The 55,866-nt window shown below is 69.8% G+C and carries 55 protein-coding genes (2 of these 55 running past the window's edge); 27 read left to right on the top strand and 28 right to left on the bottom strand.

From position 1 onward, the window contains the following. Positions 1–1,058 carry the 5' portion of a hydroxyacid-oxoacid transhydrogenase gene (locus tag ACFSVL_RS23510; RefSeq protein WP_378307831.1) on the bottom strand. The gene continues 208 nt to the left of window position 1, outside the view, so the window shows 1,058 of its 1,266 coding nt (coding positions 1–1,058); it begins with the start codon at positions 1,056–1,058; its stop codon lies beyond the left edge, outside the window. Between the two features lie 128 nt (positions 1,059–1,186). Between ACFSVL_RS23510 and ACFSVL_RS23505 the strand changes: the two genes are divergently transcribed. Continuing rightward, positions 1,187–4,051, top strand: a complete 2,865-nt coding sequence (locus ACFSVL_RS23505; protein ID WP_378307564.1) for an FAD-binding and (Fe-S)-binding domain-containing protein — start codon at positions 1,187–1,189, stop codon at positions 4,049–4,051. Here the strand turns inward: ACFSVL_RS23505 and ACFSVL_RS23500 are convergent. Next, the gene (locus ACFSVL_RS23500) at positions 4,038–4,829 is read right to left on the bottom strand and encodes an IclR family transcriptional regulator (RefSeq protein WP_378307562.1); all 792 of its coding nucleotides are present in this window, start codon (positions 4,827–4,829) and stop codon (positions 4,038–4,040) included. The two genes, ACFSVL_RS23505 and ACFSVL_RS23500, sit on opposite strands and share 14 nt — an antisense overlap. A gap of 304 nt (positions 4,830–5,133) precedes the next feature. Further along, entirely contained in the window at positions 5,134–6,066 is a 933-nt protein-coding gene (locus tag ACFSVL_RS23495) for a zinc-binding dehydrogenase (RefSeq protein WP_378307560.1), read from the bottom strand. Between the two features lie 93 nt (positions 6,067–6,159). Between ACFSVL_RS23495 and ACFSVL_RS23490 the strand changes: the two genes are divergently transcribed. Both ACFSVL_RS23490 and ACFSVL_RS23485 read left to right on the top strand, forming a co-directional pair. Beyond that, positions 6,160–6,747 (top strand): TetR family transcriptional regulator, encoded by a 588-nt coding sequence (locus tag ACFSVL_RS23490; protein ID WP_378307558.1) that lies wholly within the window; start codon positions 6,160–6,162, stop codon positions 6,745–6,747. Between the two features lie 49 nt (positions 6,748–6,796). Further along, complete coding sequence (locus ACFSVL_RS23485) at positions 6,797–7,315, top strand: MarR family winged helix-turn-helix transcriptional regulator (protein WP_378307556.1); 519 nt, start codon at positions 6,797–6,799, stop codon at positions 7,313–7,315. Here ACFSVL_RS23485 and ACFSVL_RS23480 read toward each other — a convergent pair. Together ACFSVL_RS23480 and ACFSVL_RS23475 are read right to left on the bottom strand one after the other, a co-directional pair. Next, positions 7,264–8,079: an SDR family oxidoreductase gene (locus ACFSVL_RS23480; protein ID WP_378307554.1), complete on the bottom strand. Its 816-nt coding sequence runs from the start codon at positions 8,077–8,079 to the stop codon at positions 7,264–7,266. The genes ACFSVL_RS23485 and ACFSVL_RS23480 overlap by 52 nt on opposite strands. 85 nt (positions 8,080–8,164) lie before the next feature. Further along, positions 8,165–9,601: a flavin monoamine oxidase family protein gene (locus ACFSVL_RS23475; protein ID WP_378307830.1), complete on the bottom strand. Its 1,437-nt coding sequence runs from the start codon at positions 9,599–9,601 to the stop codon at positions 8,165–8,167. A gap of 49 nt (positions 9,602–9,650) precedes the next feature. Here ACFSVL_RS23475 and ACFSVL_RS23470 point away from each other — a divergent pair, with 49 nt between their 5' ends. The 3 genes from ACFSVL_RS23470 (at position 9,651) to ACFSVL_RS23460 (ending at position 12,157) form a co-directional block, all read left to right on the top strand. Beyond that, positions 9,651–10,280 carry a TetR/AcrR family transcriptional regulator gene (locus ACFSVL_RS23470; RefSeq protein ID WP_378307552.1) on the top strand — a complete coding sequence of 210 codons (630 nt, stop codon included), beginning with the start codon at positions 9,651–9,653 and terminating at the stop codon, positions 10,278–10,280. Positions 10,281–10,370: 90 nt separating this feature from the next. After that, positions 10,371–11,681 carry a flavin monoamine oxidase family protein gene (locus tag ACFSVL_RS23465; protein WP_378307550.1) on the top strand — a complete coding sequence of 437 codons (1,311 nt, stop codon included), beginning with the start codon at positions 10,371–10,373 and terminating at the stop codon, positions 11,679–11,681. Beyond that, the gene (locus ACFSVL_RS23460; RefSeq protein ID WP_378307548.1) at positions 11,678–12,157 is read left to right on the top strand and encodes a hypothetical protein; all 480 of its coding nucleotides are present in this window, start codon (positions 11,678–11,680) and stop codon (positions 12,155–12,157) included. Before ACFSVL_RS23465 ends, ACFSVL_RS23460 begins: the two co-directional genes overlap by 4 nt. Here the strand turns inward: ACFSVL_RS23460 and ACFSVL_RS23455 are convergent. After that, positions 12,145–12,903, bottom strand: a complete 759-nt coding sequence (locus ACFSVL_RS23455; RefSeq protein WP_378307546.1) for an SDR family NAD(P)-dependent oxidoreductase — start codon at positions 12,901–12,903, stop codon at positions 12,145–12,147. The genes ACFSVL_RS23460 and ACFSVL_RS23455 overlap by 13 nt on opposite strands. A 117-nt stretch (positions 12,904–13,020) precedes the next feature. Between ACFSVL_RS23455 and ACFSVL_RS23450 the strand changes: the two genes are divergently transcribed. After that, positions 13,021–13,761, top strand: coding sequence for an SDR family NAD(P)-dependent oxidoreductase (locus tag ACFSVL_RS23450; protein WP_378307544.1), 741 nt, complete (start codon positions 13,021–13,023; stop codon positions 13,759–13,761). A gap of 2 nt (positions 13,762–13,763) precedes the next feature. Here ACFSVL_RS23450 and ACFSVL_RS23445 read toward each other — a convergent pair whose 3' ends face one another. From ACFSVL_RS23445 to ACFSVL_RS23430, 4 genes are all read right to left on the bottom strand, one after another. Continuing rightward, positions 13,764–14,573: an IclR family transcriptional regulator gene (locus tag ACFSVL_RS23445; protein WP_378307542.1), complete on the bottom strand. Its 810-nt coding sequence runs from the start codon at positions 14,571–14,573 to the stop codon at positions 13,764–13,766. A gap of 155 nt (positions 14,574–14,728) precedes the next feature. Beyond that, the gene (locus tag ACFSVL_RS23440; RefSeq protein WP_378307540.1) at positions 14,729–14,992 is read right to left on the bottom strand and encodes a ferredoxin; all 264 of its coding nucleotides are present in this window, start codon (positions 14,990–14,992) and stop codon (positions 14,729–14,731) included. Continuing rightward, positions 14,989–16,137: a Rieske 2Fe-2S domain-containing protein gene (locus ACFSVL_RS23435; protein ID WP_378307538.1), complete on the bottom strand. Its 1,149-nt coding sequence runs from the start codon at positions 16,135–16,137 to the stop codon at positions 14,989–14,991. The genes ACFSVL_RS23440 and ACFSVL_RS23435 overlap by 4 nt, the downstream gene beginning before the upstream one ends. An 87-nt stretch (positions 16,138–16,224) precedes the next feature. Continuing rightward, entirely contained in the window at positions 16,225–16,611 is a 387-nt protein-coding gene (locus ACFSVL_RS23430) for a nuclear transport factor 2 family protein (RefSeq protein WP_378307536.1), read from the bottom strand. Between the two features lie 234 nt (positions 16,612–16,845). Between ACFSVL_RS23430 and ACFSVL_RS23425 the strand changes: the two genes are divergently transcribed. The 8 genes from ACFSVL_RS23425 (at position 16,846) to ACFSVL_RS23390 (ending at position 27,427) form a co-directional block, all read left to right on the top strand. Next, positions 16,846–17,883, top strand: a complete 1,038-nt coding sequence (locus ACFSVL_RS23425) for a 2Fe-2S iron-sulfur cluster-binding protein (protein ID WP_378307534.1) — start codon at positions 16,846–16,848, stop codon at positions 17,881–17,883. A gap of 83 nt (positions 17,884–17,966) precedes the next feature. After that, positions 17,967–19,151: an acyl-CoA dehydrogenase family protein gene (locus tag ACFSVL_RS23420; protein WP_378307532.1), complete on the top strand. Its 1,185-nt coding sequence runs from the start codon at positions 17,967–17,969 to the stop codon at positions 19,149–19,151. Between the two features lie 15 nt (positions 19,152–19,166). Continuing rightward, positions 19,167–20,084: a VOC family protein gene (locus ACFSVL_RS23415; protein ID WP_378307530.1), complete on the top strand. Its 918-nt coding sequence runs from the start codon at positions 19,167–19,169 to the stop codon at positions 20,082–20,084. A gap of 13 nt (positions 20,085–20,097) precedes the next feature. Continuing rightward, entirely contained in the window at positions 20,098–22,590 is a 2,493-nt protein-coding gene (locus ACFSVL_RS23410; protein ID WP_378307528.1) for a flavin-containing monooxygenase, read from the top strand. Positions 22,591–22,859: 269 nt separating this feature from the next. Continuing rightward, positions 22,860–24,332 (top strand): FAD-dependent oxidoreductase, encoded by a 1,473-nt coding sequence (locus ACFSVL_RS23405; protein WP_378307526.1) that lies wholly within the window; start codon positions 22,860–22,862, stop codon positions 24,330–24,332. Beyond that, positions 24,329–24,814: a flavin reductase family protein gene (locus ACFSVL_RS23400; RefSeq protein WP_378307524.1), complete on the top strand. Its 486-nt coding sequence runs from the start codon at positions 24,329–24,331 to the stop codon at positions 24,812–24,814. Before ACFSVL_RS23405 ends, ACFSVL_RS23400 begins: the two co-directional genes overlap by 4 nt. 48 nt (positions 24,815–24,862) lie before the next feature. After that, positions 24,863–25,717, top strand: a complete 855-nt coding sequence (locus ACFSVL_RS23395) for an alpha/beta fold hydrolase (protein ID WP_378307522.1) — start codon at positions 24,863–24,865, stop codon at positions 25,715–25,717. A gap of 21 nt (positions 25,718–25,738) precedes the next feature. Further along, positions 25,739–27,427 carry a 3-ketosteroid-delta-1-dehydrogenase gene (locus tag ACFSVL_RS23390; RefSeq protein WP_378307520.1) on the top strand — a complete coding sequence of 563 codons (1,689 nt, stop codon included), beginning with the start codon at positions 25,739–25,741 and terminating at the stop codon, positions 27,425–27,427. Between the two features lie 254 nt (positions 27,428–27,681). On the opposite strand, the gene ACFSVL_RS23385 is transcribed toward ACFSVL_RS23390, so the two are convergent. Continuing rightward, complete coding sequence (locus ACFSVL_RS23385) at positions 27,682–28,296, bottom strand: TetR/AcrR family transcriptional regulator (RefSeq protein ID WP_378307518.1); 615 nt, start codon at positions 28,294–28,296, stop codon at positions 27,682–27,684. Between the two features lie 192 nt (positions 28,297–28,488). Here ACFSVL_RS23385 and ACFSVL_RS23380 point away from each other — a divergent pair, with 192 nt between their 5' ends. The 4 genes from ACFSVL_RS23380 to ACFSVL_RS23365 all read left to right on the top strand — a co-directional run bounded on the left by ACFSVL_RS23380 (position 28,489) and on the right by ACFSVL_RS23365 (position 32,620). After that, the gene (locus tag ACFSVL_RS23380) at positions 28,489–29,724 is read left to right on the top strand and encodes a hypothetical protein (RefSeq protein ID WP_378307516.1); all 1,236 of its coding nucleotides are present in this window, start codon (positions 28,489–28,491) and stop codon (positions 29,722–29,724) included. Positions 29,725–29,842: 118 nt separating this feature from the next. Continuing rightward, entirely contained in the window at positions 29,843–30,943 is a 1,101-nt protein-coding gene (locus ACFSVL_RS23375) for an AAA family ATPase (protein WP_378307514.1), read from the top strand. A 2-nt stretch (positions 30,944–30,945) separates the two neighbouring features. Continuing rightward, on the top strand, positions 30,946–32,148 hold the full coding sequence (locus ACFSVL_RS23370) for a vWA domain-containing protein (RefSeq protein WP_378307829.1): 1,203 nt from the start codon (positions 30,946–30,948) through the stop codon (positions 32,146–32,148). 1 nt (position 32,149) lies between these two features. Beyond that, entirely contained in the window at positions 32,150–32,620 is a 471-nt protein-coding gene (locus tag ACFSVL_RS23365; protein ID WP_378307512.1) for a GNAT family N-acetyltransferase, read from the top strand. Between the two features lie 6 nt (positions 32,621–32,626). Here ACFSVL_RS23365 and ACFSVL_RS23360 read toward each other — a convergent pair whose 3' ends face one another. Next, complete coding sequence (locus ACFSVL_RS23360; protein ID WP_378307510.1) at positions 32,627–33,085, bottom strand: Lrp/AsnC family transcriptional regulator; 459 nt, start codon at positions 33,083–33,085, stop codon at positions 32,627–32,629. A 63-nt stretch (positions 33,086–33,148) separates the two neighbouring features. Between ACFSVL_RS23360 and ACFSVL_RS23355 the strand changes: the two genes are divergently transcribed. The 3 genes from ACFSVL_RS23355 (at position 33,149) to ACFSVL_RS23345 (ending at position 35,708) form a co-directional block, all read left to right on the top strand. Next, positions 33,149–33,865 (top strand): AzlC family ABC transporter permease, encoded by a 717-nt coding sequence (locus ACFSVL_RS23355; RefSeq protein WP_378307508.1) that lies wholly within the window; start codon positions 33,149–33,151, stop codon positions 33,863–33,865. Then, complete coding sequence (locus ACFSVL_RS23350; RefSeq protein ID WP_378307506.1) at positions 33,858–34,187, top strand: branched-chain amino acid transporter permease; 330 nt, start codon at positions 33,858–33,860, stop codon at positions 34,185–34,187. The genes ACFSVL_RS23355 and ACFSVL_RS23350 overlap by 8 nt, the downstream gene beginning before the upstream one ends. A gap of 654 nt (positions 34,188–34,841) precedes the next feature. Then, entirely contained in the window at positions 34,842–35,708 is an 867-nt protein-coding gene (locus ACFSVL_RS23345) for an AfsR/SARP family transcriptional regulator (protein WP_378307504.1), read from the top strand. A gap of 242 nt (positions 35,709–35,950) precedes the next feature. On the opposite strand, the gene ACFSVL_RS23340 is transcribed toward ACFSVL_RS23345, so the two are convergent. The 8 genes from ACFSVL_RS23340 to ACFSVL_RS23305 all read right to left on the bottom strand — a co-directional run bounded on the left by ACFSVL_RS23340 (position 35,951) and on the right by ACFSVL_RS23305 (position 43,751). After that, positions 35,951–36,526: a carboxypeptidase-like regulatory domain-containing protein gene (locus ACFSVL_RS23340; protein ID WP_378307502.1), complete on the bottom strand. Its 576-nt coding sequence runs from the start codon at positions 36,524–36,526 to the stop codon at positions 35,951–35,953. Positions 36,527–36,631: 105 nt separating this feature from the next. Continuing rightward, on the bottom strand, positions 36,632–37,756 hold the full coding sequence (locus ACFSVL_RS23335) for a CoA transferase (RefSeq protein ID WP_378307500.1): 1,125 nt from the start codon (positions 37,754–37,756) through the stop codon (positions 36,632–36,634). 73 nt (positions 37,757–37,829) lie between these two features. Next, positions 37,830–39,044, bottom strand: coding sequence for an acetyl-CoA C-acetyltransferase (locus ACFSVL_RS23330; protein WP_378307498.1), 1,215 nt, complete (start codon positions 39,042–39,044; stop codon positions 37,830–37,832). Continuing rightward, positions 39,037–39,876, bottom strand: a complete 840-nt coding sequence (locus tag ACFSVL_RS23325) for an FAS1-like dehydratase domain-containing protein (protein ID WP_378307496.1) — start codon at positions 39,874–39,876, stop codon at positions 39,037–39,039. Before ACFSVL_RS23325 ends, ACFSVL_RS23330 begins: the two co-directional genes overlap by 8 nt. Positions 39,877–39,896: 20 nt before the next feature. Then, a complete protein-coding gene (gene fabG, locus ACFSVL_RS23320; RefSeq protein WP_378307494.1) occupies positions 39,897–40,622 on the bottom strand; it encodes a 3-oxoacyl-ACP reductase FabG in 726 nt (241 codons plus the stop codon). Between the two features lie 8 nt (positions 40,623–40,630). Then, a complete protein-coding gene (locus tag ACFSVL_RS23315) occupies positions 40,631–41,779 on the bottom strand; it encodes an acyl-CoA dehydrogenase family protein (protein ID WP_378307492.1) in 1,149 nt (382 codons plus the stop codon). Next, positions 41,776–42,594 (bottom strand): HpcH/HpaI aldolase/citrate lyase family protein, encoded by an 819-nt coding sequence (locus ACFSVL_RS23310; RefSeq protein ID WP_378307490.1) that lies wholly within the window; start codon positions 42,592–42,594, stop codon positions 41,776–41,778. Before ACFSVL_RS23310 ends, ACFSVL_RS23315 begins: the two co-directional genes overlap by 4 nt. Beyond that, a complete protein-coding gene (locus tag ACFSVL_RS23305; protein ID WP_378307488.1) occupies positions 42,591–43,751 on the bottom strand; it encodes an acyl-CoA dehydrogenase family protein in 1,161 nt (386 codons plus the stop codon). Before ACFSVL_RS23305 ends, ACFSVL_RS23310 begins: the two co-directional genes overlap by 4 nt. A gap of 191 nt (positions 43,752–43,942) precedes the next feature. Here ACFSVL_RS23305 and ACFSVL_RS23300 point away from each other — a divergent pair, with 191 nt between their 5' ends. Further along, positions 43,943–44,647: a GntR family transcriptional regulator gene (locus tag ACFSVL_RS23300; RefSeq protein WP_378307486.1), complete on the top strand. Its 705-nt coding sequence runs from the start codon at positions 43,943–43,945 to the stop codon at positions 44,645–44,647. 15 nt (positions 44,648–44,662) lie between these two features. On the opposite strand, the gene ACFSVL_RS23295 is transcribed toward ACFSVL_RS23300, so the two are convergent. The 5 genes from ACFSVL_RS23295 to ACFSVL_RS23275 are packed head-to-tail and all read right to left on the bottom strand — an operon-like array spanning position 44,663 to position 49,900. Beyond that, positions 44,663–45,868, bottom strand: coding sequence for a PucR family transcriptional regulator (locus ACFSVL_RS23295; protein WP_378307484.1), 1,206 nt, complete (start codon positions 45,866–45,868; stop codon positions 44,663–44,665). A gap of 33 nt (positions 45,869–45,901) precedes the next feature. Beyond that, entirely contained in the window at positions 45,902–46,264 is a 363-nt protein-coding gene (locus ACFSVL_RS23290) for a RidA family protein (RefSeq protein ID WP_378307482.1), read from the bottom strand. Next, positions 46,261–47,481 (bottom strand): NAD(P)/FAD-dependent oxidoreductase, encoded by a 1,221-nt coding sequence (locus tag ACFSVL_RS23285; RefSeq protein WP_378307481.1) that lies wholly within the window; start codon positions 47,479–47,481, stop codon positions 46,261–46,263. The genes ACFSVL_RS23290 and ACFSVL_RS23285 overlap by 4 nt, the downstream gene beginning before the upstream one ends. Beyond that, a complete protein-coding gene (locus ACFSVL_RS23280; RefSeq protein WP_378307479.1) occupies positions 47,472–48,461 on the bottom strand; it encodes a dipeptidase in 990 nt (329 codons plus the stop codon). The genes ACFSVL_RS23285 and ACFSVL_RS23280 overlap by 10 nt, the downstream gene beginning before the upstream one ends. Then, positions 48,461–49,900: an amidohydrolase family protein gene (locus tag ACFSVL_RS23275; protein ID WP_378307477.1), complete on the bottom strand. Its 1,440-nt coding sequence runs from the start codon at positions 49,898–49,900 to the stop codon at positions 48,461–48,463. The genes ACFSVL_RS23280 and ACFSVL_RS23275 overlap by 1 nt, the downstream gene beginning before the upstream one ends. Positions 49,901–50,077: 177 nt before the next feature. Between ACFSVL_RS23275 and ACFSVL_RS23270 the strand changes: the two genes are divergently transcribed. Continuing rightward, on the top strand, positions 50,078–51,457 hold the full coding sequence (locus ACFSVL_RS23270) for a serine hydrolase domain-containing protein (protein WP_378307475.1): 1,380 nt from the start codon (positions 50,078–50,080) through the stop codon (positions 51,455–51,457). On the opposite strand, the gene ACFSVL_RS23265 is transcribed toward ACFSVL_RS23270, so the two are convergent. After that, positions 51,454–51,912: a GNAT family N-acetyltransferase gene (locus tag ACFSVL_RS23265; protein ID WP_378307473.1), complete on the bottom strand. Its 459-nt coding sequence runs from the start codon at positions 51,910–51,912 to the stop codon at positions 51,454–51,456. The two genes, ACFSVL_RS23270 and ACFSVL_RS23265, sit on opposite strands and share 4 nt — an antisense overlap. A 77-nt stretch (positions 51,913–51,989) precedes the next feature. Here ACFSVL_RS23265 and ACFSVL_RS23260 point away from each other — a divergent pair, with 77 nt between their 5' ends. The 3 genes from ACFSVL_RS23260 (at position 51,990) to ACFSVL_RS23250 (ending at position 54,508) form a co-directional block, all read left to right on the top strand. After that, entirely contained in the window at positions 51,990–52,811 is an 822-nt protein-coding gene (locus tag ACFSVL_RS23260) for a helix-turn-helix domain-containing protein (protein WP_378307828.1), read from the top strand. A gap of 65 nt (positions 52,812–52,876) precedes the next feature. Beyond that, positions 52,877–53,458, top strand: coding sequence for a dihydrofolate reductase family protein (locus tag ACFSVL_RS23255; RefSeq protein WP_378307471.1), 582 nt, complete (start codon positions 52,877–52,879; stop codon positions 53,456–53,458). Between the two features lie 69 nt (positions 53,459–53,527). After that, a complete protein-coding gene (locus ACFSVL_RS23250; RefSeq protein WP_378307469.1) occupies positions 53,528–54,508 on the top strand; it encodes an RNA polymerase subunit sigma-70 in 981 nt (326 codons plus the stop codon). Positions 54,509–54,520: 12 nt separating this feature from the next. Here the strand turns inward: ACFSVL_RS23250 and ACFSVL_RS23245 are convergent, their stop codons facing one another. Together ACFSVL_RS23245 and ACFSVL_RS23240 are read right to left on the bottom strand one after the other, a co-directional pair. Continuing rightward, a complete protein-coding gene (locus ACFSVL_RS23245) occupies positions 54,521–55,087 on the bottom strand; it encodes a dihydrofolate reductase family protein (protein ID WP_378307467.1) in 567 nt (188 codons plus the stop codon). Between the two features lie 68 nt (positions 55,088–55,155). After that, positions 55,156–55,866, bottom strand: partial view of a hydrolase gene (locus ACFSVL_RS23240; RefSeq protein WP_378307465.1) — the 3' portion only. It continues 108 nt past the right edge of the window; the window shows 711 of its 819 coding nt (coding positions 109–819); the start codon falls outside the window, past its right edge — the gene reads right to left on this strand; its stop codon occupies positions 55,156–55,158.

Genomic DNA, 55,866 nt, shown 5'->3' with positions numbered 1-55,866 from the left:
GCGGTGAAGGTCTGCCCGCCCGACAGCAGGTGCGCGGCGTGCAGATGCCGTTCCGGCGACGCGGGATAGGTCCAGCGGAACACCTCGGCCGCGGTCGACGAAACGGCCTGGCCGTGCGGGACCATCGGCATCTCGGGGTAGCCCTCGGCGCGGTACTGCTTCACCGCTCCGGCGACGGGGTAGGCGTTGGCGTGCGGCAGGTGGGTGCCCGCGTTGCCGAACCCGGTTCCGGCGTAGGTCGACGCGAGTGCCATCTGGGTGCGCGCGGTCAGGTCGCGTCCATTGAGGACGGCGGCGCGCAAATGCTTGCCCACCAACGTCAACGCCATCTCGCACCACACGTCGCTGATCGGGTTGGAGCCGCAGAACGCCGGACGCTTCATCGGCTCTTCCGGCGCGGGCTTCGCGTCGAACGCCACGCTGGTGTAGCTCTCCAGCGCGTGCGAGAGCACGTCCATGCCGCTCGCAGCGGTCACGGCGGACGGGAGGCTGACCGTCGTGCGGGGGTCGACGACCGCCAGCGACGGGCGCAGCGACGGGTGGCTCACCCCGGCCTTGAGGTGCAGGCCGAGCAGGTCGACTACGCAGATGGTGGTCGATTCGGAGCCGGTGCCGGCCGTGGTCGGCACGGCGATCAGCGGCTTCAACGGCAGCCACGGCGCCTTGCCGGATCCAATGGGTGGAGTCACGAAGTCGAGCAGCTCGCCGGGGTGCGTGGTGAGCAGGTTGACCGCCTTGGCGGTGTCGATCGCCGAGCCGCCGCCGATCGCGACGAAGCAGTCCCATTCCTGCTGGCGGGCGTAGGCGACGGCCTCGTCGATGCTGGCGTCGGTCGGTTCGACACCCACGCCGTCGAAGATCTCGCTCTTCACTCCGGCCGCGCGGATCGAGTCGAGCGCGCGGTCCGGGATGCCGGTGGCGCGGACGCCGGGGTCGGTGAGGATCAGGCACGACTTGGCCTGCCGGGCGGCCACCTCCGCGCCCAGCTCGTCGAGCGCGCCGGCACCGAACTTCAGCGGGGGCGCGGCCCAGGTGAACACGCTTTCGTTGCGGGGCATGTCGGTCAAGAAGACCACTCCTCACGTCGAGTTGACAACATGTGGAAGCTATATCCACTATGTGGCGAGCCTTCACGGTAGCCCGAGGACCGAGGCGCTGTGAACCCCCGATTTCCCAGGAGACGCCCATGCCGGCCCGAGCCCGTTCGCATTCGGCACTGCAGGAAGCACTCGAGCGGGCGGTGTCCGGCGAAGTCGCCGGCGACCCGGCCACGCTCGCCACCCACTCCACCGACGCCTCGAACTACCGGCACATCCCGCTGCTCGTGGTGCGGCCGCGCAGTGCTGAAGACGTGGTCGCGGCGCTGAAAGTGTGCGCGGAGCACGGTGCGCCGGTCCTCCCGCGCGGCGCGGCGACGAGCATCGGCGGGCAGGCCGCGAACCGGGCGGTGATCTTGGACTTCACCCGGCATCTCAACCGCGTGCTCGATCTCGATGCCGCCGGGCGCACCGCGCGCGTCGAACCCGGGCTGGTGCTCGACCGGCTGCGCGAACGGGCCGCCGAGCACGGGCTCACCTTCGGCCCGGACCCGTCGACGCACAGCCGCTGCACGATCGGCGGCATGATCGGCAACAACGCCTGCGGTTCGCATTCGGTGGCGTGGGGGAAGACGGTCGACAATGTCCGCGCGCTGGACATCGCCCTCTCCGACGGGACCCGGCTCGAGGTCGGCCCGACCTCCCCGGCCGACCTGGAAGAGTTCTGCGCCCGGGACGATGCGGTGGGTGCGCTGTACCGCGGCCTGCGCGACCTGCGCGACGAGTACCTGGCCGACATCCGGCTCGGCTACCCGAAGCTGCCCCGGCGAGTGTCCGGGTACAACCTCGAATACCTGTTGCCGGAGAACGGTTTCGACGTCGCGAAGGCGTTGGTCGGCTCCGAAGGGACCTGTGTGACCATGCTGAGCGCGGTGGTCGACCTGGCCCCGATCCCGGCGACGCGCGCGCTCGCCGTGCTGGGTTTCGAGGACAGCATCGCCGCCGCGGACGCGGTTCCGGCGCTGCTCGACCTTCCGGTGCTGACCATGGAAGGCATCGAAGCCGGTCTCGTCGCCGCTCTCGACGCCCGGAAGCCCGGCGACCGCAGCACCCTGCCGGAAGGGACGGCCTGGCTGTACCTGGAAACCGGCGGAGACGATGCGGCGCAAGCGGTTGCGGCCGCGCATCGGGTGGCCGATCGCGCCGCGCAGGTCGGCGCTTCGTCGCTCGTGGTGGAAGATCCCGTCGCGCAACGGAAACTCTGGCGCATCCGGGAGGAAGGAGCCGGTCTCGCGACCCGGCTGGCCGACGGATCCGAGGCGTGGTCCGGCTGGGAAGACTCCGCGGTCCCGCCGGACCGGCTCGGCGCGTACCTGCGCGAATTCGACCTGCTGCTGGACAAGCACGGCCGCAAGGGCGTCGTCTACGGCCACTTTGGCGACGGCTGCCTGCACGTGCGGATCGACTTCCCGATGGCCGCGCCGGAAGCGAAGGAGGCGTATCGGTCGTTCATGGTCGAGGCGGCCGAACTCGTCGTGTCCCACGGCGGCTCGCTCTCCGGCGAACACGGCGACGGCCAGGCGCGCGCCGAGTTGCTGCCGCTGATGTTCTCGCCGCGGCTGATGCAGGCGTTCGCCGACTTCAAGGCCGCCTTCGACCCCGCGAACGCGATGAACCCGGGCCGGGTGGTCGATCCCGCGCCGCTGGACGCCGACCTGCGCACGGTCATCGCCCCGCCGGTGCTCCCCACGCGCGCCCGGCTCGCCCTGCACGCCGACGACGGTGACCTGGCGGCAGCGTCGCGTCGATGCGTCGGCGTGGGCAAATGCGTGTCCGCGTCCGGCGGGATGATGTGCCCGAGCTACCGCGCCACCGGCAAGGAGGAACACTCCACTCGCGGCCGGGCGCGGCTGCTGTTCGAGATGCTCGCCGGCGACGTCATCGAGGACGGCTGGCGTTCGCCCGAGGTCCGCGACGCGCTCGACCTCTGCCTAGGCTGCAAGGCCTGCAAATCCGACTGCCCGGTCGGCGTGGACATGGCCTCCTACCGGACCGAATTCCTCAGCCGCCACTACGAACGCCGCCTCCGCCCGATGTCCCACTACACGATGGGCGCGCTGCCCCGATGGCTCCGGCTGGGCGCCCCGTTCGCGCGCGCGATCAACGCGGTGGCGTCAGGCCCGCTTCGACCCGCCCTGAACCGGATTGGCGGAATCGCCGCCGAACGCGAACTGCCTCAGCTGGCTTCGCCCACATTCACTTCGTGGTTCCGCCGCCGGGAACGGACGGCCTCGGCGTCGAAAGTCGTGCTGTGGCCGGACACCTTCACGAACTTCTTCGACCCGCAGGTCGGCCGGGACGCGGTCGCCGTGCTGGAAGCGCTCGGCCACGAGGTGGTCATCCCGGACCGCACTGTCTGCTGTGGACTGACCTGGCACAGCACCGGCCAGCTGTCCGCGGCGCGCCGGGTCCTGCGCCGTTCGCTCGACGCGCTCGACCCGTGGCTCCAGCAGGGCATTCCGGTGCTCGGCTTGGAACCCAGCTGCACCGCGACGCTGCGAGAAGATGGCTCCGAGCTGCTTCCCGACGATCCGCGGACCGCGTTGCTGAAGCGCAGCGTCCGGACCTTCGCGGAACACCTCGGCGACGCCGAGCTTCCCGCGCTGAAGAAGTCCGACGCACCGGTGCTCACCCAGGTCCACTGCCACCAGCACGCCGACCTCGGCTACGACGCCGACTCGCAGCTGCTGAATCGGCTGTCCGAGCATTCGGATGTCCTGCGCGAAGGCTGCTGCGGGCTGGCGGGCAACTTCGGCTTCCAGCGGGGCCACTACGACGTCTCCGTCGCGGTCGCCGAACACCAGCTGCTGCCCGCTCTGCGCGCGGCCCCGGAAGGCACCGTGGTGCACGCCGACGGCTTCAGCTGCCGGACCCAGATCCGTCAGCTGTCCGACCACCGCCCGACCCACATCGCGTCGCTGACCGCGCAAGCGCTGGGAGTCAGTACCGAGTGAGCCGGTCCGGCGGGAGGAAGGGCGCGATCTCCTTCGCCGCGTCGATCGCGAGCGCGCCCAGCTCGGCGACCCGGTCCTCGGGCAGCCGCACGGTCGGCACCTGGATGACCACCGCCGCCCGGGCGAGGCCGCGCTCGTCCAGGACCCCCGCCCCGACGCACCGCACGCCGGCGACGTTCTCCTCGTTGTCGATGCTGTACCCGCGATCGCGGGTCTCGGCCAGCTCCAGGGCGAGGTCGTCCCGGGTGGCCAGGGTGTGCGAGGTCAACGCGGGCAGCTGCTCGGGCAGGCCCGCCAGGTAAGCCTCCGCGTCGAGGGAGTTGGCGAGCATCGCCTTGCCGGAAGCCGTGGCGTACAGCGGGAAACGTGCGCCGGGATGCTGCTCGAACCGCAACGGCAGCGTCGACTGGGCGCGCAGCAGCACCACGGATTCGGTGCCCTCGCGGATCGTGATGTTGACCGACTCGCCGGTGTCCGCGTTGATCCGCTGTATGACCGGCAGCGCGAGCTGAAGGCCGTGCACCCGCTGCGCCGCCTGGCCGAGCAGGATCGCGCCGGGGCCGAGGTGATAGCTGTCGGTGCGGGGGTTGTGCGTGACGAGACCGTCGACGCTGAGCGCGCGTACGACCCGGTGCGTCGTGCCCGGTGTGAGGTCCAGCTTGCGGGCGATCGCGGACAGCGGCAGCTCGCCGTCCTCGTCCATGAGGAGCCGCAGGATGCCGAGCGCTCGGCGAATGGCCTGGGTTCCCGCTGGTGGCTGTGCTCCGGTCTGGTTCAACTGGGCTTCCGGTGGTGGTTGGGAGGGGGTTTTAGCCAGGTTAACAGCGGGGTTGGTGGGGCGGGTTTGACTGGGCTGGGTTGACTGGGCTTGGTTGGTTGTGGCTGGGTTTGCGGGGGCTGCGCGGCAAAACTGTGTTTGATGGCGTCGGCTTCGCCGCCGCGCGCGGGATCGCCTTTAGTCGGCGTCTGACCGAGTGGCGTGCTGGGCCCCAGGGGGCCGGGCACGCCACTCGGTCAGACGCCGACGCGATCCCGCGGGCTGTGGTCGCGTTAGGGGGCTGGGTGAGGTGTGGCTGGGGTGCTTAGCCGATCTCTAGTACTGCTTTGCCGTGCAGGCGTCGGTCCATTAGCAGCTGGACTGCCTCGGCGTATCGGGTCCACGGTCCGCGCCAGCTGATGCCGGGGGCTAGACGTCCGGTGGTTACCTCAGCGGCCAGCCAGGTCAGGTCGGCGGAGAAGTCGGCGGACGGGTCAGCCAGCAGGAAGAACGTGCGGATTGACCGGTCGTGCCGTCCTTCGGTGCCTAGCAGGGCGTTCGGCGGGAGGACGGTGTCCGTCTCCGCTGACCGGCCCACGTTGATCAGCGTGCCGCCCGCTTCCAGCTTGGCGAACGCGGCCGCGAGGTGTGGTCCGCCGACGTTGTCCAGTACCCCGTACACCGGCCGGTCGGCTTCGGCGACGGAGGTGTGCACTTCGTGTGCGCCCAGCTCTCGAAGGCCCTGTTCCTGTGCGGGGTTTCCGCTGATGGCGACGACCTCCGCCCCGGCTCGCGCGGCGAGCTGCACCGCGTAGCGGCCGACTCCGCCCGAAGCGCCGGTGATCATGACTCGCCGCCCGAGCAGCTGGCCCATGCGGCGCAGTACGTGCAGGGCGCTTAGGGCGGCGACCGGGATCGTGCTGACCGCGCCCAGGTCAGCGCCGTCGGGAACGGTGCCGATCAAGGTGGTCGGCACCGCGCGCAACTCCGCCCAGCCCGCCGTGCCCAGGGTGACCACCGGTGTTCCGGCGGCGGGACCGGAACCGTCGGCTGCCGCTTGGACTACGACGCCTGCCGCGTCCCAGCCGGGGACGGTGCCGTCGGGGGTAGCCGGATCGGCGGCGTCTTTGACCTCGCCGAAGTTGAGCGAAGCGGCGGCGACTCGGATCAGTGCCTCGTTGGGCGCGGGGATCGGGTCGGCAACCTCGGCCGGTGAGAGGTGGGCTGGCGCGGTGTGGTCGACAACTAGGGCACGCACAGTCGGGACTCCTTCGCAGCAATGTGCCACAGTGTGGCATTTGCTCCTGTATAGCATATGCGCATCGGGTGCGGCCTCGGTAGACTGCGGTCGATGACCACCTCCGGAACCACCCTGCGCGAGCGTAAGAAGCTGCGCACTCGCCAGGCTCTGGTGGAAACCGCGATCTCGATCTTTGGCGAGCGCGGCTTCGATGCCACACCGCTCGATGCGCTGCTCGAAGAGGTCGAGGTGTCGCGGCGGACGTTCTTCCGCAACTTCCGCTCGAAGGAGGACGTCGCGCTCGCCGCGGTCAAGGAACTCTGGAGCGCCTACCTCGACGTGCTGGACGAGACCGAGAAGTCCGGGCCGCTCGCCGACGTCTTCCGCGACGCGATGCTCGCGACTCTCGACCGGATGGACGAGAACTGGTACCAGCGATTCCCCGCCACACTCCGGCTGATCGACGAATCGCCGTCGTTGAACGGGCACACCCTCTTGCATTGCGCGGAAACCGAGGCGGAAGTCGTGCGCCGACTCGGTGAGCCCAGCCTCGAACTGCGGCTGTTGGTCGAGTTCTGCGTGGCGGCTTGGCGGTGTGCGCTGGACGAGTGGCTGCCGGACTGCGCGCCGGGCGAGCTTCCCGGGCACGTGCGGCGCGCGTTCGCCGCGATGGACAAAAGCCTGCGCTTGCGGGCGTAGCCGTATCATCGGCATTCGTACGGCCCGCTAACGATAGGCAGGGGAAACGATGTCAGGTCCGTTGGTGCCCGGCGGGATCGGGGAGCACGCCAGCTGTCTCCTGGTCAAACTCGGCCAGGTCGCGTTCCGGCTCGCCGAGGACCGGCTGCACGAGGTGGGCCTGCGGGTGCGGCACTACAGCGTCCTGCAGGCGCTGGCCGACAACGGGCCGATGTCGCAGCTGTCGCTGGGCGCCTATCTGCGGATCGACCCGGCGACCATGGTCAGCAGCCTGGACGACCTCGAAACGCTCGAATTCGCCGCGCGCGCCCGCGACCCCGAGGACCGGCGGCGCTACGTCGTCGACCTGAGCAAGGCGGGCCGGGAGACGCTGCGCAAGGCGAACACCGTGCTGGCGGACCTCGACCGGCACGTGCTCAGCGACCTTCCGCAGCGCTCCCGCGATTCCCTGCACAAGCTGCTGGCCCGGATGAACGAGGGCGAGACGCTGCCGGGGGAGTTCGACCGGATGCGGGATCAGGCCGGGCCGACGAAGATGTCCAGCGCCAGTTCGCCGTCGCCGCGCTGATAGCCGGACAGGTCCGTGACGCCTTCGGCGGCGAGCACCTCGTCGTCGATGAAGAGGTTCCCGGTGCACTCGCGCGACGGCCGGACGAGGATCGCGTGTGCGGCGTCGGCGACGATCGACGGCGTGCGCGCCTGGCTGGCCCCGCCGATGATGTTGCGCACCGCCGCGGTGTCGATCAGGGTGCGCGGCCACAGTGAATTCGCGGCGATCCCGTCCGCTTTGAGTTCCTCGGCGAGGCCGACCGTGCACAGGCTCATGCCGTACTTGGAGAGCGTGTAACCGAGGTGCGCGCCGATCCACGCGGGGTCGAGGTTCAGCGGCGGCGACAGAGTGAGGATGTGCGGGTTCGCGGCCTCGCGCAGGTGCGGGATCGCCGCTTTGCTGAGCAGGAATGTGCCCCGGGTGTTGATGTCCTGCATGAGGTCGTAGCGCTTCATCGAGAGTGCTTCGGTGCCGGACCGGTCGAGCGCGCTGGCGTTGTTGACGACGATGTCGATGCCGCCGAACTGCTTCACCGCCGCCTCGGCCGCGGAGAAGACGTCGTCCTCGGACCGCACGTCGCCGACGATCGGCAACGCCTGTCCGCCGGCGGTTTCGATCTCCTTGGCGGCGGTGTAGACGGTGCCTTCGAGCTTCGGATGCGGCTCGGCGGTCTTGGCGAGCAGGACGACGTTCGCCCCGTCGCGTGCGGCGCGGGTCGCGATGGCAAGGCCGATGCCGCGGCTGCCGCCGGACATCAGCAGGGTCTTTCCGGCAAGAGTCATGAGCGGAACATACCATTAGTGGTGCGTATGATTTAAGAGGCGAATCATCACGTCGGGGCCGCCCGCGGCGAGAAGGCTTGGGCAGTCAGGCCTCCAGTTCGGCGAGCACCTCGGCCGCGGCGCGACGGCCGGAGCGGACCGCGCCGTCCATGTAGCCGTTCCACACCTCGGCGGTTTCCGCGCCCGCCCAGTGGATCCGGCCGATCGGCTCGGCCAGTGCCGCGCCGTACTGCGTCCACACGCCCGCGCCGAGCCGTCCGCCGTAGCAGCCGCGGGTGTACTCCTCGTCCATCCAGTCCCGCTCGACGTAGTCGATCGGCTCGGCGGCCTGCGGGCCGAACAGCTTGGTGAGCGTCACGATCGCGGCCGAACGCCGGTCTTCGGGGCTCATCCGCGCCGCGCCGCGGGCATGCGCACCCTCGAAGAAGCCGACCAGCACACCGCACGAAGCGTCCGGCGGGGAGTTGTCGAGGGTGACGCTCAGCTGGTCGTCGAGGCTGAACGCGAACCCGTTCAAGCCGTCCTCGCGCCAGAACGGCGCCGGGTACGCGACCTGGATCTTGATGACCGAGCCCATCGGGATCTGCTGGGTCAGCCCGTCGCGCGAACCGGACAGCGCGGGCCGGTAGGTCAAGCGGCCGGCCAGCGTCGGCGGGATCGCCACGATGACGTGCCGGGCAGCGACCGAACCGCCGTCGTAGTGCACCTCCACGCCGTCGCTGTGGTGGCTGATCGTGCGGACCGGGCTGGCGAGCCGGACCGTTCCCTCGCCGAGTCCGGCGGCGAGGCGTTCGGAGATCTGGTGGGTGCCGCCGACGACGTGCAGCTCCTGCGCGCCGCCGGCGGTGCCGACGAGGATGTCGAGCAGGCCGCCCGACTTGAGGTAGAAAAGGAAGTGCAGCAAGGCCATTTCGGACGGTTCGGCGGAGAAGAGCGCGGGCACCACAGCGTCCCAGAACGCCAGTGCCTCGGCGTTGTCGGTGTTGGCGCGCAACCATTCCGCCAGGGTTTGCCGATCCAGCTCGGCGGCGCCGGGGGAGAGCCACGGGGAGGACAGCGACACGGTCGCCGCGATCGCTTCCAGCTCGGCCTGCATGCGGCCGACCTCGATCGCCGCCGCCTCGGAGAGCCCGAAGGTTTCGTCCTCGTAGCGGGTGCGGGTTCCGTTGTAGAGCGTGACCGCCGCGCCCTTGTCGTAGGTCGGGTACGTCTCCAGGCCGAGTTCGCGGACGAGCGCGAGAACCTCGGTCTGCGTCTGGCCGATCCACTGCCCGCCCAGTTCGACCGGAACGCCGTTCGCCAGCTCCCCGCCGAGATTCCGGCCCGCGACGCGGTCCCTCGCTTCCAGCACGAGCACGCTCCGCCCGGCCGCCTTCAGCGCTTCGGCCGCGCACAGGCCGGCTAGCCCGGCTCCGACCACCACCACGTCACAGTCCGTCATGTCTCCACCTTGAGATCTCGGTCGGTTGTCCGACTTTAAAGTAGGCAGCGTTCGCCGGACGTGCAAGAGTGGGGCGGGAATTCCCCGGCGCGGAGCCGTCCGGGGCGCGGGAAGAGAGAACGGGAGTCCGGTGGCCTACGTCAAGGCAGCAGAACGCGAGCAGCAGATCGTCGGCGCGGCGATCGAGGTGTTGAGCGAGGTGGGCGTGCCGGCCACGACCCTGCGCGCGGTCGCCGCGAAAGCGGGCATCTCGCTGGGCACGCTGCACTACGTGTTCCCGTCGAAGGACCGGCTGCTGCAGTCCGTGCTGACGACCGTCATCGACGAGATCGCCGCGACGCTGCGCGCGGGCCTCGAACTCGACAAGGGTGTAGAGCACGCCCTGCGCACCGGGGTGCGGAACTTCTGGAACCGCCTCGTGGAAAGCCGTCTGGGCCTGCAGATCATGCAGTACGAGCTGGCCACCTACTCGCTGCGCGCCGAGGGGGCGGGCGGGCTCGCGCACCTGCAGTACGAGCGGTACACGACGCTGGTCACCCGGTTCTGCGAACAGGCGGCGCAGGCGGCGGGGGAGCGCTGCGCGGTCGGCTTCGACGTGCTCGGCCGGATCAGCCTCGCGGTCGTCGACGGCCTGATCCTGCAGCACGTCGCGAACCCGGACTCCGAACGGTCGCACCGCGATCTGGACCATGCCCTCGACATGCTCGTGATGCTCGCCGATCCGCAGCCGGTGGCCAGGGTCCGCGGCGCCGCGAAATAACCCGCCCCGGCGGAGGCGTTGCTTCGCCGGGGCCGCTGGCTTACCGTTTTCGGACGGACGTCCGACTTTCTACCGTTCGGAGGGCACTCCATGACGCCGGTGCGGGAAGCGACCGTGGCGATCGTCGGCGCCGGCATGGCCGGGCTGATCGCGGCCAGAAACCTGCGCCGTGCCGGGATCGATGTCGTCGTGCTCGAATCCGCCGGCCGGGTCGGCGGCCGCGTCCTCTCCGAGACCTCCGCGCTGGGCTCCCGGCTCGATCTCGGCGGACAGTGGATCGGCCACGGTCACCACCGGTTCGAGCGGCTGGCCAAGGAACTCGGCGAGACCGTTTTCCCCATGCACACGCCGAAACGCCCTGTCATGGTCGAAGGTGCCGCATCCGTTTCAGGCTCCGGTGCCACGATGGCGAACCTGGCGCTGGCGGTCTGGGAACTGCGCGCGAAGCTCGGCGCCCCGGCCAAATGGGAGCACACGACAGTCGGGCAGTGGATCGCCAAGTCGCCCGGGCGGCGTTCGCGACGGGTCCTCGAAGCCCTCGTCGCCGCGTCGACCTGCGCCGACCTCGACCGGCTCACGATGCACGCGTTCGCCTCGACGATCCGGCATCAAGGCGGGCTCGCCACGATGATGGCGACCAAGGGCGGCGCACAGGACAGCCTGCTGGTCGAGGGCGCTGGAACGCTCGCCGAGCGCTTGGCCGCCGACCTGGGTACCCGAGTGCGGACAGAATGCCAGGTCACCGCAGTGCGCTCCGCAGCCGAGGGGGTAACGGTGGAAACGCTGGAGGGCGTGTTCCGGGCTCGGAAGGCGATCGTGACCGCCCCGCCGCCGACCGCCGCGCGGATCGCGTTCGACCCGCCGCTCCCGGCCGCCCGCGCGCGGCTGGGGAAGAACATGTACCTGGGCTCGGTGTACAAGGCGATCGCGGTCTACGACCGTCCATTTTGGCGGGAACGGCACCGCGAAGCCGAACTCGTCGTGCTCGGCAAGCCCGCCTCGGCCACCTTCGACACCTCTCCGCCCGGCGGTCCGGGACACCTGTGCGTGCTCGTCGGCGGACGCGAGGCGCGCGACCTCGACGCACTGGCCCCGGCCGAGCGCCGCGAGCTGGTCCTCGGCCCGCTCGCGGCGCGGCTGGGCGGCGAAGTCTTGTCACCAGCGAGTTTCCACGAGAAGGCCTGGCATCTCGACGAGCACGCCGGAGGCGGATACGCGGCCCTTCCGGCCCCCGGCAGCCGCGCCGGCTACTACCCGATCCCGGCCGATCCGGTCCGGCACGTCCACTGGGCAGGCACCGAGACCGCCGCGGAACACGCCGGATACATCGAGGGCGCGATCGAATCCGGCCAGCGCGCGGCCCGCGAGGTCGCCGCGGCACTCGGAACCGGGGGATCGTGAAATTCACCGATTTCGAGGACGGTTTCCGCTTCGAGCTGGCGAACCGCGAGTTCGCGCGGCTCTCGATGTCCCTGCTCGCGTCACGCGCCGCGACGCATGAGCTGGGCCCGTTCTTCGTCGCCTATGCCCGGCTGGAGGAGTTCAGCGCGCCCCGCTACCTCGCCGCCGCCGAGCGCCTGTCGATCCGTTTCCGGCCGAGCCCGCGAATCCGCGTCCGAGGCTGGCTTACCGGCCGCACACCGCGCCCGTTGCTGCGCGAACTGCTGCGCATCGCATACCCGAGGACTGTCGAGTACGCCGAGGACCTCCGTCGGCTGGCCGCGTCCGGACCACCGGGGGAGGAGAGCTTCCTTGACTACCTGGTGCGGCAGGAGGACCTGCAAGTCCGGATGATGCACGCGGCGCTGGCCGGAAAGCCCGGCGACGCACTCAAGGCGGCGGAGGAATTCGTCGGCCGCTGGTCTCAGACGCCGTAGCCGCCGTCCACGTCGAGCTTCTGCCCGCTGATGAACCCAGCCCGGTCCGACGCCAGGAAGCACACCGCCTCCGCGATGTCCTGCGCGCTGCCGAACGTACGCAACGGAATAGCCCGGCGGGCCGCATCGAGCGCGCGTTCGTCGAGATCGCCGCTCGCCATCAGGTCCGTCGCCATCCCGTCGGTCAGCATCCCGGGCCCCACGCAGTTGACCCGGACGCCGAACCGCCCCTCCTCGGCCGCGAGCGCCCGTGCGGTCGCCTCTACCGCGCCCTTGGGTCCGGCGGAAAGGCCGTCACGGACCGGATACCGCTTCGTCGCCGCCGTGGTGACCGCGACGATCGATCCCTTGCTGGCGCGCAGCGCGGGCAACGCCGGCTGGACGAGGTTGAAGAACGCGGCGGCTTCCGCGGCGAGATGCCGGCCGAAGTCGGCGGGATCCACTGTGGACAGATGCTGCTGCGGGACGAGCGGCCCGGCGGCGTGGACCAGGGTGTGGATCGCTCCGAACCGCTCGGTCACGCTGTCGACGTATGCCTTGCTCCGCGCGGGGTCGGTGAGGTCCAGCTGGTCGGCCACCGCGCCGCCGAGTTCGGCCGCTAGGCGTTCCGCGGCCTCGCGGTCGCTGCGGTAGGTGAAGGCGATCTCGCAGCCGCGTCCGGCGAGAGTCCGGCAGATCGCGGCGCCCAGTCCGCCGGTCCCGCCGGTCACGATCGCGACGCCGGGTTTGCCGTGGAAATCGTTCAAGAGTCCGCCTTTTCTCGTCGAACCGAGCCTGAGGTGTCCGCTGAGCCGACGCATGCACCCCGTTCTTCCTTCCGGCGAAGGTACCGTCACGCGCCCCCGAACCGAAGGAAGTGGATCGTGCCTGAGCAACTCGTAGACCTGCGGGACAAAATCGTCTTCGTCACCGGTGCCGCACAAGGACAGGGTGCGGAGCACGCCCGGACGGCCGCCCGGCTGGGCGCGAGCGTCGTGCTGGCCGACCTCGACGAAAGCGCTGTCGCGGCAGTGGCGCAGGAGATCGAAACCAAGACCCTCCCCCTCGCATTAGACGTGCGCAGCAAGGAAAACTGGGCCACCGCCATGGAACGCACCCGCGCCGAGTTCGGCCGGGTCGACGTGCTCGTCAACAACGCCGGGTACTACCGGAAGGCGCCGCTGGAAAGCTTCGAAGAAGACCACCTCGCGCAAACCCTGGGTGTCAACCTGGTCGGACCGGTGCTCGGGATGCAAGCCGTGCTGCCGTTGATGCGCGAACGCGGCGGTTCCATCATCAACGTCGCTTCGACCGCCGCGGTGATGGGCTTCGCGGGCGGACTCGGGTACAGCGCGTCGAAATGGGGCCTGCGCGGGGCGAGCAAGTCCGCGGCGAAGGAACTCGGCGAGTTCGGCATCCGGGTCAACTGCGTCTGCCCGGGCGCGATCGACACGCGGATGATCTCCGAAACGACCCGGGCGGGCGGCGGCGCGGTGGCCGGCCAGCCGATCCGCCGTCCCGGCACAACCGCCGAGGTGGCCGCCCTCGTGGCGTTCCTGGCCAGCGACGCCGGCAGTTACTGCACCGGTCAGGATTTCGTGATCGACGGAGGGCAGACCGCCTGACCCTACGCGGGCCCTCCGTTGGCCAGTTGCAGTTCGACGGAGGGCTGGGGGAGCGGCCGCAGCGTCGGGACACCGTTGGCGACTCTCCAGACCGTCGCGGCGGCATTGCGCACCTCGGTGATCGTGGCGCCGAGGTCGAGCGCCCGGGTCGGCCCGCAGACCGACAGCGCGAAGTGCCCGTCATCGTCCATGGTGGTGATGGGCGCGGCCACCACGGTCACGCCACGGTGAATGCCCTGCGCGTCCACCGCGACCCCGCCGCGGTCGCGGATCCGGTCGAGATCGCGCACGAGCTGGCTGCGCGACTGGATGGAGTACGGCGTGGGAGCGGGCCCGAACCGCAGTTCCGGCCAGCGGTCGGGGGACAGGGTGGCGAGCAGCGCCCGGCCGGGGGCGGTGAGCGGCACCGGCTGCCGCGCGCCGGCGCCCCATTGCCCGGACGCGGACGGCCACGAGCCGATCCGTTCGAGGTGCATGATCTCGGCACCGACCAGCATGCTCAGGTACACGGTCAGCCCGCGGCGCCGGTGCAGCTCGGCCATCACCGCCACGGCGGCGCGGGGAACGGTGCGCCGCCGGGTGAACTGCGAGCCGAGCTCGAACATGCGCACGCCGAGCGTGTAGGTGAACTCCTTGCGCTCCACCCAGCCGAGCTCGACCAGCCGCTGCAGGATGCGGTGCGCCGACGACCGCGGCACGTGGGAGCGGCGGGCGAGTTCGGCCAGGGTCAGCGGCCGTTCGCCTACGAAGGACTCCAGGAGCGACGCGACCCGGTCGATCATCGCGGCGGGAGCTTCCTCTACGTGCGCCATTGCACCACCTCCAGAGACTGCGAATGTCAGATTGAGACTACCTGTCAGAATCTGACACTTTGGAGTGTAGGCATCCGGAGCCCGGCTGTAAACCGGCTGGCAGGCACAAAAATGCGCTGTGCCCGGAACGGCCCGGGCACAGCGCACGCGGAGGATCAGGCTGGTTGCACGATCCGAAGCGTCCCGGCAGCGACTTCGGCCTCCAGTGACTCCTTGAGCCGCGAACATCCGGCCAGTGCGGGCCCGGGCATCGGCGAAGCGCCGAGTTCCGCGCAGGCTTCGATGGCTTCGGCGTTCCATTGCAGGCTCGTCTGGTGCACGGTGCTTTTGCGCACCAGCAGCCGCGCCGCGCAGTGCCGGCACTGCAGCGGTTGCATGGGCGCGTCGTCGAGCCGGTTGTCGGTCCTCGGTTCGCTCACGGCGCGGTCTCCGTCGGCTTGGCCTGGCGGGCGATGTTGGCGGCCACCTCGTCGTGCCACGCCTTCGTCGGCCGGGTCAGGTCGAGTTCGTACTCGAACCGGTCGACCATCTCCGGGCGGACGTCGGCGACGTCGACGTAGAACTGCTCGTACCAGCGGCGGAGCTGGTACACCGGGCCGTCCTCCTCGCACAGCAGCGGATTGTCGATCCTGGCCTTGTTCTTCCAGATCTCGACGTCCTGCTCGAAGCCGACCTTGATGTAGTCGCCGAGTGCGATCGCCGACTGCATGGCCGCGTCCTCCGGAAGCGAGGCCGACTTCTTGACGATGATCCCGTACTGCAGGACGAACGAGTCCGACGTGATCGGGTAGTGGCAGTTGAGCAGGACGGTGTGGTGATCGCCGAACTCGTAGTGATAGGTCAGGTCGTCGATCATGAACGACGGGCCGTAGTACGACGCGACGGACGTGCTGCCGAGCATTTTCGGCTGGCCCTCGGGCGCGGGATAGTCGTCGCGGGCGTCGCCGTTCATGTACTGGGTCGCGACGTGGCCCTCGAAAACGTTCTTGAAGTACGTCGGCAGCGAACCGTGCACATAGAAGAAATGCGCCATGTCCACGACGTTGTCGATGATCTCGCGGCAGTTGGTGTTGACGATCGTCGTGTACCAATGCCAGTCGGTCCATTCGTCGCTGTCCGCGCCCTCGATGCGCGGGATGGCGACTTCCTCGGTCGGCTGCTTGCCTTCCGGGTCGTGCCAGACGAACAGCAGCCCGTCCTGTTCCAAGGTCGTCCACGCGCGGGTCCGCGCGAGCACCGGAACGCGCTTGCTGTACGGGATCTTCTTGCACCGGCCGTCGCCGCCCCAGCGCCAGTCGTGGAACGGGCAGGCGATTTCGTCGCCCTTGACCTCGCCCTGGGACAGGTCGCCGCCGAGGTGCCGGCAGTAGGAGTCGAGGATGTTGACGGAGCCGTTCGCGCCGCGGAACACCACGAGTTTCGTGCCGAAGGCGTGCACGGTGTGCGGTTTCCCGTCGGAGAAATCGCGGACGAGGCCGAGGCAATGCCAGCCGCGGGCGAAGCGGGCCGGCGCCGAATCCGCTTCGATCAGGCGGATTTCCTGGTCCGGTTGCAGAGATGTCATGGCGCTCTCCTGAAAAGGGTGGGTGGCGCGGTGAGTTCGGTGCCTTCCGGTTGTAACAAGGGCCCGGTCGGAGGACCCGGGAACCGTTCACTGATCGGAACGCCGCCGGTGCACGACGTCGGCCGGGCTCCAGATCGCCCGCATGCTCGTGATCCGCCCTTGTTCGTCGAACGTCATCACGTCGATCGGCTCGATCGAGCTGACGAACTCGTCGGTCGTCGTGACTACGCGCAGGTGGAAGGCGGCCGTGTCGCCGGAAGCCCGGACGGTCAGCAGTTCGGCGGTGAGCGCGAGGCCGTCGAGTTCGGCGTAGAAGGCGGCGATGGCTTCCCGTCCTTTACGCACGGCGCTGCCCGCGGGGTCCTCGACGGTGGCGTCTTCGGCGTAAAGCGCGGCGATCCGCGCCGGGTCGCCCGCTTTGAGCCTGCGCGCGTACTCGGCTACTGCGTCGGTGATCTTGTCGGTGGTCGGCATGCGGGCGATGCAAGCACAGCCGGGCCGGGGAAAAAGCCCGAGCAACCGCTTGGTGGGAAACCGGCCGGTCTCCCAGTGAGCGAAACGCCTGCCGCCCCGCAACCGCGCGCCGCCTTACCGTTCCCCACACCCGCTTGCGCCGAGGTCCGTGAAGGGAACCCTGAGGGAATCAGAGTCCCTCAGGGTTCCCCTCACGGACCGGGCCACGGCGGGCGACGACGACCAGGAGGGTGGATGTCCACCGAAACGACTGCCGGCCGCGAGGCGGCGCCGGGTTCGCGCGGGAGACGGGTCCGGGTGACCGCCGTCGTGGCGGAGACCGCCGACGCGCGCTCGTTCGTCGTGGAGCCGGTCGGGGAAAGCGCGTTTGGCTACCGGGCGGGGCAGTTCCTGACCGTCCGGGTGCCCGGCGGCGGAGCGCGGTGCTACTCGCTCTCGAGCTCGCCGCACAGCGACCCGGCGATGAAGTTCACTGTCAAGCGCGTGCGGGGCGGGCACGGCTCCACCTGGCTGTGCGACTCGGTCGCGGCCGGGGACGAACTCGACGTCCTCCCGCCCGCCGGGACGTTCTCGCCCGCGTCGCTGGACCAGTCCGTGGTGCTGCTCGCGGGCGGCAGCGGGATCACGCCGGTGATCGCCATCGCGAAGTCGATCCTGTTCGGCGGCAGCGGCGAGGTCGTGCTGATCTACGCGAACCGGGACGAGGCGTCGGTGATCTTCGCCGCCGAACTGGCCGCCCTGGAGCGCCGGTTCCCCGGCCGCTTCACCGTGCTCCACCTGCTGGAATCGCTGCAGGGCTATCCCACCCGGCATCAGCTGACGGTGCTGCTGCGCCCGTTCGCCGACCGCGACGTCTACCTCTGCGGGCCGGAGCCGCTGATGGAGCTGGCGGCGGACGTCTGCGCCCGCGCCGGAATCCCCGGAAGCCGGGTGCACTCGGAGAAATTCCTTTCGCTGCAGCAAGATCCCTTCACCGACGAGGCGGCCGAAAGCGGATCGGTGGTCTGCACCGTGCGAGTCTCCCTCGACGGCGACGACCACATCGTGCCGTGGGCGGCTGGGCAGAAGCTGCTCGACGCGCTCCTGGCCGCGGGGCTCGACGCGCCTTACTCGTGCCGGGAAGGCGCCTGCAGTGCGTGCGTGTGCTCGTTGACGGAAGGCAAGGTGAACCTGGCACGCAACGAGATCCTCACCGAGGACGATCTCGCCGAGGGTTACGTCCTGGCGTGCCAGGCGGAACCGGTCAGCGACGAGATCGCCATCGAGTACTGAACGCGCTGTTCCACTCATCAGGAGACCGGGGCGGATCCGGCTTCCCGGTTGGCAAGCTCGACCCACTGCGAAAAGGAGCCCCTATGCCGAAATCAGTGCTCGAAAACATCGAGGCGATCGCCGACGAACTCCGGGCCGGCGCCGAGGAAGGCGAATCGCTCGGCAGGCTGCCCGACGACATGGCGAAGCGGCTCAAGCAGGCGGGCCTCATCCGGTTGCTGCAGCGCAAGAAGTACAACGGTTACGAGGCGCACCCGCGCGAATTCGCCGAGACGGTCATGAAGACCGCGAGCATCTACGGTTCGGCGGGCTGGGTGGGCGGCATCGTCGGGGTGCATCCGTGGCAGCTCGCGTTCGCCGATCCGAAGGTGCAGGAGGAAATCCTGGGCGACGACACCGACACCTGGCAGGCGTCCCCGTACATGCCCGCCGGTGTCGCGGTCCCGGCGGACGGCGGTTTCGTGCTGAACGGCCGCTGGCAGTTTTCCTCGGGAACCGACCACTGCGACTGGATCTTCCTCGGCGCGATGCTCGGCGGCCAGGACGGCCAGCCGCTGATGCCGCCGCACAGCATGCACGTGATCCTGCCCCGCGCGGACTACGAGATCATCGACGATTCCTGGGACGTCGTCGGCCTGCGCGGGACCGGGAGCAAGGACATCGTGGTGCGGGACGCGTTCGTCCCGGCGTACCGGGTGATGGACGCGGACAAGGTCATCGACGGCAGCGCGGCGAAGGAGTACGGCGTCACCGAGACGCTGTACAAGATGCCGTGGTCGACGATCTTCCCGCTGGGCATCACCTCGGCCACCATCGGCATCTGCGAGGGCGTGCTGGCCGCCGGGATCGACTACCAGCGCAACCGTGTCGGAGCGACCGGCACCCTGGTCAAGGACGATCCGTACGTGCTGCACGCGCTGAGCGATTCGGCCTCGGAGATCGACGCCGCGCGCCAGCAGCTGCTGTCCAATGTGGACCGGGTGTGGGACATGGTCGACCGCGGCGAGGAGATCGACTTCGCTACCCGCGCCCGGATCCGCCGGGATCAGGCGCGTGCGGCGTGGCGGGCGGTGCGTGCCGCGGACGAGATTTTCGACCGGGCGGGCGGGAATGCGTTGCGGATGGACAACCCGCTGCAGCGGTTCTGGCGGGACGCGCACGCGGGTCTGCATCACGCGATCCATGTCACCAGTACGACTTACCACGCGGCTGCGTTGGCGTCACTGGACGTCGAGGTTCCGCAAGGCCCGCTGCGCGTAATGATCTGAGAAAGGACCCCGAAAATGAGCGAAATCAAGGCACTGGGCTACGTCCGGGTCATCGCCACCGACCTGGAGCGCTGGCGTGAACTCGGCTTCGACGTGCTCGGGTTCGCGCCGGGCTTCGGCGACGAAGAGGACGCGCTGCACTTCCGGATGGACGAACGCCCGTCCCGCATCACCGTCGAGCACGGCGACGCGGACCGTGTGACGGCAGTCGGCTGGGAGGTTCGCGACGCGCCGGCGTTGCGCAGGCTCTGGGCGACGCTCGAAGACGCCGGGGTGGAGTGCACGCCGATGTCGCAGGAGCTGGCGGATCGGCGCAAGGTCGAAGCCGGCTTCAGCGCCAAGGATCCGGGCGGCACCCCGCTCGAGTTCTTCCACGGGCCGGTGCTCGAACACAGCCCGGTGGTGACCAAATACGCCCATCAATTCGTCACGGGACCGCAGGGTCTCGGCCACGTGGTCATGCCGACCACCAGCTTCGACGAGTCCTTCGCCTTCTACACCGAGACGCTGGGCTTCCGGTCGCGCGGCGCGTTCCGGATGCCGGGGCCGCCCGAAGCCGGGCCGCTGCGCATCCGGTTCCTCGGGATCAACCAGCGCCACCACAGCCTGGCGATCATGCCGAGCCTGGAGGGCCGCGATCCCGGCCTCATCCACGTGATGGTGGAGGTCGACTCGCTCGACGCGGTCGGCCGCGCCTACGACCAGGTGATGGCCCGCGATTTCCCGGTTTCCTCCACGCTGGGCCGGCACACCAACGACAAGATGATCTCGTTCTACGTGCGCGTCCCCGGCGGCTGGGACATCGAGTACGGCTACGGCGGCCAGCTCGTCGACGAAAGCTATTACACCGCCGAAGAAATCACTGCGGACAGCTACTGGGGTCACGAATGGCTCTGGATGAAGGAAATGAAACAAGCCGCCGCGGACGCCTGAACGAAGGACTATCGTGGAAAACTCTTTCGACGCAGTCGTCGTCGGGGCCGGCGTCGCCGGTCTCTACGCGGTGCACAAACTCCGCGGCCGCGGCATGCGCGTGCGGGGCTTCGACAGCGCGGCCGGGGTCGGCGGCACCTGGTACCACAACCGGTATCCGGGTGCCCGCTGCGACGTCGAAAGCATCGACTACTCGTACTCGTTCGACGAAGAACTGCAACAGGAATGGACGTGGAGCGAGCGGTTCGCGGAACAGGAAGAGATCCTGCGGTATCTCGGCCACGTCGCCGATCGGCACGACCTGCGCTCGGCGTACGAATTCTCGACCCGGGTGACCAGCGCGGAGTACGACGGTCGGTGGACGGTCCGCACCGACACCGGCCGGACCGTCGACGCGCGTTTCCTCGTGCTGGCAACCGGTGTCCTGTCCGCCACGAATATGCCGGACCTTCCCGGACGGGACACCTTCGCGGGCGAGCTGTACCACACCGGCGCTTGGCCGCACGACCTCGTGGAGTTCGCGGGCAAACGCGTCGGCGTCATCGGGACCGGCTCGTCCGGGATCCAGGCGATCCCGGTCATCGCCGAAACCGCGGCGCACGTGACCGTTTTCCAGCGCAGCCCCAACTATTCGATTCCCGCCCGGAACCGTCCGCTGACCCCGGAATATGTCGCGGAGATCAAAGCCGGTTATCCCGAACGGCGGCGGTTGTCGCGGGTCAGCGGCGGCGGGACGCCCAACAGCCCGCATCCGCGCGGCGCGCTCGAAGTCGGTGCCGCCGAACGGACCCGGATCTACGACCAGTGGTGGGAACGCGGCGGATATCTGTTCGCCAAGGCGTTCCCGGACCAGATGACGAGCCTCGCCGCCAACGACACCGCCCGCGAATACGTCGAAGCCAAGATCCGTGAACTCGTGCACGACCCGGACATCGCCGACCAGCTCATCCCGGACGACCATCCGATCGGCACGAAACGCATCGTCACCGACAGCGGCTATTTCGAGGCTTACAACCGCGAAAACGTCACGCTCGTGAATCTTCGGCGCACCCCGCTCACCGAAATCACCCCGGACGGCGTCCGTACCGAGGACACGCTCCACCAACTCGACATGCTGGTCTTCGCCACCGGCTTCGACGCGATGACTGGTTCGCTGTCGAGGATCGACATCCGCGGCCGGAACGGGCGCACGCTGCGCGACGAATGGTCGGCGGGCCCGCGCACCTACCTCGGGCTGACCGTCGCCGGGTTCCCCAACATGTTCGTGGTTTCCGGCCCCGGCAGCCCCAGCGTCCTGGCGAACATGGTGCTGACCGCGGAACAGCACGTGGACTGGATCTCGTCCTGTTTGGACTTCCTCGACGACCACGGCGTCACGACGATCGAAGCAACCGAAGACGCCGTCACCGCGTGGGTGGCCGAATGCAACGCCAACGCGGCGGCGACGTTGTTCCCGGCAGCCAACTCCTGGTACCTGGGCGCGAACATCCCCGGCAAACCCCGGGTCTTCATGCCGTACATCGGCGGGCTCGGCAAATACCGCGCGATCTGCGACGACATCGCGGCCGACGGCTACCGCGGCTTCGTCCTCGACGATCCCGCGACCTCCGAGGTCAAAGCCATGCTGGCCGGGCTGGCCTTGCCGGACGTGACCCAGCACGACCCCGCCGAGCTGCGCGAGATCATCCGGTCCCGGCGCGCGCCGCTGACCCGCCAGCCCGCCATGCGGATCGCGGAGGACCGCGTCATCCCCGGCCCCGGCGGGGACCTGAAGCTGCGGATCTACGCGCCGCACCACGAAACGCCGCTCCCGGTGCTCGTCTTCGCACACGGCGGCGGTTTCGTGTTCTGCGACCTCGACAGTCACGACGAGTTCTGCCGTTCCATGGCCGCCTCCGTCGAGGCCGTGGTGGTCGCCGTCGACTACCGGCTCGCACCGGAACATCCCGGCCCGGCAGCGATGGAGGACGTGTACGCGGCGCTCGTCTGGGCCACGGAGCACGCCGCCGAATACGGGGGAGACCCCGCCCGGATCGGCGTGGCCGGTGACAGCGCCGGGGGCAACCTGGCCGCCACGGTATGCCTCGCGGCCCGCGACCGCGGCAGCCCGAGCATCGCCGGTCAAGTCCTGCTGTACCCGGTGATCGACGACGATTTCGCCACCGAGTCCTACCGCCGCTACGGCGAGGGCTACTACAACACCGAGACCGCGATGCGCTGGTACTGGGCGCAATACGCGCCGGATGGCACCGACAGCCCGTACCTGGTCCCGACCCGGGCCGAGTCACTCGCGGACCTTCCGCCCGCCGTAGTCGCGACGGCCGAGCTGGACCCGCTGTGCACCGCCGGAGACGACTACGCCCGGCAGCTCCGCGACGCGGGCGTCGAGGTCACTGCTCTCCGGTTCGAGGGCCTGTTCCATGGCTTCCTGACGATCCCGGCGCTGTCCCTGACCGAACCCGCGCGCGAGAAGCTCTGGCAGCTGATGCGGGACCTCCTTGCCTAGGAAGGTCCGTGAAGGACTCCTTGAGGGAATCAGATTCCGTGAAGGGGCCCCTCACGGACCGCTGACGTCAATGCCAGGGGCTCAGGCTGCGTGGCCCCACGCCTGCCGGACCGTCCACAAAGGACGCCAGAGCCGCCGAAGCGCCCGATTGATGCCCGCATGGCGGGCTCCGAACGTCCGTGAAGGGAACCCTGAGGGAATCAGAGTCCGTGAAGGTTCCCCTCACGGACGACCAGCCCCGCAACCCCGCAACGAGGAAGGACTGATCCATGACGACCGACAACCCGCGCCCGGTGTCAGCGGCCTCGATCGCCGAATGGCACGACAGCGCGGACGTGGTGGTCGCCGGGTACGGCATCGCCGGCGTATCGGCCGCCGTCGAAGCGGCGAGGTCGGGCGCGCAGGTCCTGATCCTGGAGCGCACGAGCGGCTGGGGCGGCGCAGCGGCCCTGGCGGGCGGGTTCGTGTACCTCGGCGGCGGCACTCCGCTCCAGCGCGCCCTCGGATTCGAGGACACGGTGGAGAACATGGAGAAGTTCCTGCTCGCGGCCGTCGGTCCCGGCGCGGACGAAGCCAAGATCGCCGACTACTGCCGCGGCAGCCTGGAGCACTACGACTGGCTGGTGGGCAACGGCGTCCCGTTCCGCGAAGCGCTCTGGGACGAACCTGGCTGGGAACCGCCGCACGACGAAGGCCTTGCCTATTCCGGCGGCGAGAACGCGGCCCCGTTCAACACCGTCGCCACCCCCGCGCCGCGCGGGCACGTGCCGCAGATGCGCGACAAGCGCACCGGCGAACAAGGCGGCGGCTACATGCTGATGAAGCCGCTCGCGGAAACCGCTGAAGCACTCGGCGTACGGGTCGCTTACGACGTCCGCCTGAGCCGCTTGATCGTGGACGGCGAGCGGGTCGTCGGCGTACTCGCGAGGCGTTACGGCCAGGACATCGCCGTGCGCGCCGACCTCGGGTTAGTCCTGGCGACCGGTGGATTCGCCTACTCCGAGCGGATGGTCGCCGACCACGCGCCGCAGCTGATCGGCCGTCCGGGAGCCGCTATCGAGGAACACGACGGCGCCGGCATCCTGGCCGCCACCGCGTTCGGCGCGGCCACCGCGCACATGGATGCGACCGAGGTGGCGTTCTTCGGCGATCCGCAACTGCTGGCACGCGGCATTCTCGTCAACGCCCAAGGCCAGCGTTACGTCACCGAGGACACCTACCCCGGCCGGATCGGCCAGGCGACGCTGTTCCACCAGGGCAATCAGGCCTTCCTGGTCATCGACGAACAGGCCCACGAGGAAGCCCTCGCGACCGTGACCGCCACGCCCGTCTTCCGCGTCCCGCCGACGTGGGCCGCTGAGACCGTCGCCGAACTGGAGTCCGACATGGGCCTGCCGGAACTGGCCCTTCAGACCACAGTCACTCTCTACAACACCTATGCGGCACAAGGCCGGGACCCGCTGTTCGGCAAGAAACCACAGTGGCTCCGGCCGCTCACCGGCGCGGTCGCCGCCTTCGACCTGCGCGGTGCCACCGCCGGATTCCCGCTGGGCGGACTCCGGACCGACCTGGACTCGCGGGTATTGCACGTGTCCGGGGAGCCGATCCCGGGCCTGTTCGCGGCTGGCCGCTGCACAGCGGGTATCTGCACCGGCGGTTACGTCAGCGGAGCGTCGTTGGGAGACGGCAGCTTCTACGGCCGCCGGGCCGGGCGTGCCGCGGCGAAGGAGGCAGCTCGATGACGTCGTTTACCGCGGACCCCGCCCACCTGCGATCCGTGCTCGGCCACTTCGCCACCGGGGTAGTGGCGATCACCGGAATCGACCCGGACACCGGCCAACCGACCGGACTGGCCGCGAACTCCTTCACCTCGGTCTCCCTCGACCCGCCGCTGGTCGCCTTCTGCGCGGCCGCGACCAGCACCTCCTGGCCGCGAGTGCGGGCCGCGGGCTGCTACGCGATCAGCATCCTTTCCGAAGCCCAGGAACCAGTGTCCCGCCGGCTGGCAGCCAGCGGAGCCGACAAGTGCGCCGGAATCGACTGGACGCCCTCGCCCTCGGGCGCGCCGGTCGTCGCCGGTTCCCTGGCCTGGGTCGAAGCCGAACTCGACACCGAACATCCGGCGGGCGATCACACCATCGTCGTCTCCCGGGTGCGGCATCTGCACTCGTCGGACCTCGACCCGCTCGTCTTCTTCCGCGGCCGGTACGGACGTGTCCGCTGATCGGGAAAGCCGCCGGACCGGCACCGGCCTCGCTGGCAGAGTCGAGCCATGACCGCCGAACCCGCGCCCGCACTGCTCGAACTGCCCACCGAACACGGAGTCCTGCGCTACCGGGAAAGCGGCGACGGCCCGCCTTTGGTCCTGCTGCACGGTTCCGGGCCAGGCGTGACCGGCTGGCGCAACTTCGGCGCCAACCTCCCCGCGTTCGCCCCGCACTACCGCACGTTCGTGCTGGAGTTCCCCGGCTTCGGGGTCAGCGACGACTTCGGCGCGGTCCATCCGATGCAGTCCGCCGTGACCGCCGTGGGCGCGTTCCTCGACGGCCTCGGGCTCGACCGCGTGCGCGTCGTGGGCAACTCCATGGGCGGGTTCGTCGCGACGGACTACGCGCTCTCGGCCCCCGAACGCGTCGACCGGCTGGTCACGGTCGGCGGCATCGGCACCCCGATTTTCAGCACCCAGCCGGGAGAAGGCATCGTCCGGCTCAGCGAGTTCGTGGAGAACCCGACCCGCGCGGCGCTGATCGCCTGGCTGCGCTCGATGGTCTACGACCAGGCGCTGGTCACCGACGAGATGATCGAGGACCGCTGGCAGCAGGCCACAGATCCCGCGACGCTGGAAAACTCTCGCCGGATGTACGGCGCGGCGGCGCTGGCCCGGATGGCGCAGGCCGCCCGCAGCGCGGACACCACCCCGGCGTGGGCCGAACTGCGCCGCTTGGACCTCCCCACCCTGGTCACCTGGGGCCGCGACGACCGCGTCAGCCCGGTCGACATGGCGCTGCTCCCGATGCGCACCCTTCCCCGGGGCGAGGTACACATCTTCCCGAACTGCGGGCACTGGGTCATGATCGAACAGAAGGCCGCCTGGGAAGCCACCGTCCTGGCGTTCCTCGGCCGCTAACCGAACTGGAGTCCGAAGGACATGAAGAAGAAAATGCCCGCCCTCGTGCCGGCCGAGGACACGACGGTCGACCTCCTGGTCATCGGATCGGGCACCGGCATGGCCGCCGCGCTCGCCGCCCACGAACGCGGACTGTCCACTTTGGTCGTCGAGAAGACCAGCTACGTCGGCGGGTCCACCGCGCGCTCCGGCGGCGCGTTCTGGATCCCGGGAAACGCCGCGCTGCCCGAGACCGGACCACGCGCGGCCGCCGACGCGGGCACGTACCTGAACGCGGTGGTCGGCGACTCGGCCCCGGCCGAACGCGGACGTGCCTACCTCGAACACGGTTCCGCCGCCGTGGACATGTTGCGCCGCACCACTCCGATGCGCTTCTTCTGGGCGAAGGGCTACTCCGACTACCACCCCGAGGAGCCCGGCGGCCGTCCGGAAGGCCGGACGTGCGAATGCCGCCCGTTCAACGCTTCCGTGCTCGGCGACGAACGTCCCCGGCTCCGCCCCGGCGTGATGGAGGCCCCGGTGCCGATGCCGGTCACCGGCGCGGACTACAAGTGGATGAACCTGGTGGCGCGCAAGCCGTTGAAGGCCTTGCCGCGGATTTTCGCCCGGGCCGCGCTAGGCATCGGCGGCATGCTGATCGGCCGCGACTACCTCGCGGGCGGGCAAGCGCTCGCGGCCGGGATGTTCGCGGGCGTGCTGCGCGCGGGCATTCCCGTGTGGACAGAGACCACCCTCGTGCGCTTGCTCCAGGACGACGGCCGGGTTTCCGGTGCCGTGCTGCGGCAAGGAGACAAAGAGGTCACCGTGCTGGCGCGCCGTGGCGTAGTCCTCGCCGCGGGCGGCTTCGACCACGATGTCGAGGCACGGCACAAATTCCAGTCGCCGCGCCTCGGCGACCACGCCAGCCTCGGCGCGGAAGGCAATACCGGCGACGGCATTCTCGCCGGACAGGAACTCGGCGCGGGCATCGCGCTGATGGACCAGGCCTGGTGGTTCCCGGCCTTCGCCCCGGTGCCCGGCCGCGCCCCGGCGGTGATGCTCGCCGAACGGTCGCTGCCCGGCTCGTTCATCGTCGACCAGACCGGGAAGCGGTTCATCAACGAGGCGATCGACTACATGTCGTTCGGCCAGGAAATCCTGGCGCGCGAACGGGCCGGCGCGCCGGTCGAAGAGATGTGGCTGGTGTTCGACCAGCGCTACCGCGACAGCTACATCCTCGCGGGCCGCTGCTTCCCGCGGCAGCCGATCCCGGATTCGTGGTACCGCGCCGGAATCGCGCACAAGTCCGACGACCTCGGCGCGCTCGCCGCTGCGATAGGCGTCCCCGCTGGGGAGTTCCAGGACACCTTCCAGCAGTTCAACAACTACGCGGACAACGGAAAGGACCCCGACTTCGGCCGTGGCGACAGCGCTTACGACCGTTATTACGGCGACCCCACCATCAGCCCCAACCCGAACCTGGCCCCGCTGCGCCGCGCCCCGTACTACGCGGTCAAGGTGGTGCTGAGCGACCTCGGCACCTGCGGCGGCCTGGTCGCCGACGAACACGCCCGCGTCCTGCGCGAGGACGGCGAAGTCGTCGAAGGCCTTTACGCGATCGGAAACACCGCGGCCAACGCCTTCGGCACCTCCTACCCGGGCGCGGGCGCGACGATCGGCCAAGGCGTCGTTTACGGCTACATCGCCGCTCTCCACGCCGCGACTTCGTAATCGCTTTTGAGGTCCGTGAGGGGAACCCTGAGGGAATCAGAGTCCGTGAAGGTTCCCTTCACGGACAACTCGACCCCGCGCCCGCTGGTCGTGGCCAGATCTTTCGACCTGAGCTGCCGAGCCTCAGCCGCACCCATAACGCTGCCTTAAGTCCTGGCATGGGAATCTGATTCCCTCAGGGAGGCCCTCACGGACCTGCACACCCAGTCATCCAGGTGCTGGAGTCGCGCAGCTGAGGTTCCTGGCATCGCCGCTTATCCGCTGAGCCGGGTCAACCCGCTCAATGCCAGCCGCAGCCCGCGCGAATCCCACCGCTCGATGTCGCTGAAATCGTCGGACCCGCCGCTCTGCACCCACCGCGTCAGCGAGTGCCGCATGGTCTGGATCACCAGCAGCGCGGGCAGTTCGCGCAGGAACGGGTCCGGATCGAGTTCGTAATACCGCGCCAGGAACCGCGTGACCGCCTCGCTGAGGCCCTCGCACCATTCCACGAACCGGAGCCGGTACTGCGGGGTGTTGACGATCAGCGTCATGATCTGGTGGTCGTACTCGGGCACCTGCCGCCGGTTCAGCTCGGTGGTGAGGACGGCCGTGAGCACCTCGATCGGGTCCGCGTCGTCGGGCGCGGCATCGAGACCCTGCACGATCACGCGTTCGCTGCGCCGCAGCAGCGGCATCAGGACGTCCTCCTTGACCGGGAAATGCCGGTGGAACGTCCGCGGGTTGATCCCGACGATCTCGCAGATCCGTTCGACAGTCACCGAGGTGTCGCCTTCGGCCACGAACAGGTCGCGCGCGGTGAGCGCGATGCTCATGCGCAGCTCCTCGGCCCGGCGCTCGGTGAGGGTCTGCCGTTTCGGTTCCGTCACCAGGACTCCCTCCCTGTCGCGTGCCCCGACCGTAACGACCCGCAAGCGCCTGGTGACGCCCGCTGACCGCTCTTCGGAACACGGAGGTGTCAGAATATGACACGCCGCCTCCGGCTGCCGTCCTGCTACCCTGACGGCGATGAGCACCTACTCGAACAGATCGGGGGTTTCGTTCGCCGCAGGTGAGTGCTGATGGGCACTTTCCCCGCGAACGAGAATCCTCGTCTTCATTTCTGGGCGCGCGTGCGCGCATTCGCCGTGCCGCCGCCGATGATCACCTCAGCGACCGCCCGCCGCTCCGCCGGAGACTGGGCCGGAGCCTGCGCCGCCGCGCGCTTCGACGTGGATCTGGACCTGCGAACCGTGCGCCGCGTGCACGGCTCCGCGGTCGCCGCGCAGATCCGCGCCGATCTGCGGCACCTGGCTCCGGACCTGCTTCGCTGGCATTTCCCGCGCATCGCGCCGGACGGCCTGCTCCGGCCCGGTCTCACGGTGTCGCTGGCCCGGTACGGCGGCGAGATCCACCTCGTGGCACGCACACCGCCCGCGTGGGCCGGGGCCGGCCAGCGGATCAGCCTCGCGCTGTGGACGCCGTCCGCACCCGGGGCGGGGCTGCATCCGCATCCGCGCCCCGACCGCCGGTACCGCCTCGACCTGCATCGCCACCTGTGGGACGCCCGCCGAACCGGCGAGCTGCCCGAACGGGCGGGACGGTGGCCGCCGGTCGTGCTGGACCAGTGGATGGCCGAGGCAGCGCTGCTGCTGCGTGCGGAGGGGAGAACGACCGGCCTCGTCGCCGTGCGGCTCTCCTCCCGGCACCGGCTGACGCTGAACCTGGGCGGAGCAGCCGAAAACCGGACCCGGGCGATGCCGGTTCTGCCCGACGCCGCGACGTGGGTCCTGCCTGACCTGGAGCTGCTCCACGCCGGGCTGATCGACGCCGGCCAGCTGCATCCGCTTGTCGCGTCGGCACTTCGGCCCGGCCATCGATCCCTTGCGCCGCAAAACCCGCGCGGCGCAAGGGATCGTCTCGTCGAATGCCGTGGAGCTACGCATCGGATCGGCGTGGTGAAAGGCGTGCTGGTCCCGCTGGACCACGACCCCGACGAGATCCGCCGCGAAGAACTCCTGGGCGCGCTGGGCGGCACCGAGCTGCCGTGCCTGCGCGCGATCGACGAAGCACACCGAAATCCGGAAAATCTCCCGGACGTCCGCGCCAGGCTGGACCACGGCGACACCGCCGGCGCCCTCGCCGCGGTCGAAGACCTGCTCGGACCGGACGTGCTCCTGGGCGGCGGCGCATTGCGCGACGAACTGGAAACCGCCGCGCGCCGCCAGGTAACGCACGGCCTCTACCGGGCCGGGCTGACCGGATACGGACCGCCTCGGTCCACATCGGATACTCGCCGTCGCACTCTCCCGACCTGAAAGGTGATCAAAACTGTCTGAAACCACGCACTTCCGCCCGCTGGACATCGCCGCCGATCTGCTTGCCCTGCTGGCCGACACCACCACCGAACCACGCGCCGACAGCCAGCTGGAAGCGTTGACGCTGGCCGTGTCCGCCGATCTGCCGGTGCTGCTGTGGGGCGAACCCGGCATCGGCAAGACCGCCGCGCTGACCCAGCTGGCGGAGACCCTCGAACTGCCGCTGACCACGGTGATCGCCAGCGTGCACGAACCGTCCGACTTCTCCGGTCTCCCGGTGGTCGGCGACGATCCCGCGCAGCAGGGCGTCCCGATGGCACCGCCGGACTGGGCCGTGCGCCTGGTCCGGGCGGGCCGGGGGCTCCTGTTCCTGGACGAGCTGTCCACCGCGCCGCCCGCCGTCCAGGCCGCGTTGCTGCGCGTCGTGCTCGAACGGCGGGTCGGCGCTTTGCGGCTGCCGCCGGGGATCCGGATCGTGGCCGCCGCCAATCCGCGGTCTTCCGCCGCCGATGGCTGGGAGCTGAGCCCGCCGCTGGCCAACCGGTTCGTCCATCTGCAATGGACCTACGACCACGACGTCGTGGTGCGCGGCCTGAGCGGGACATGGCCGAAAGCGGCGCTGCCGCGGCTGGACCCTGGACAGCTGCCCGAAGCCGTGACGTTCGCCCGCCGCGCGGTGTGCGGTCTGCTGGCCACGCGGCCGACGCTCGTGCATCAGCTGCCGAAGAGCGAAGCCCGGCGCGGCGGTCCGTGGCCGTCCCCGCGCAGCTGGGACATGACGGTGCGGCTGATCGCGTTCGCCACCGCGGCGGGCGTCAGCCGGGAGGTGCTGTCCATGCTGGTGCGCGGCACGGTCGGCGACGGTCCGGGCCTGGAACTGCTGGCCAGCTTGGACCGGATGGACCTGCCCGACCCCGAAACACTGCTCGCCGATCCCGGCGCGGCGGTGCTGCCCGAACGCGGCGACCTGCGTCAGACGGTGCTCGACGGCGTCGTGGAAGCCGTGCGCAGACGGCCGGACGAGCCACGCTGGAACGCGGCATGGTCGTTGCTGGTGCTGGCACTGGAAACCGGCGCACCGGATCTGGTGGTCGTGCCCGCCGCGACGCTCGCCGCGCTGCGCCGCGACGGCTGGCAGGTGCCCGCGGCGATCGAGCGGCTGTCCGGGGCGGTGGCCTTGTCGCGGCGGGCAGACCAGGCGGCGGGTGCGCGCTCGTGAAGATGGACGAGGAGAAGCTCTTCGCCGCGCGGCTGCACGCTGTCCGGCAACGGCCGTACCTGGCGACGGCGTTGTTCGCCTTGCATCCCGTGGTGTCCGAGAGAGTGCCGACGATGGCGGTGGACCGCCACTGGCGCTGCTACGTCTCGCCCGGGTTCGTGGACCGCACTCCGTTGGAGGAGCTGGCCGGAGTCTGGGTGCACGAGGTCTCGCACCTGCTGCGCGACCATCACGGGCGCAGCGACCGCTACGCCGCGCAGCACGAGCTGACCGGGCCGGGGGAGCGGTTGCGGATGAACATCGCCGCGGACTGCGAAATCAACGACGACGTGTTCGGCGACGGGCTGCCCCGGCCGGCGGGCGCGGTCGAACCGGCGGTGCTCAGATTGCGCGAGGGAGAGTTGATGGAGGACTACCTGAGCCAATTCCGGCTCGGGCCCTTCACCGGCGATTACGCCTGGCTCGACTGCGGCAGCGGCGCGGACGGGCTGGAGCGCGAGTGGGAGCTGGGGCCCGACGGCGCGCACGGGCTCAGCGAACAGGAACGCGACGCCGTCCGGTTCCGGGTCGCGCAAGGCATCAACGGCAGTCCCGGAAACGTTCCGGCGGGCTGGAAACGCTGGGCGGACGAGGCGTTCCACCCGCCGCAGCCGTGGCGGGAACTGCTGGGGCCGGCGCTCCGGTCGGCGATGTCCGGCGCCGGCGAGGATTACAGCTACGGCAGGCCCGCGCGCCGGTCGGCCAGCCTGCCCGGCGTCGTCCTGCCGAGCCTGCGCCGGCGTCCGCCGAACGTCTGCGTCATCGTCGACACCTCCGGTTCGGTCAGCGACGCCGAACTGGGGAGCGCGATCCTCGAAATCGCCGAGATCGTCCGCGCGGTCGGCGGCAGGCGCGATCTCGTGTCGGTGCTGTCGTGCGACGCCGCCGCCTACGCCACGGGCCAGCTGTGCCGGGCCGAGGGAATTCCGCTGCTGGGCGGCGGTGGCACGGACCTGCGCACCGGATTCGCCACCGCACTGCGCGCCAGCCCGCGTCCGGACGTGATCGTGGCGCTGACTGACGGATACACCCCGTGGCCCAGCGCACGACCGCCCTGCCGGACAGTCGTGGGCCTGTTCCCCCGGGAGAGCTGGGTGGACGAGAACAATCCCCAGTACCGTCCGGAGACCCCGCCGGACTGGGCGCGAGTGGTCACGGTGGGCTGAGATGTCGCCAGTGCTGGAGACTAGCCGTCTCGTCCTCCGGAGCCGCACGGCGAGCGAGGCCGCCGTCTATCGCCAGCTGTGGACCGAACGGGATCCGCGGGTGCCGCCGCACCGGCGGATCGGTCCCGACGGCAGGCCGACCGTGGCGGACCTCGCCGCGCGGACGGCGGAGAATCCAGGACTCCTTGCGGTGGAACGAAAGGACACCGCCGAGGTCATCGGATACTGCGGCCTGGTCTTTCCCGGGGAGGAGCCGGAACTGGCCTACGAGTTGCTGCGCGCGGCGCACGGTCACGGGTATGCCACCGAAGCGGGCCAGGCCGTCGTCGCGTGGGCGAGGGAAGCGGGCTACCGGCGGTTGCGGGCGACGGTCTGGGACTGGAACCTCGCGTCGCGCCGGGTCCTGGAAAAGCTCGGGTTCCGCGAGACCGGCCGGACCGGCCACAACCTCCTTGCCGTGCGGGAGCTGTGATCGGCGTCAGGTGTCGCTTTTGATTTTCTTCATCGTGAGGTGGGACGTGACGCGCAGGACGCCGGGCAGCCCGGCGAGCTTGCGGGTCTGGAACGACTCGTACGCGGCGTGATCGGCGACCGCGACCCGGATGAAGTAGTCGGGGCGGCCGAACAGCCGGCGGAACTCGATCACCTCCTCGTAGGCCGCGATGGTGTCCTCGAGCGACTCGATGGTCGCCCGGTCCGTCGCGTACACCTCGAGGTCGATGAGCGCTTCCAGGCCCCGGCCGACCGCCTCCGGATCGAGCACCGCGCGGTAGCCGGCGATCACCCCGGCGTCCTCGAGGCGTTTGACCCGCCGCAGGCACGGGGGAGGGGTGAGCCCGACCCGCTTGGCGAGTTCGACGTTGGTCAGCCTGCCGTCCTGACGCAGGTGAAACAAAATGTCCCGATCTACCGAATCCAGTCGTACTATGTTGCTCACCCGGGCATCGTACCGCCATGATCGGACACCAAATTAGCCGAGCGCTGACGTAGTGTTCCAAGGGTGGAAACCGTCGTTGACCTGGCTGTTCGTGATCGCCCGCCCGCTCTGGCCGCACTGAAGGACTGCGGGTCCGTAGGCATCGGCCTGGTCCCGCTCGGGCTCGCGTTCGGCGCGTTCCTCACGCATTCGGGCCTCGACTGGTGGTGGGCGACGGTCTTCACCACGTTCATCTACGCGGGTTCGTTCGAGTTCCTGCTCATCGGGCTGGCCGCGGCGGCGGCCCCGCTGGCGTCGATCGGCTTGTCGGCGTTCCTGGTCAACGTCCGGCACGTGTTCTACGCCCTGTCCTTCCCGCTGCACCGCGTGCGCGGCCGCGGGGCGCGCGCGTACAGCACGTTCGCCCTCACCGACGAGTCCTACGCACTGTCCACAACGGACAAAGCCCGCGACTGGGACGGCGAGCGAATCCTTTGGCTGCAACTGTTCCTGCACCTGTTCTGGGTCGGCGGCGCCACTGCGGGCGGGCTGCTCGGCGCGCTGATCCCCAGCAGCGTGGTCGGCCTCGATTTCGCCATGACGGCCCTGTTCGTGGTGCTGGCGATCGACGCCGTCCGCGAGCGTCGGGACGACGTGCCGACGCCGATCCTCGCCGCACTGAGCGCGGCCGTGGCGCGGTTGGTTTTCCCCGGCCAAATGCTGCTGGTGGCATTTGTGCTGTTCACTGTCGCATTGCTGGTCCGGTGCGCGGTCCGCGGAAGGAATGTGCGCGATGCCTGACCCCGGCTACCTGCTGGCCGCTGTCGCCGTTTCCGCCGCGGTTACCTGGGCATTACGCGCGCTTCCCTTCGCGGTGCTGGCGCCGCTGCGCTCCAGCCGGACCGTGCGGTATTTGAGCACCCGCATGCCGGCCGGGGTGATGGTGATCCTGCTCGGTTATTGCCTGCGAGACGTTTCATGGACCGCGCCGAGCGCATTAGCGCCGATTGTCGCGCTGGCGGTGACGGCCGGATTGCACCTGTGGCGCCGCAATGCCGTCTTGAGCATTGTCGGGGGAACTGTGGTGCATGTGCTGATGGCGAGCTTTGTTTTCCCGGCCTGAATGGCAATGCCCCGGCGCGTGTCCGAATTGAGTGTATTACGACTATCGTAGGGTGCCCGGGCGAGGTGTCCACTAGATCGGCGGACGAGCTTTCTCTCGCCTCCTGAATCGTGCGTGAACGAGCGAGAAAATTGAACATTCGTTCGGTAACCCCGTGCGGCGCCTGCGGGACGTTCCAGGGTACCGCCGCGTACAAATGCATATTCGCGCATATGAAATGGCGGGATATCCGCTGAGGGATACCCCGTGGGTTCGGTTTCCCGGACGGCATCGCGGCGTTCACCGGAAAATTGCCGGAAGCCTTACGGCGGGCACGCCGAATCGAGAAGTGCCGCCCGTTTGCCTGCGGCCGGGATTGCACTGCTTCCCCGATCCGGTTGTGCGGCGAGGGGCAGATCACGGTGGCTTCAGTCTAACGGCGGTCCCCTATTGTCCCGGTAAGGAATAACTGCTCACGGGATGCCGCGACAGTTGGTTGACGGCATACCTGGCCGGTGGTAAAGTCGATTTTGCTTTCCGGTGGCATCGCTTCGGAAAGAATGACTGGGTCTGGGGTCGGAGCACTAAGTATTCTCCTTCGCGGGCAATTCTGGGCGCGACGAAGCGCTCGTCGAACGACATGCTTGAAGAACCTATAAACTTGGGGGGTTCGTTGTGGCATTCACTGCGACTTCGGCGCGGTGCGAGGATCTCGCCGAGCGTCACGAGCAGAACGCGGAACTGCGCATCGTCGGGCAGGTTCCCGTGGACAGGCCGAGACCTGCGGAAAACAGCCGGGTCAGGTTCTCGCTCCTGGGCTCGCTGCAGGTGTGGAAGGGGGTGCGCGACTGCACCCCGAAAGCGCCGAAAGTGCTGCAGGTGCTGGCCTTGCTGCTGGTCAGGGCGAACCAGGTGGTCGGCACCGATTCGCTGATCCGGGAACTGTGGGGCGAGGACGCCCCGCGCAGCGCGCTGACCACCCTGCAGACGTACGTCAGCCAGCTGCGCAGGCTGATCGAGCAGGAACGGCTCGCGGGCGGCGACGAGATCTTGATCACCCGCTCGCCGGGCTACCTCCTGCGAGTCGGGTCCGACCAGCTCGACCTGCGGCGCTTCGACGAACTGCGGCAGCGCGGCAGGCGCGACTTCGCCGAGGGCAGGTTCGCCGACGCCGCCGTGCACCTGCGGTCCGCGCTCGAGCTGTGGGCGGAGACCCCGCTGGCGAACATCAAGCTCGGCCCGCACCTCTCGGCGTACGCGGTCGACCTCCAGGAGCAACGGCGCGACACGCTCCAGCTGGCCATCGAGTCCGAGATGGAACTGGGCAGGCACCGCGAACTGATCGCCGAACTGCGCTCCCTCGCCGCGCGCTACGCCTCCGACGAATGGTTCTGCCGCCAGCTCATGCGAGCCCTCGACAGCAGCGGCCGCCGCGGTGACGCACTGGTGGCCTATCAGGAACTCCGCACGACCCTGCGCGACGAACTCGGCATCGACCCGTCCCGCGAGACCGAGGCGGTCTACCGCCAGCTGCTGGAGTAACCGCCCCTCGCGAGCGCCTCGTCCGGCCCGTCCGCCCGGCACGGCCCGGACGGCGCTCGCGAGCCGGTCCCGCAGCGCCCAGGCTTTCGGTCCACTGTGGACGTTGGTCCGGTCCGTCGTGCCCGCGCGCCGCCCGAGGGCAGGGCCCGGAACCTGCTGGGGAAAGGACAGCAGGTTCCGGACCCAGGTCAACAGCCCGCCGGGAGTGTTCGGCGGGAGGTGTCGGGGGGAGCGTCGGCGGGTCATCGGCATTCCGCGCCCTGCTCGGCGTTCGGAGGGAGAGGTGCGTCGCCGAGTCCGATGCGCCCGGACGGGATCACCGCGGGGTCCCCGGCTTCGGCTGGCGCTGGTGCCTCATCGATCCTGGTGTCGGCAGCGAGTGCGAAGCCGCGCCCCGGCAGTCCGGACGGAGCCATCGCGGGTTCCTCGGCTTCAATCGACCCCGGCGTCCCGAAGACTCCCGAAAGCCGTCCAGCATCCTCAGGCACCACGACGTCCTGCCGCAGCCGCCCGGCCAGCACGGTGATGAACTCCGCCGACGGCGGCCCCTGCGGGCTCGTGCAGGTCAGCAGATAGCGACCGTCGCCGGCGGTCCGTAGTGCGTAGGTGCCGTCGCCCCGGCTGCGGGTGACGTCCACCTGATTGCCCGTGGCGTCGACCAGCGCCAGTTCCGCTCCGCCGACCGCGGCGCCGTTCGCGCGGCGCACCCGTCCGCTCACCCCGCCGGCCGAGGTCGCGGGCCGGCGCGGCGGCAGCAGGATCGCGGCCCGCGTCCGGCGTCCCTGTTCGATCGGCGGCGTTTCCCCCGCGTCGTCCATGGGTCTGATACTACGCTTCAAATGGGACTGAGTGTCAAAAAATTTTCCCCCGCCCGCCGGCTCCGGCGGCGCTCAAGCCTCCCTCCAGCGCGGCACAAGGGTTGGTCAGCCCAGTACCTCGTCGTTGTGCTGCCCCACCTCCGGAGCCGCCCGCGGATCCAGCCGGGAACCGTCCACCTGGATCGGCGACTTCGGCGCCCAATGCCGTCCCGCGCCCGGCTGGTCGACCTCCCCGAACAGCGCCCGCCCCTCCAACTCGGTGCCCAGTTCGGCGAAGCTGCGGTAGCGCTCCCACAGAATCCGGTGCCGGGTAAGCACTTCCGCCACCTCGGCATACGGCGTCCGCCCAAACCACCGCGCCAGCAGCGGCGAGATCACGTCGCGGTGCCGGTACCGGTCGGATTCGGTGGCAAACGAGATGCCCAGCGTCTCACTCAGCCCGGCGAAGGCGTCGGCAAGTCCGGTGGCGGCGAGCATTTTGTGCCAGTGCCGTTCGGTGAGCAGCACGATCATCACCCGGACACCGTCGGCGGTCTCGAAGTCGTCGCCGTAAGTGCCGTAGATCTCGTTGCCGGACTTGGCCCGGGAATGGTCGGTGAGCTGTGCCTCGGCGAGGTACCCGAGGTTCCCGGCGGTGGCGAGCGCGACGTCCTCCAGCGCGACCTGAATGGACCGGCCCTCCCCGGTGACCTGCCGATGCCGTTCAGCAGCGAGCAGCCCGACGGCCAGGTACAGCCCGGCGCAGACGTCCCACGCGGGCACCACGTGGTTGACCGGCTCCGGACCCGTGCCGGTGAGCAGCGGGAAGCCGGTGCCGGCTTGCACCGTGTAGTCCACCGCGGCACCGCCGTCGGCGCGTCCGGACAGGAGCACGTGGATGAGGTCGGGCCGTCGCGCGCTCAGGGCCTCGTAACCGAGGTCCGGGTGCCGCGAAGTGTTCGTCACGACCACGCACGGTCCGCCGCCGACGATCAGGTCCGCGACCCTGCGACGGTCCACTTCGGACTCCAGGTCGACCGCGACGGCGCGTTTCCCCTTGTTGAGCCCGGACCAGTAGAGGCTGGTCCCGGCGTCGGACAACGGCCAGCGTGTACGGTCGGCGGCGCCGCCGAGCGGTTCGACCCGGATGACGTCCGCGCCGAGCTGGGCGAGGGTGAGCCCGCACAGCGGCGTCGCGACGTACGCGGACAGCTCGACCACCCGCAGTCCGGCCAGCAGCGCCGGGTTCATGCGCGGCCTTCGAGGTTTGAAGCGAGGTGCGCCCGGCCGGCCCGGACCTCGTCGACCGAACCGAAGACGCGGGTCACGAGGCGATCCGTTCGAACACCGCGGCCAGGCCCTGCCCGCCGCCGATGCACATGGTTTCGAGGCCGTAGCGGGCTTCGCGGCGCTGCATTTCCCGCGCCATTGTCGTGAGGATTCGAGTGCCAGTCGCGCCGACCGGATGGCCCAGCGAGATTCCCGAGCCGTGCACATTGAGCCGGTCGAAATCCTTTCCGCCGAAGCCCCATTCCCGCGTGCACGCCAGCGCTTGCGCGGCGAATGCCTCGTTGAGTTCGATCAAGTCGATGTCGGAGATCTTGAGTCCGGCGCGTTCGAGTGCGAGTGCGGAGGCGGGGACGGGTCCGATGCCCATGATCTTCGGCTCGACCCCGGCGACGCCGTGGGAGACCAGCCGCACCAGCGGGTGCAAGCCAAGCTGCTCGGCACGTTCGCGGGTGGTGACGATGCATACTGCGGCGGCGTCGTTCTGGCCGCTGGCGTTGCCCGCGGTGACGGTGGCGTCGGGGTCCTGTTTGCCCAGCACTGGTCGCAGCTTCGCCAGGGTCTCGACGGTCGTGTCCGGGCGAGGGTGCTCGTCGGTGTCCACGACGACGGTGCCCTTCCGCGTCTCGACCGGCACCGGGACGATCTCCTCGGCGAAGACTCCGGATTGCTGTGCGGCGACGGCCCGGTGGTGCGACCTCGCGGCGAGCCGGTCCTGTTCTTCGCGGCTGATGCCGTACTGCCGCCGCAGGTTCTCCGCGGTCTCCAGCATGCCGCCGGGCACCGGGTAGTGCTTGCCGCCGGGGGTCTGGCGGCCGCGGGTGAGGGAGTCGTGCAGGTGGACGCCCGCGCCGCTCGCGCCCCAGCGGAGGTCGTTGGCGTAGAAGACGGTGTTGGACATGCTTTCCGCGCCGCCCGCGACGATCAGCTCGCTCGCGCCCACCTGCACCTGCAGCGCGGCCAGCAGCACCGACTGCAGTCCGGAACCGCAGCGCCGGTCGACCTGCATCCCGGGAACGGTGACCGGCAGCCCCGCGTCCAGCGCGACGACCCGGCCGATCGCCGGGGCCTCGGTGGTGGGGTAGCAGTGGCCGAGGATGACGTCGTCGATCGCGTCGGCGGGCAGGCCGGTGCGTTCCAGCAGGCCCTTGAGCGCGATGGTGGCGAGGTCGGCGGCGGGCACGCTCTTGAGCGCGCCGCCGAAGCGTCCGATCGGGGTGCGGACAGGTTCGCAGATGACGGCGTCACGCATGGGAAGTGCCTTCCTCGTGATAATCGGCTTCGAGGCTGGTGCGCGGTCCGGCAGCGCCGGTGAGGGTCAGGGTCGCGCCGCCGGGACGCGGCTCGGTGCGCAGCTGCGCGGGCTGGCCGCAGAACAGCGGGGCCAGGTTCCGGTGCGCCAGCCGGGTCACGCGCGCGGCGGGGGAGTCCAGGCGCAGCACTTCGGCCAGCGCGAGCGACATCAGCGGCCCGTGGACGACGAGGCCGGGGTAGCCCTCGGTCCGGGTGGCGTAGGGCCAGTCGTAGTGGATGCGGTGCGGGTTTGCGGTGGCGGCGGAGAAGCGCATCAGCAGGGTGGGGTCGGTGGCGAAATCCCAGCCGTCCTCGGTGCGGCGGAACGGGGCACCGGCGAGGTCGGCGGGTTCGACCGGCGCTTCGGCGGTGGTCGTGCCTGCTTCGCGGTAGATGAGGTCCTGGCGTTCCTCGACGAGCGGCGAACCGTCCACGCTGGACAGCACGGTCCGTACTACGACGATCACCAGCTTGCCAGAGCGGCCGGATTTCTCGGTCACGGAGTCCACAATGGACCTTCGGGTGACGGTTTCGCCGATCTTCGGGGCGCGGTGTATCAGGACTTCTCCTCCGGCGAACATTCGCCGGGGCAGGTCGGTCGGCGGGAGGAAGGTGCCGCGGGCGGGGTGGCCGTCGGGGCCGAGTTCGGCGGAACTGGGCCAGCGGGGGAGCGCGACCCAGTGCCACAGCGGCGGCAGGTCCTCGCCCGGCCGTGGCGCGGGAAGCCCGTTGTCGAAGAGCGCGGCCAGTGCCGCGACCGGGGCCGGGTCGACCAGCTCCGCGGTCGTCACCGCATGCGGTTCCCAGCCGGTCACATGAACCGCCCGCCTGTCACTTCGAGCACCGTCCCGGTCATGTACGACGACAGGTCGGACGCCAGAAACAAGGCCACCGAAGCGATTTCGCCGACCTCGCCCGCGCGGCGCATCGGGATCTCGGCCATCTTCTGGTCCCACGCCTTCTGCGGCATCGCCTCGGTCATCGCGGTGCGGATGAGACCGGGCTGGATGGCGTTGACCCGGACGCCGTGGTGCGCCATTTCCTTGGCGGCGGCTTTGGTGAGTCCGACGATCCCGGCTTTGGCGGCGGAGTAGTTGGTCTGGCCGACCATGCCGACCTTGCCCGACAGCGACGACAGGTTCACGATCGCGCCGCTCTTGCGTTCGCGCATGATGGCGGCGGCTTTGCGGGTGCCGTTCCAGGTTCCCTTGAGGTGCACGGAAATGACCTGGTCGAAGTCGTCCTCGGTCATGGTGCGCATGGTGGCGTCGCGGGTGATGCCCGCGTTGTTGACGAACACGTCCACCGGAGACGGGGCCGCGGCGAGCAGAGTGTCCACATCGGATGCTGTGGTGACGTCGCAGCGGACGCCGATGGCGTCGCCGTTGAGGCTGTGCGCGGCTTTCTCGGCGGCGTCGCCGTCGATGTCGCCGAGGACGACGCGCGCTCCGTGGGCGGCGAACAGTTCGGCGATGGCGAGTCCGATGCCTTGGGCGCCGCCGGTGATGACGGCGGTCCGGCCGGTGAGCAGAGTCATGGGGTTCCTCAGATCTTGTTGCGGGCGACGAGCTGGGCGGCGATGACGTTGCGCTGGATTTCGTTGGTTCCCTCGCCGACGATCATCAAGGGGGCGTCGCGGAAGTAGCGTTCGACGTCGTATTCCTTCGAGTACCCGTAGCCGCCGTGCACGCGGATGGCGTCAAGCGCGACCTGCATCGCGGTCTCCGAGGCGAACAGTTTCGCCATCCCGGCCTCCATGTCCGCGCGTTCGCCCGCGTCGAGTTTCTCGGCGGCGTCCAATGTGAGCAGGCGGGCGGCGCGCATTTTGGTGGCCATGTCGGCGAGGAGGTTGCCGACGGATTGGTGTTTCCAGATGGGTTTGCCGAAGGATTCGCGTTCCTGGGCGTAGCGGACGGCGTCGTTCAACGCGGCCTGCCCAACCCCGAGCGCGCGGGAGGCGACCTGGATGCGGCCGACTTCCAGCCCGCGCATCATGTGCGACCAGCCGTGGTTCGGCTCGCCGCCGAGCACCGCGTCCGCGGGCACTTTCTGGCCGTCGAAGACCAGTTCACATGCTTCGACCCCGCGATAGCCGAGTTTGGGGAGCTTCTTGGAGATGGTGAGCCCGTCGCCGGGTTCGACCAGCAGCACGCTCATACCGCGGTGGGCGGGTTTCGCGTCGCGGTCGGTGATGCACAGCAGCCCGATCAACCCGGAGTGCGCGGCGTTGGAGATCCAGGTCTTCGACCCGGTGATCGTGTAACCCTCGTCGCCCGGCACGGCCTGGGTGCGCATCGCCTGCAGGTCGCTGCCGCCGCCCGGCTCGGTCAGCGCCATCGTCGCCCGGATCCGGCCCTCCGCCATCGCGGGCAAGTACTTCTCACGCTGCTCCGGCGTGCCGAAGGTCTTGATCAGATACGTGATGACCGAGTGCCCGCCGATGGCGCCCGCGAGGCTCATCCAGCCGCGGGCGAGTTCCTCGGTGACCCGGGCGAAGCAGGCGGTGCTGACGTCCACTCCGCCGTACTCGGCCGGGGCGAGCAGCCCGAAGAACCCGAGCTTCTTCATCTCCTCGATGAACTCGGCCGGGTAGACGTCGTCGGCCTCGAACTCGCGGACCCGGGGCCGGACTCGTTCGTCCACGAAGTCTGCGACCAGGGCGACCATCTGCTGTTCGTCGTCGGTGAGCGTCATCGCCCGTTCCCTTCTCGTGCCTGCCGGAGGACGCGCTGAGCACGCTCCAGCACCGGTTTGTCGACCATCTGCCCGCCCACCGCGACCGCGCCGCCCGCACCGGCGGCGTCGAGGATCGAGTGCGCCCAGCGGATTTCTTCGCGCGTCGGCCGCAGCGCCGCCGCGGCGACGGGGACCTGTTTCGGGTGCACGCACAGCTTTCCGGCGAACCCGAGCCGCCGCGCGTAGTGGACTTCGTCGGTGAGGTGCAGTTCGTTGTCGAGATCCGCGGTGACGCCGTCGATCGGCCCGGGCAGACCGGCCGCCGCCGACGCGAGCACGAGCGCGCCCCGGGCGGCGACGAACGCGTCCCGGTCGGCCGGATCGGCGCCCAGTTCCGCGGCGAGGTCGAAGCTGCCGAACGCGAGGCGGTGCACGTTCGGGACGGTGGCGGTGTCCCGCGCGTCCAGGATCCCGCGTGCGGTTTCGATCAGCGCGATCACGGCGGGCAGGACGCCGAGCTGTTCGGCCGCGGCGCGGGTCGTCGCGGGTTCGGCTTTCGGCAGCATCACGGTGCACCGGCGGCCCCTGAGCGCGGCGAGGTCTTCGTCGTGCCACGGGGTGCCGGCGGCGTTGACCCGCACCGCGCACTCGGGGTTTTCCTTGAGCCACGCGACGACCTGTTCCCGCGCGTACTCCTTGCGCTCCGGGGCGACCGCGTCCTCCAGATCGAGCACGACCAGGCTCGGCTTGGCGGCCATCGCCTTGCCGAAGCGTTCCGGCCGGTCGCCCGGGACGAACAGGAGGGTCGCCGCTTCCCTCGCCCGGTTGGTCATTTCTTCGCCTGGCGCACGAGGCCGCCGCCGATGATCAGCCGCTGGATCTCGCTGGTGCCTTCGTAGAGCCGCAGGAGCCGGATGTCGCGGTAGATCCGTTCGACGGGGACGTCGCGCATGTAGCCGGTGCCGCCGTGGATCTGCACCGCGAGGTCGGCGACCTTGCCCGCCATCTCGGTGCAGTACAGCTTCGCCGCGGACGGCCCGATCCGACGGTCCTCACCGGACACGTAGCGCGCCGCGGTCTCCCGCACCAAAGCCCGACCGGCCATCACCCCGGTCTGCTGGTCGGCCAGCATCGCTTGCACCAGCTGGAAATCGCCGATCGCCTGCCCGCCCTGCGTCGCCGACGCGGCATACGCCACCGATTCGTCCAGCGCCCGCTGCGCGGAACCGACCGCCAGCGCGGCGATGTGCACGCGTCCCCGTGCCAGCGAGGTCATCGCGGCCCGGTATCCGTCGTCCTCGTTCCCGCCGACCAGCGCGGACCCCGGCACCCGGACATTGTTGAAGGTGACGTCCGCGGTCCAGGCGCCTTCCTGGCCCATCTTCTTGTCCTTCGGCCCGACCTCCAACCCCGGCGTGCCCGCCGGGACGAGGAACACCGCGATGCCCGGCCCGGACTCGTCGGCGGGGCGGGTGCGGGCGAACACGACGAACAGGTCCGCCAGGGGAGCGTTGGTGATGAACCGTTTCTGCCCGTCGAGCACCCACTCGTCCCCGTCACGCACCGCCTTCGTGCGCAGCCCGGCCGGATTCGACCCGGCCCCGGGCTCAGTGAGCGCGAAGGACGCGACGACCTCGCCCGACGCGATGCGCTCCAGCCACTCGCTCTTCTGCTCGTCGGTGCCGAACCCGACCAGCACCTGCCCGGCGATGCCGTTGTTGGTGCCGAACATCGACCGCAACGCCAGCGACGTGTAACCGAACTCCATCGCCAGTTCGACGTCCTGGGTCAGGTCGAGCCCGAGCCCGCCCCACTCCTGCGGGATCGCGTACCCGAACAGGCCCATCTCCGCCGCCTGCGCCCGCAGGTCGTCGGGGATGGCGTCGCCGTCCATGATCTCCTGCTCGCGCGGAACGACCTTCGCCCGGACGAAGTCGCGCACCAGCTCCAGAATCGGCCGGAAGTCCTCGGGGGTAACCGCTGCTGCCATGCCTCACACTATGGCTCAGCCGGCCGTTCAGGAAAATACTTTATCAGAAATCATCTGATGGCTCACATCGCCGAACAGACCTCCAGTGGGGTAAATCTCCAGTTCAGCAGGCATTTCCGGCTGCCGCACGGGAGAGCGGCGCAGCCGGAGCGATCCGCCAGACGTGGCCCGGTCGTGTAATACTTCATCCGATGCAGGGATGGGAGAAGGTCGTGGCGATGCCCGAAACCGCGAGTGCCGGACCGCGCCGCACCGGTCCGGCGAACCTCAAGGCGCTGGCCGCGCAGGAGATCCGGCGGCGGGTCTTCTCCGGCCAGCTGCGCGCCGGGGCGAAGATCGACCAGGAAGCGCTGGCCGACGAACTCGGCATCAGCAAACTGCCCGTCCGCGAAGCGCTGATCACGCTCGACCACGAGGGCGTGGTGGAGCACATCGCCCGCCGGGGCGCGTTCGTCGCCCGGATGACGCGCGACGACATCCGGGACCACTACCGCGTGTTCGGCGTCGTGTCCGGACTGGCGGCGGAGCGCGCGGCGAAGAACCTGTCCCCGGAAAGCCTGCAGGCGCTGCACGACCTCGCGGACCGGATGGACTCCGCGGTGGACCGTGCCGAACAGGAACGGCTGAACTACGAGTTCCACCGCCGGATCAACTACGCCGCGGACTCGCGCCGGCTCCTGTCGCTGCTGGGGATTCTGGCGAAGACGGTGTCGCACGGGTTCTACGAGGCGCACGAGGACTGGCCGGACAAGGCGCGGGACGACCACCGGAAAATCCTGGACGCACTGTCCGCCCGCACGGCCGCCCGGGCGCGCACGCTGGTGGAGAAACACCTCGCGGACGCGGGGGAGCGGGCCGTGGCTTTGCTGGAGAAGCAAGGGTTTTGGGATCGCTGACCGGCACCGGCCGCGTCACACGTCGCCGAGAAGCCGAGCCGCCTTGATCCCGAGATGCAGGACAAGACGGCGTTCCCCGTCGCCCAGATCAAAGCCGGTCAGTTCCTCGATCCGCCGCAGCCGATAGTAAATCGTCGCCCGGTGCACCCCAAGCCGCTCGGCCACCGCACGAGAATCGCCCGCGCGGTCGAGGAAAGTCTCCGCCGTGACGAGCAGCTCTGGATCGGCGTCGAGGAGCGCGGTGATCGCCTCCGCGGCCCCCATGCCGCGGAGCTGTTCGCGCGGCTGCGCGGCCAGCAAGGCATAGATCCCCAGCTCCTCGTGCCGGGCGACAGGCTGGAACGCGCGGATGACGTCGGCGACGCGGATTGCGTCGAGTGCCTGCCGGTACGAGGTCGCGGCGTCGGCCAGCTGCGCGGTCGGCCGGCCCGCCCCGGCGACCACGGCCCGCCAGCGGTCGGCGCGTCCCAGTCGCTGCGCCGCTGACGAGCACAGCTCCTCCGCGAGCCGCGGTACCCGTTCCAGCGCGCGCTGGGTCACGACGAGCAAACCGTGGTTAGGGCGGACCAGCGCCATGCTCTCGCGGACCGGCACCGCGATGGCCGCCGCGCGCAGGGCCGCGCCGAGCGCCAGGCGGTCACCCTCGTCGACCTCCTGTCCGGCTACCGGCAACGGCGCGACGACGATCGCGACGACCCCGCTGCGCGCCGCGAAGAGGTCCGATTCGACGAGCCCATCGGCAGCGAGAGCGCGAGCCGCCTGGTCCTCCGACAGCAGGTCCCGCAGGAATTCCCCGACGCGGGCGTCGTGCAGTTCGCCGAGCGCCCGCTCGCGGAAGAGCACCTCCGCGGCTTCGGCGGTCGCGGCGCTGGCGAGCGCGAGCCCGGCGTCGTCCACCGGTTCTTCGGCGTCGATGAGCCACAGGTAGCCGAACTGGACACCCTGGAACCGGATCGGGATCGCGACGCGCGGCAGCAGCTTGTGCTCCGCGGAAGCGGGAAGGCGCACCGGCCCGTCCGCGCGGGGGAGCCGGAACTGCCGCAACCAGGCGACGGCCTCCGGCGGAGCCTCGCGGTTCAGAATGACCTGCGCGCGCATGTCGTCGATCGGCCCGGCCTGCGCGCTGTAGGCGAGCAGCCGGAAATGGACGTCGTCGACCGCGACCGCCCGTCCCAGCTGCCGGGCCAGCGTGTCCACCACCCGCTGCAGGTCTTCGCTCACGGTTGCCTTCCTTCGCGGCGCTGGTCCCGCCGCTCAGGAAGTGTCGCCGAGCCAAGCGACGACGTCGAGTTCGACCCGGAACGGCGGGACCAGCGCCGCGCCGATCGTCGTCCGCGCGGGACGCTGTCCGGGGAACTCTTCGAGCCAGACCTCGTTGTAGCCGGCGAAGTCCCCGAGGTCTGCCAGGTAAGCGGTGACCTTGAGAATCCGGTCCGGCAGCGCACCGGCCTCCGCCAGTACCCGCCGGACGTTCGCGAAGGCCGCGCGGGCCTCGTCGGGGAACGTCCCGGCCACCGGCCGCCAGTGCTCGTCGACTCCGACCTGACCGGACAACAGCAGGAGATCGCCCTGCCGGCGGAACGCCGGAGCGGGCGGCGGGGTGACGGCGTCGGTCATCGAAACCTCCTGGCGCCCCCGAACGGGGCCAGCTCTGGCGCGTCGATTCCGCTCATCAGCTGTCCGGCCAGCAGCTTCCCGGTGGCCGGGCCCAGCGTCACGCCCCACATGCCGTGGCCGCCCGCGACGTGGACGCCCGGCACCTTCGTCGCCCCGATCACCGGCAGGCCGTCGGGCGTCAACGGCCGGGACCCGACCCAGGGTTCGCGAACGTCCTCCCAGCCAGCGTCGAGGAGCGGCCGGACCGAGCGCAGGATCGCCTCCAGGCGGCGACTGTCGAAGGGCGCGTCCCGGTCGGCGATCTCCATGGTGCCCGTGACCCGGACCCGGTCGCCGTACGGCGTGAGCGTCGCCCGGACACTGGGCAGGTAGGCCGGGCCGGTGAGCGGTTCGGCGAGCCGGACGCTGCACGAGTAGCCGCGTCCGGCCTGCACTGGCACCCGCATGCCCAGCTGCCGGCCCAGTTCCGGCAACCACGCGCCGGTCGCGAGCACGACCGCGTCCGCCCGATGCGGCGGTCCCGCCCAGGTGTCCGCCTGCAGCCCGCCCGGCCCGAATCCGATCGACCGCACGTGCGCGCCCTCGACGATCTCGCCGCCCCGCTCGCGCACCGCCCCGGCGAGCGCGTCGAGGAACGGGCCCGGCGCGAGGAACCGCTGCCCTTCCAGATGCAGCACCCGCAGCACCCGGCTGGAGAACGGAGGCTCGTGTCCCGCCGAGATCCGGTAGGAAACGTCCTGCCCGGCAGCGCGGGCGGCGGCGAGTTCGTGCTCAAGCCCCGCGGTGTCCTGGCCCGCGGTGAACCCGATCCGAACGGTCCGCTCGTGGATCTCCGCGGCGACCCCGCCCTTGACCAGTTCGTCGAAGGCGCGGAGGCTTTCTGCCGCCAGGGGCCCGAGCGCAGCCATGCCTCGCCGCCATCGACACGCCGTCGCGTTCCGGGTGAACCCAGTCAGGAACGCGGTCGGCAGCCCGCGCACCGAGACCGGCGATCCCGGGGTGAGAAGGCTTCGTACGCCTTCCCGCAGCAGGGCGGGCTCCGCGAGCGGCGCGACCATGGCGGGCACGAGGTATCCGGCATTGCCCCACGACGCGCCCGCTCCGACGCCCGAACGCTCCAGGACGGTGACCTCCGCGCCGTGCTCCTGCAGGAACCACGCACACGAAAGCCCGACGACGCCAGCTCCGACGACGACAACGCGCCGGGTCACCGCCATACCTGCCCGGCCACGCGGAGGAAGTTCCCGCCGAGGATGCCCAGCACCGCTTCGGGGGAGTGGCCGCGGTCCAGCAGCGCCGCTGTGATGGCGGGCAGGCGCTCCGGTTCGATGAACTCCAGCCGGTCCCACTGCGAGTAGCTCGGCGGGAACAGGTCCGGATTCGCGGCCAGTTCGGCGTCGGCGCCGGTCTCGGCGAAGCAGAAGTCCAGCCCGAGCCCCACGTGTTCCCAGCCGACCACTTCCACGGCGTGGTCGAGGTGGCGGACGAGCGCCTCGGTGCTCGCGTCGTTGGCCCCCAGGAAGATCCCGACCCCGTTGATCCCGACGACGCCGCCGGTCGCCGCGCACGCGAGCAGCTGGTCGTCCCACACGTTGCGCTCGTGGTCGTGCACCGCCCGCGCCGCCGTGTGGGACAGCACCACCGGAGCCGTCGACGCGGCGAAGACGTCCATCGACGTCCGGTACGAGCAGTGCGCGGCGTCGACCACCATCCCCACCCGGTTCATCTCGGCCACCACCTCCCGGCCGAACGCCGTCAGGCCGCCGTCGGACTCGTCGTGACAGCCCGAGCCGGCGGCATTGCGGTGGTTGTAGGTCAGCAACATGGTGCGCACGCCGAGGTCGTAGTAGGTCTGCACCAGGTCGGCGCGCCCGCCCAGCGGCCGGGTGTCTTCGAGGTCGAACGCGACCGCGAGCCGTCCGGTGGCCTTGGCCGCGCGCACGTCCTCGACGGTGTGCGCCAGGACGTAGCGGTCAGGCCGGGCGAGCAACTGGTGCCGGAACCCCGACAGCACGCGGATCGTGTCCGCGACGTCATGCGGCGCGTAGCCGACGTTCACCGACACGTACGACGCTCCCGCTTCGGCATACCGCCACAGGGCGTCGACATCAGTGTCCGGGTCGAGCGGAAGGCAACAGTGCTGCTCCCACACCAATGCCTGCGCGTGGCACGTGGCAGCGTCCAACGTCGTCGACATCAGTGGTTTCCCTTCACACACGAGGGACAACCCGGCAGACGCGCGCCGTGGTGGAGGGCCCTCTTGTAATGCGCCTCTTCCTCCAGCGCAGGAGGAAGGCCAGCGGTCAACAGCCGCTGCTGCGGCAACGCGTCGAGATCCACCACGGTGCCGTCCTTGATCACGGCGTGGATGCTCTGGTAGTTCTTGGCGCTCTGCAAGGGATCCTCGTCGAGAACGACCAGGTCGGCGATCTTGCCCGCTTCGAGCGTCCCGAGGTCGTCGTCGACCTGGTAGGCCTTGGCGATGTTGCGGGTCGCCGCGTGCAGCAGCGCCATCGGCGACATGCCCTTTTCCTCCATCGCCCGGAGCCAGACGAAATGCCCGGTCGCCAGGCGGCCCAGCGCCTCGTCCTCGGGCAGGCCGTTCCAGGTGCCCTTGATCATCGGCTCGTTCAGGACTTCCGGGGCGAAGATGCCGCCGTCATTGGCGAGGAGGATCGACGCCCCCGAAGCGGCGAGGTTGCGGGCGTTGGCGTCGGCGGCTTTCCACATGGTCCATTCATGGTCCGAAATGGACTCTTTCAGGACCTTGAAACCGTTGTCCGTCAGCGGAAAGACGACGGCGCCACAGTCCTTCCCGGCGAACAGTTCGAGGGTCTCCCGGGGGATCTCGGTGGGCCCGGTCGTGTTGGCGTGCTGCACGAGGTCACAGCCCGCCTCGATCGCCAGCCGCAAGCCCTCGACGGACGAGGTGTGCGCCTGCGCGGTCAACCCGGCGCGATGCGCTTCTTCGACGATGACGCGCTGCGTGCGCTCCGAGAACTGGATGAAGGCGCCAGCCGCGGCCCCGCCGTGCTCGTTCGACGCGTACTTCAGGAAATCCACGCCGCGTTCGAGATACGTGCGGACCTCTTTCCCGACTTCCTCGGGTGTCAGCCACATCAACTGCCGCCCGACGTTCTCGACCCACGCCGCGTTCACCCGGTCGACGAAATGCGAGCTGCCGACGCCGGGGATCCGCCGGTCGAAGTCGTCGGAGAACGGGCCGTCGAAGCCGATGATGTTGCCCGCGCAGCGAATGCGGCTGCCGGGCACCGCGCCCTGGTCGATCCGGTCACGAGCCGCCATCAGCGCCCGCCGCGGCCCCCAGGTGTCGAAGACCGTCGTCATCCCGCTTTTCAGCGCGACCTGCGCGGCCTCGACGATCAAGTCCTCGTAGCGTCCCTCGTAGCGGACGAGTGTCTCGAAGAGGACGTTGACGAGCAGGTGCACGTTGGCGTTCATCAGCCCGGGGATGATGAACTTCCCGCTGAAGTCGAGGGTCTCGGCCGGGGCCGGCAGCTCGTCCGGGCGGTCGATCGCGACGATGCGGCCGTTCTCGATCAGGATCGCGCGTCCGTCGATGCCCTTGTCGGAAACGCCGTCGATGACCGTCGCACCGGTCAGCAGGAGTGACATCGTCGTCTTCCTTCCGTGGTCCTCACGCCGTCACCTCACGCTAGGACGGTCGGCACCGCCCAGGTATGGACAGGAGTCGAGCGGCCATCGCGGACCGTTCGACAATGTTCGAAGACGGCGGACTCCGCTTGCTGGCAGCATCGGAGCACCGAACGCTTCCGGAGAAGGGCCGCACCGATGCTCACCTCGAACGAACTCGCCGCCCGTCTCTCGCGGCTGGCGGAGAAGTTCACCGTGACGGGCGCGTCGGCCGCGCTGTGGCACGACGGCGCCCTCGTCCGGGCCGAGACCGGGACAGCCAACGTGGTGACCGGTGCCCCCGTGCGGCCGGACACGCTGTTCGCCGCCGGATCCGTCACTAAGACGCTCACTTCCACGCTGGCGATGACCCTGGTGGATGAAGGGCGGCTAGACCTCGACGCTCCCGTACTGAAGTACCTGCCCGGCTTCACCACCGCCGACCCTGATCGCTCCGCGGCGATCACCGTCCGGATGCTGCTCAACCACTCGTCCGGTCTGCCCGGCAACTACCTGCCCGACCTGGCCCCGGGCGACGACGTGCTCGAACGGCTCATGCGCGAACTCGCGACGCTGACCGTCACCGGCGTCCCCGGCCGGCGGTTTTCCTACAGCAACATGGGAATGAGCACGCTCGGGCGCCTGGTGGAAACGATCACCGCGGAACGCTTCGACGTCGCGCTGCGCACCCGCCTTCTGCGGCCGCTCGGCATGAACGCGACCGCGGACGCCGAGGAGATGCTGCTCCGCTCAACCGCAGTAGGACACGTCGTCGACCCGGCGACCGGCACCGTCTCCCGGGTCCCGCGCCTGAGGGTCTGGCCCGAATACGGCCCGGCTGGCTCCCGCCTGTGGCTGGACGCCGAGGCATTGATCCACTTCGGACGGACGCACCTCGACGGACCCGGTCTCCTGTCTCCGGCAGCCCTGGAACAAATGCGCACGCCGCAGTACGACGAGTTCTGGGGCTGTCTCCGCGGCTGCGCGAACTTCGGCCTCGGCTGGGGCATCTTCCGGGAGGGCGACGACCCGGTCCTGACGCATTCCGGCGCCAACCTCGGCATGCATTCGACCCTCTACGTCATTCCCCGGCAGCAGGTCGTGCTCGCGGTCCTCACCAACAGCACCACCGGCGCGCTGCTGCATACCACCCTGTGCACGGAAATCCTCGACGAATACTTCGCCGTCAAGGGCCCGCCCGCCATCGCCCCGCCCGGGCCGAGGACCGAGATCGGCAACGAACGCTTCACTGGCCGCTACCGAGCCGCCGACGGCGAGGTGTCCGTCGAGGTCCGCGACGGAAAGCTCCACGCCCGCTTGACTCCCGACGCCGGACTGTCCGAATGGGACCGGCTGATGGGCAGCCCCGCCGGCGGCGGCCAAGCCATGCCGATCACCTGCGTCGACCACGCGCGGAGCCGATTCGTGCTGGACGTCGGAACCCCCGGGAACTACCTGGCGGTGCAGTTCTACGATCCCGGCCCGGACGGACGCCCCACCCTGGTGCGCCTGGGAACGCTCTACGAGCGGACCCCCTAAACCCGGGAAAGGTCCTTGGCGAAATACACCCGGTGATAGCCGTTCTCAACCCCGCGATGCGTTTCCCGGAACCCGTGCCGCGGGTAATACGCGAGGTTTTCGGTCATCGCTTCGTTCGTGTAAAGCCGGACCTCGGCGCGGCCATGCTCCCGGGCATAGGCATCGGTGAAGTCAAGCAGCTGTTTCCCGAGTCCAGTGCCCTGCCGCGCCGGAGAAACGGCGAGGTTGTTGAGCTGCACATGGTCCGGCTTGAGCTTCAGCACCAGCATGCCCACGACGGCCGCGTCGTGCTCGGCCACCCATACCTGCCCCGAATCGACGAGCGAGGGGTAGTCGTCGCGCATGGGGGCGGGTTCGGTGCCCGCCATCCGTTCGACATAGACCGAGTAGGCGGCCCTGGCCAATTCCGCAAGCGCCGCCGCGTCTTCCGGCCGCGCGGCTCGAATGATCGCCATGGGCACAGTATGTCCCCGGGCATTTGCGGCACCGGTGAGGTGTCGGCAATGCTGTGGACGTGGAGTACGTGTCCAGAGTGCCGCGACCGCCGCTGGACGGGCTGATCGACGACCTCTACTACCTCGACGGCGCGCCGCCGTATGCCCGGCTCACGCTGCCGCCGATGCCGGGGGCGTTGCTGATCGTCAACCTCGGGGCGCCGTTCCGCATCCGCTCCGGTGCCGACATCGAGACCGTCGAGTACGCCGACGGCTGCGTGGTCACCACACCCACCCGCGCGCTGGAGTTCGGCTATCCGCCGCGGACCCGGTCCGTCGGCGTGCACTTCAAGCCGTGGGGTCCGGCGTCGTTCCTGCCGATGCCCGCCGCCGAGCTGCGCGATCGGCCGGTGACGATCGAGCAGGTCTGGGGCCGGTCCGCCACCGCCGAGCTGCGAGAGCGGCTGGCTGAGGCGGACGGACCGCACGAGATGCTGACGCTGCTTGAAGACGAGCTGACGCGACGGCTGTCCGAGACCGCGGGCCTGGCGCTGGTCCGCCACACGAGCAGCGTCATCGCGGCGCGCGGCGGGGCGGTGGCGATCGGCGACCTGAGCGTCGCGGCCGGGGTCAGCAGCACTCATCTGGCACAGCGGTTCAAGGAACTCGTCGGCGTCACGCCGAAACGGCTGGCCCGCACCTACCGCTTCGCCTCCACCGTCTTCTCGATCGACGTCGCCGGGCCGGTCGACTGGGGCGAGCTCGCCGGCGGCGCGGGCTACTTCGACCAGGCCCACTTCGGCCACGAGTTCCGCGCGTTCACCGGGTTCACGCCGACCCGGTACGTCGAGGTCCGGAGGCGGTTCCTGCGCGAACATCCCGGCCACGTCCTGGACAGCTGGCCGCTGCCCGCCGATTGATTTCTTACAAGAGCGACCGCGCGCGACCCGCTAATTTGTGGGCACCCCAAGCAAAGGAGAGCCCGGTGGGCAAGGTGGTCCTGTACAGCTCGGTGTCGGCGGACGGCTTCGTCGCGGACGAGAACGACCAGCCCGGACCGCTGTTCGACTGGTTGACCAGCGGCACCGTCCCGCTGGACGACAGCGGCGCGCTGAAGGTGTCGCAGACGTCCTACGACTACACCCGGGCCTACTGGGACCAGATCGGGGTGACGATCGCCGGCCGCCACGTCTTCGACCTCACCGACGGCTGGGACGGGAAGCCGCCGGGCGGGATCGACCACGTGGTCGTCGTGACGCACCGGCCGGCACCCGAGGGCTGGGACCCCGCGGCGCCGTTCCACTTCGTCGACGGCATCGAGGCGGCGATGGCCAAGGCGCAGGAACTGGCGGGGGAGCGCGTCGTCGAGGTCGCCGCCGGCGACGTCGGCGGCCAGATGCTCGCCGCGGGCCTGGTCGACGAGGTGCGGATGGACGTCGTGCCCGTCGTGTTCGGGTCCGGCAAGCGTTTCTTCGGGTCGGTCCAAGCACAGCACCTGCTGGAGGACCCGGACGAGGTGCTCCAGGGCGACCGGGTGCTGCACCTGCGTTATCGGGTGCGCCGCTGACCGATCAGAAATCCCGCGCCGCGACGTCAATTCTGATAGCTCTTCGCACCGGCGGAAGGATTGACGACCATGACCGACGAGGCCGCGTTCTTCGCGGCGGTCCGCTCCGGCGATCCGGCGCGCTTCGCGCTCGTCACGGAGCGCCACCGCCGCGAGCTGCGGGTGCACTGCTACCGGATGCTCGCGAACTACGAGGACGCCCAGGACCTGACGCAGGAGACGTTCCTGCGCGCGTGGCATAAACGGGAGTCGTTCCAGGGCCACGCCGCGCTGCGGACCTGGCTGTACCGGATCGCGACCAACGCCTGCCTCGATTTCCTGGACAAGCGCAACGACCGCACCCCGGTGCCGTCCGACCTGTCGGGCGCCGAGCTGCCGTACCTGCAGCCGTACCCCGACCAGATGCTCCCCGAGGACCCGCAGGAATCGGCGGTGGCGCGGGAAACGATCGAGCTGGCGTTCGTCGTCGCCGTCCAGCACCTGCCGCCGCGGCAGCGCGCGGTGTTCGTCCTGCGCGACGTCCTCGGCTGGCCGGCGTCGAAGGCCGCCGACGCGCTGGACCTGACCGTCGCGTCGGTGACCAGCGCACTGCAGCGGGCACGCGTGACGATGCGCGCGCAGCTGCCCAGCCGCCGCCTCGACTGGCGCAGCCCGGCCACCCACGAGCTGTCGCGCGTCGAGCGCGGCGTGCTGAAGGCGTACCTCGACGCTCACGAGCGCAACGACGTCGCCGGGCTGACGTCCCTGCTGCGCGACGACCTGCGCTTCGCGATGCTGCCCGACCCCGGCACCGTGGTCACGACGGCCAAGGAGGCGGTCGACGGCTGGGTCTCCAGCGGGCTTTTCCAGCGCGGCTACGACGACTGGCGCGGTATCGCGACGACGGTCAACCGGATGCCCGCCGCCGCGCTGTACCTCCGCGCCCCCGGAGACTCGGAGTACCGGCTGTTGAACCTCGCGGTCCTGCACATCGCCGACGGGAAGATCGCCGAACTCACCGGATTCGAGGTCGCCGGGAAGCCGTGGCTGGACCTGTCCTCGACCCGGTGAGCCCAGTCCGGCTCAGCGCCTCGTCTCGTACCGGGTCAGCACGACGCCGCCGGGGAACGTCCGCGTTTCGACCAGGTTCAGGTTCACCCAGCTGTCCAGCGCGGCGAAGAACGGCTTGCCGCCGCCCACCAGGACCGGGTGGACGGCCAGGGCGTACTCGTCGATCAGCCCGGCCCGCATGGCCGCCCCGGCGAGGGTGGCGCCGCCGATGCTCAGCGGGCCGCCGTCCTCGGCCTTGAGCCGGGCGATCTCGGCGACCGCGTCACCGGTGACCAGCCGGGTGTTCCAGCCGAGCTGGCCGCTCGTCGAGGAGAACACCGTCTTCGGCGTGTTCCGCCAGTTCCGGGCGAACTCGATCTCCGCCGCGGTCGCGCCTGGCTGCTGGTCGCCGGTCGGCCAGTAGGAACTCATCGTCTCCCACAGCTTGCGCCCGTACAGCGACCTGCTGATCGCCAGCTCGTAGTCGAGCCACCACTGGAACAGCTCGTCGCTCGGCTCGCTCCAGCCGATGTCGTCGCCTGGCGCGGCGATGTAGCCGTCCAGCGACAGGTTCATGCCGAAGATCAGTTTCCGGGTCATGCCAGCCTCCAGTGAGTCAGTCTCACCGATACCGACGGGCGCGGCGCGAAAAACTCATCGGCACCGAGTCAGCCGAGATGGTCGTTCGTGCCGTCGACCCAGGCGATGTAGCGCTGTGCGGAGCGAAGCACGGCAGCCTTCGCGTCCGTCTGCAGGGTGGCCCCGGTAAGGGCGTAGAGCCGGTCGAACGCGTACGGCGCGAGCCGGTCCGCGAGCCGCTGGACGAGCCCGGCGGACAGCGGGATCTGGTTGGGATAGCTGCGCATGAACGTCACCCAGCCCGGCGCGGCGACCGGCACGATGGTGTCGCCGACCAGCAGCGCGCCCTTCTCCGTCGCGACGTGCGCGACCGCGGCGCCCGGGAAATGCCCGCCCGCTTCGACCAGAGTGACCCCGGGCAGGACCTGTTCGGTGCCGTGCCATTCGCGGATGACCGGGTCCTCCCGCTGCACCCACTGCCGGTCCGCGGAATGCACGAGCACCGGGACATTCCCGAGCCGGTGGCTCAGGCTCACCTGCGAGCCGTACATGTGCGGATGGCTGGCCACGATCGCCGCGGCTCCGCCGAGTTCGGCGATCTTGTCGAGCAACGGCCGGTCGAGCGCGTTGGGCGGGTCCCACAGCAGGTTGCCCGCCTCGGTCTGGACCAGGTAGGTCCACTGGCCGATGCCGAACTCCGGTTCGCGGTGCAGGCGGTGGATCCCCGGCTCGGGTTCCTCGTGGACCAGTTCGTGCGGGACGGCGGCCAGTTCGTCCAATGTGGTCCACGTCTGCCCGGT

Source organism: Amycolatopsis silviterrae (assembly GCF_042684085.1).
GTDB classification, from domain to species: domain Bacteria; phylum Actinomycetota; class Actinomycetes; order Mycobacteriales; family Pseudonocardiaceae; genus Amycolatopsis; species Amycolatopsis silviterrae.
This window is presented reverse-complemented; position numbering and strand designations above follow the sequence as displayed.

Coding starts and splice junctions, on each gene's coding strand:
- ACFSVL_RS23350 (WP_378307506.1), top strand. CDS start 33,858: ATGCCTGACCCCGGCTACCTGCTGGCCGCTGTCGCCGTTTCCGCCGCG.
- ACFSVL_RS23490 (WP_378307558.1), top strand. CDS start 6,160: ATGACCACCTCCGGAACCACCCTGCGCGAGCGTAAGAAGCTGCGCACT.
- ACFSVL_RS23400 (WP_378307524.1), top strand. CDS start 24,329: ATGACGTCGTTTACCGCGGACCCCGCCCACCTGCGATCCGTGCTCGGC.
- ACFSVL_RS23290 (WP_378307482.1), bottom strand. CDS start 46,264: ATGACCGACGCCGTCACCCCGCCGCCCGCTCCGGCGTTCCGCCGGCAG.
- ACFSVL_RS23435 (WP_378307538.1), bottom strand. CDS start 16,137: ATGACATCTCTGCAACCGGACCAGGAAATCCGCCTGATCGAAGCGGAT.
- ACFSVL_RS23415 (WP_378307530.1), top strand. CDS start 19,167: ATGAGCGAAATCAAGGCACTGGGCTACGTCCGGGTCATCGCCACCGAC.
- ACFSVL_RS23380 (WP_378307516.1), top strand. CDS start 28,489: ATGGGCACTTTCCCCGCGAACGAGAATCCTCGTCTTCATTTCTGGGCG.
- ACFSVL_RS23330 (WP_378307498.1), bottom strand. CDS start 39,044: ATGCGTGACGCCGTCATCTGCGAACCTGTCCGCACCCCGATCGGACGC.
- ACFSVL_RS23265 (WP_378307473.1), bottom strand. CDS start 51,912: ATGGCGATCATTCGAGCCGCGCGGCCGGAAGACGCGGCGGCGCTTGCG.
- ACFSVL_RS23465 (WP_378307550.1), top strand. CDS start 10,371: ATGACGCCGGTGCGGGAAGCGACCGTGGCGATCGTCGGCGCCGGCATG.
- ACFSVL_RS23310 (WP_378307490.1), bottom strand. CDS start 42,594: ATGACCAACCGGGCGAGGGAAGCGGCGACCCTCCTGTTCGTCCCGGGC.
- ACFSVL_RS23445 (WP_378307542.1), bottom strand. CDS start 14,573: ATGGCGCACGTAGAGGAAGCTCCCGCCGCGATGATCGACCGGGTCGCG.
- ACFSVL_RS23420 (WP_378307532.1), top strand. CDS start 17,967: ATGCCGAAATCAGTGCTCGAAAACATCGAGGCGATCGCCGACGAACTC.
- ACFSVL_RS23300 (WP_378307486.1), top strand. CDS start 43,943: ATGCAGGGATGGGAGAAGGTCGTGGCGATGCCCGAAACCGCGAGTGCC.
- ACFSVL_RS23305 (WP_378307488.1), bottom strand. CDS start 43,751: ATGGCAGCAGCGGTTACCCCCGAGGACTTCCGGCCGATTCTGGAGCTG.
- ACFSVL_RS23335 (WP_378307500.1), bottom strand. CDS start 37,756: ATGAACCCGGCGCTGCTGGCCGGACTGCGGGTGGTCGAGCTGTCCGCG.
- ACFSVL_RS23485 (WP_378307556.1), top strand. CDS start 6,797: ATGTCAGGTCCGTTGGTGCCCGGCGGGATCGGGGAGCACGCCAGCTGT.
- ACFSVL_RS23425 (WP_378307534.1), top strand. CDS start 16,846: ATGTCCACCGAAACGACTGCCGGCCGCGAGGCGGCGCCGGGTTCGCGC.
- ACFSVL_RS23430 (WP_378307536.1), bottom strand. CDS start 16,611: ATGCCGACCACCGACAAGATCACCGACGCAGTAGCCGAGTACGCGCGC.
- ACFSVL_RS23245 (WP_378307467.1), bottom strand. CDS start 55,087: ATGACCCGGAAACTGATCTTCGGCATGAACCTGTCGCTGGACGGCTAC.
- ACFSVL_RS23270 (WP_378307475.1), top strand. CDS start 50,078: ATGCTCACCTCGAACGAACTCGCCGCCCGTCTCTCGCGGCTGGCGGAG.
- ACFSVL_RS23370 (WP_378307829.1), top strand. CDS start 30,946: ATGGACGAGGAGAAGCTCTTCGCCGCGCGGCTGCACGCTGTCCGGCAA.
- ACFSVL_RS23315 (WP_378307492.1), bottom strand. CDS start 41,779: ATGACGCTCACCGACGACGAACAGCAGATGGTCGCCCTGGTCGCAGAC.
- ACFSVL_RS23365 (WP_378307512.1), top strand. CDS start 32,150: ATGTCGCCAGTGCTGGAGACTAGCCGTCTCGTCCTCCGGAGCCGCACG.
- fabG (WP_378307494.1), bottom strand. CDS start 40,622: ATGACTCTGCTCACCGGCCGGACCGCCGTCATCACCGGCGGCGCCCAA.
- ACFSVL_RS23250 (WP_378307469.1), top strand. CDS start 53,528: ATGACCGACGAGGCCGCGTTCTTCGCGGCGGTCCGCTCCGGCGATCCG.
- ACFSVL_RS23390 (WP_378307520.1), top strand. CDS start 25,739: ATGAAGAAGAAAATGCCCGCCCTCGTGCCGGCCGAGGACACGACGGTC.
- ACFSVL_RS23280 (WP_378307479.1), bottom strand. CDS start 48,461: ATGTCGACGACGTTGGACGCTGCCACGTGCCACGCGCAGGCATTGGTG.
- ACFSVL_RS23395 (WP_378307522.1), top strand. CDS start 24,863: ATGACCGCCGAACCCGCGCCCGCACTGCTCGAACTGCCCACCGAACAC.
- ACFSVL_RS23275 (WP_378307477.1), bottom strand. CDS start 49,900: ATGTCACTCCTGCTGACCGGTGCGACGGTCATCGACGGCGTTTCCGAC.
- ACFSVL_RS23340 (WP_378307502.1), bottom strand. CDS start 36,526: ATGGACGACGCGGGGGAAACGCCGCCGATCGAACAGGGACGCCGGACG.
- ACFSVL_RS23480 (WP_378307554.1), bottom strand. CDS start 8,079: ATGACTCTTGCCGGAAAGACCCTGCTGATGTCCGGCGGCAGCCGCGGC.
- ACFSVL_RS23505 (WP_378307564.1), top strand. CDS start 1,187: ATGCCGGCCCGAGCCCGTTCGCATTCGGCACTGCAGGAAGCACTCGAG.
- ACFSVL_RS23285 (WP_378307481.1), bottom strand. CDS start 47,481: ATGGCGGTGACCCGGCGCGTTGTCGTCGTCGGAGCTGGCGTCGTCGGG.
- ACFSVL_RS23405 (WP_378307526.1), top strand. CDS start 22,860: ATGACGACCGACAACCCGCGCCCGGTGTCAGCGGCCTCGATCGCCGAA.